We start from the raw sequence: 49433 nt of genomic DNA on the forward strand, positions 1-49433 counted from the left end.
TCAGACACCCTATCACACTCATCAACAGCTCCTTCCACTTAGTGCCCTAAACTATCCAGCCTAACTGGACCACCTCACTCGCCCACCGTATGCGTTTTACGCACCTGCCCACGCCGGCAGTCGCGCTCACGCGTTGGCAAGAGACGCTCGACACATTACAGGCGAATGCGTTTTATGATCCCAGTGAGTTAGTGGCGGCACTCGAGCAAGTCCGAGAACCGATTGCTACTTTCTTGGTAGCGGAGGACTTGCTCGCTTTACCGGAGCACGCCTTCTTTGTAGAGCAAATGGCGGCGCTCGATGCCGCGTTTAGAGACTTCACGGTAGACTATCCTGCGCAATCAGGCCCACGCCGTGACTTTCGCTGGTGGTGCGATCGAGTCCCGAAGCGGTGGGTGAATGAGCACGGAGAATATAGCTGACCGATGAGGTGGTCGGGTAAATCAGGCCAGAATAGGGTCTACTCTAAGGTGGTCCCGTCGGGCTGGACAGTTTAGGCAAGTTTGTTGGGAAACGTAAGCAGGATTTGGGCGCTCGACGGGTGCGGTAGGAGCCTGCTCCGCTTTTTGAGCAGTTAAAGAAACAAGTTATGATAAATCTTACTTATCGGTACTAAGTTTGTGACACAACAACTACTGGAGGGTGCTGGTCTAAGTTAGGGTGAAGTCGTACAAGCTGGTATGAAAACGACTCATCATGTCTGCGGTCGGTACGCCAGCCAGTAGATTCGCAAAAGCGGCAGTGGTGGGGGCCGGGCCAAGTAGCAGTGCACTGTTTGCGGCAATCAAGGCTATGTTCAGCCGGCGCGGGCCGCGCGCTACGCCCAAGTCGAGAAGCTGCTGGTGGAACGCGTCTCCCAACGGGCCATTGTGTGCCTGACGGGTGTCTCGCGCATGACCGTGGCCAAGCTGGCAAAAAAAGCGTAGACTATCCCGCATCTACTGCCCTAGCCCAGCCGACCCTGGATGCTGCGTTGGCGCGGTGGTTTGCGCGCGTTAACGCCTCGCTCACCCACCTGGCGGCGCACCAGCCAGCCCAGGCCAGTCGGGTGCGTTTCTGGCAGCAGTGGCTGCAGACCACGGCCCGCTACCAGCAGCAGGAGAAATCTGCCGCCCGCGGCCGGAAAGAAGTGGTGCAGAATTCGCGCGACGCGCTGCTGGCCGACAACCTGCTGTTCCTGACCCGGCAGCCGGAGCACCCGAAAATCATCGTGTGGGCCACCTCCTACCACGTGGCCAATCGCCTCGCGCAACTCGAATTGGAGGATACCCTAACGGCCGCGTACGTGCGCCGCCTGCAGGTCTAGCAGCACCTACCAGAAGACGAGGACGAGCCCCTGTCGGCGCGCCCGCTACTGGGTGGGGCCGTGCCGATGGGACAGCTGGTGAAGCAGCAGCTGGGGGACCAGGTGTACGCCGTGGGCTTCGTGGCCTACGAGGGCACTTACGGCCGAACCGGCGACACGACCTCGCTGCACACGGTGCTGACGCCGCCGCTCGGCAGTGTGGAGGCTGCCTTCCAGCAGCAGGGCTGCGCTGTGGGTTTCGTGAACCTGCGCAACACCCCCGCTGGCCACGCCCCCTTTTACGCCTCCCCACTGAGCTACTTGCCCCTCCGCGCGCGCTGGGAGCAGGTGTTCGACGGGCTGTTCTTCACCCGCACGATGCGCCCGACCACCCGCCTGGCGGCCGGGGCCGGGGGACTTGCACCCGTGACGGGACACCAAGTGCGGGGCCGGGTGCGCGACGCCACAACCGGGGCCGCCGTGTCTTTCGCCAGTGTGGGCATCCGGGGCACAGCCCTGGAGACGGTGACGAATTTGGCGGGCGAATTTGCCTTATTCGTGCCCGTCGCGCACGCCCGCGACACGGTGCAGATCTCCTGCCTCGGCTACGGCGCGGCGCGGCGGGCGTTGGCCGCGCAGCCGGTGGGCCAGCGCCTGGAAGTTGAACTGGCGCCGCAAGACCAGCTACTGGGCGAGGTCCTCGTGCGGGCGCCGCTAAGTGCCGAGGCCATCCTGCGCAATGCCTGCGAGCGCATCCCGGCCAACTATGCGCAGCAGGCGCACAGCATGCAGCTCTACTCGCGGGCCCAGTACCGGCGCAGCGACTCGGTGCGGGTGTAGCAGGAAGCGGCCCTGGACTTCTACGGCCAGAAAGGCTACCGCCGCGGCAGCTGGGAGCACGCCGGCAAGCAGCGCTTCTTGCAGATGCGGCAGCAGCGTAAGGCCGGCGACCCGACGATGGCCGAGTATCAAGAGCACCCCGATTTCTGGCTGCTGTGGAGCGCCGACCCCATCTTGACCACGCGTAACTCCCTGGAGACCGGGGCGATGCCCCAGTACACGCTCACGCTGAAGGGGCAGACGCAGTACAAGAACCACGCAGTGTACGAAGTCGGCTTCGTGTGCAACCGGCCTAATGCCTTCTCCGGCCGCTGACACGTACGAGGGCACGGTCTACGTGGACACGGAAAACTTTGCGGTCGTCCAATACGAGGCGTTCACCACGCGCCGCCCCCAGGAGCTGACCAAGCCCCGGGATCTCAGGCGCCTGGGCTTCGCGCAGCCCCTCACGCGCTACCGGCAGCACCACGACCTGTATCAGTACGAACCAGTACAGGGCACCTGCTTCCTTAAATACGCCCGGCGGGAGTCTGCCACAGACTTCGTGCGGCGCGATACGCAGCAGCGGCAACGGTGGCAGGACCTACACGAACTGCTGACCACCGACGTGGAACTTGCCACCCCGCACGTGCTGCACACGACGTTGTTTGAGGTCGACGCCCAGGTGCCCTACCGCGCCGATTTTTGGAACACGTACCAGGTGTTGCTCCCCACCGAGGCCAAACACTAAAGCCCCGCGTAGCGGGCTTTCTGAAGGGTTGCTTTTTTAGTTAGTAGCGAGCCCCTAATTAACCGCGCAACGATCCCTTCCCGCGCAGCGTCGAGAGCAGCCCATGGGCTTCCGACCCTTACTTGTTTCCTGCTGTCGAGTTTGTATCATTACTTGAACGCACCTCTTGAAACGCTACAAGCTAAAGAAAAGGGCTAGTCCCGAGCGTCAGGCTTTCTGAAAGCCATAGGGGGAGGGGTATAGTAAGCTTGCCTTGGTCGGAAAAGAGGTTGAATTTGGTAACTTGGCCGCATGCGAAAACCTGAGAGCCTCCCCGAATTCTACCAGCACCACTTCAAGGAGTTGCCCGTTTCCAGGCCCGTAGAAAGAGGGCAGGTGAATGTGTTCCGGCTGGAGGACGTGCTGGCCCCCAGCGCCGAGCCGGTGCCCTACAGCCGGCGAGATTTTTATAAGATCACGCTCATCCGGGGCCGCAACTTGTACCACTACGCCGACAAGAGCCTGGCCATAACGGGGCCGACACTGTTGTTTTTCAACCCCCAGGTGCCCTACACCTGGCAACCCCTATCGGACGAGACGACCGGCTTTTTCTGCATTTTCCGCGAAGAATTCTTCCAGGGCTGGGGCAACCCGACGCTCACCGAGCTGCCGCTGTTTCAGCCCGGCAGCACCCCCGCGTACCCGCTCACGCCCGCGCAGGACGAAGAGGTGAGTGCGCTCTACGGCAAGATGCTGACGGAACTCCACTCTGATTACCCCCTCAAATACGCGCTGCTACGCAATTACGCGTCGGAGCTGATTCACTATGCGCTGAAGCTACGGCCTACTGACGCCCGGTACCAGCATCCCGATGCCAAGTCCCGCCTGGCAGCCGTGTTTCTGGAACTGCTCGAGCGCCAGTTTCCCATTGAGTCGCCTCGTCATCGCTTTGCCCTGCGCTCAGCCAGCGACTTTGCCCGCCACCTGGCCGTGCACGTCAACCACCTGAACCGCTGCGTACGCGACACCACCGGTAAAACCACCACCGCGCACATCGCCGAGCGCCTGGCCGGCGAAGCCCAAGCCCTGCTGCGCCACACCGACTGGAACATTGCCGAAATCGGCTACAGCCTGGGCTTCGACGAACCGGCCAACTTCACCTACTTCTTCAAGAAGCAAACAGGCGTGGCTCCTTCTGCTGTGCGCTGGGTTTGAATTGCATAAGTATCGGCTTGATTTCCATAAGTGCTAGTCTAGGGGGGATCCGACCTTTGTGGTCGTTACACACGCAACCCCCATACCCCTTCACACGCATGGAACATCACGTAAAAGCTCAACAAGTATGGTTTATTACCGGCGCCTCCAAAGGCTTTGGCTTAGAGCTGGTGAAGCAACTGCTCCAGCATGGCCATCAGGTGGCCGCTACTTCCCGTGACGTAGCCCAACTACGGGCCGTGGTAGGCACAGACGCGGCTAGCTTCCTGCCGCTGGCCGTCGACCTGACCACGGAAGCCAGCGTGCGCCACGCCATTGCGGCGGCAGTGCAACAGTTCGGTCGCCTGGATGTGGTAGTCAACAATGCTGGCTATGGCCAACTGGGCAGCCTGGAGGAAGTATCCGACGCCGAGGCGCGCGAAAACTTCGACGTCAATGTGTTCGGCACGCTCAACGTCATCCGCCAGGCCATGCCCTATTTGCGGCAGCAGCAACGCGGCCACCTCATCAACTTCTCCTCCATTGCCGGTATTCAGGGCGGCTTCCCCGGCTGGGGCGTATACTGCGCCACGAAGTTCGCCGTCGAGGGCTTGTCCGAAGCACTGGCCGCGGAGGTCGCTCCGTTCGGGGTGAAGGTGACGGTGGTAGCGCCGGGCTACTTCCGCACCAACTTCCTGCAGGCTGGCTCTTTGAAACTGGCTGCCGACCAACTAGCAGATTACCAGCTCGTGCGCGATAATGAGGCCTACCACGACCAAGTGCGGCAAGCCAACTCCCAACTTGGGGACCCGGCCAAAGGGGCCGCCGCCCTGATTCAGCTGGCGGCCGCGCCTAACCCGCCGCTGCACCTGCTGCTCGGCGCAGACGCGTATGACATGGCCGAGGCCAAAATCCAGCACCTGCAGGACGAGATGGCCCACTGGAAGGACCGGTCGCTGGCCACCGCCGCCGAGTCGGCCGACGCGTAACCCTTCCCAGCAACGCCCCCTGGACTGGCCCGGTACTGTGGGGCCAGTCCAGGGGGGCTTCTCGTCTGAGCGGGCCAGTGAGCAGTGGAGGAAATCGGGCGTGTATCATTACCTGAACGTCGGTTGGTAAAAGAGTACCCGTTTGGCCTTGGTTCAACGGCTGATCCGGCTCTTCGCTCAACCCGACGCGCGCGTTGCCGAACGACAATCAAGCGTGCTCAGTTGATGGGTTGCATCTTAGTCGGACGAACTCCCACCGGGCCGAGGTGCGTGTCGTGAAAGCCGGTGGCATACTTGAGGCCGTAGCCCAACAGCCGGTCGAAGGCGCTATGCAGGAGCAGCACGGTGCCCGCAAGCAGCAACAGGGAGGAGCCCAGCCACCAGCCGCTGACTCCCACTACCACCGCCAGGGCTTTGTGGTGGGCCAAGTTGTAGCACACGGCACCGATGCGCGGCCCAGCCAGGTAGCCCAACATGCTCACATCGGGGAGTAGAAAGGTAGCGGGCAGCACCCACCAGGCGTAGGGCAGGTGGGCAAAGACCAGTACAGCCAGCAGCAGTTCGGCCAGTTCTTCGAGCTTGAGTAATTTTTTCACGGGGCAGTGGAGCAGTAGAGGAGAAAAAGAATACTCAAAGGTCCGCCTTCCTACCCCCCGCCGACGATAACAAACGCTAAGAAAAACGGCCGCGCCCGTTAGTGCCCGCGCGCCACTCGCGCCCGAATCCGACTCATGGAAACCGCGGTGATGCCCAGGTAGTTGGCCACCAGGTGCTGGGGGATGCGCTCCAGGATCTTCGTCTTGCCACTGGCCAGCAGCGCTCGGTAGCGCTCCTCGGGGGAGAGCAGCAGGTGCTCGACCAGGCGCGCATCCGTACCCAGCAGATGATACTCGGCCAGCAGACGCCCGAAGCGCTCATAGACGGGGCGCTCGTCGTAGAGCTGGCGCAAGACGGCATAGTCGAAGACGACGAGTTCGGTGTCGACCAGGGCCTGAATGCTGAGCTGACTCGGTTGCCCGGTCAGGCAGCCGGCATAGTCGCCGAGCAGGTGGTTTTCGAAGAAGAAGTAGGTGGTGCGCTCCTCCCCGTTGGGGCGGGGGTAGTAGAGGCGGCAGGTGCCGCGGAGCAGCAAGGCTAGCATGGGCTGGTGCTCGCCGGCCTGCAGGAAATGCTCGCCGCGGGCGAGGTGGTGTACGCGCAGCGCCTGGTCCAGCGGCTGCCAATCGGCATCGGTCAACTCGGGCACGAAGCGGAGCAGGTAAGCGCGGAGCGGATGCATAGGAGCAAGGGGGGTAACAGGCCGTTTCGTTAGCCCGTGAAGATACGAACACCCCATTAGGTCTCTTCTTTCACAAAAGTTACATACTAAGGACGCTGCTGCTTAGCTCGTTACCGTGCAAGCGTTCTTTTTTATGTATAAGGGAGGCGTATAACGGCGATATGAAGGTCGAACCATACGCTGTTGCCTAATGGCCTACTGTCTATAGGCTGTGGGTGGAAGAGTACTACACGTAAGCAGTTTCACCGATACTTCTAGCATAAACGCGCATTGATAATTGAACGCTCCATCGTTAGGAAAGGGCGAATACAGCACTAGGACGACTGGCGCGAACAAAGCCACCACTATAGAAAACACGATGGTTAGCTCACCAAATCCACCCCACCTAGTTTAGCACTAGTTGACTAACCGTGCCATATGATGTTGGGCAAACCCACATGCAGTTGTCATGCCTTTGCCGCCAATGCCAGTCGCGATATGAATGCGCGGATCGGGGGAAGCCTGAAAAATTTCGGCCGACTTGCTCTGGGCGTAGTAGCCGTTCCAGACGCGCTGAATGCGCCAATCGGGTAGGGTGATGATACGTTGGGCTTCGCTGAGCATCAGTTGATTGAGCGAATCAGTATTATTAAAATCCAGCCTACTACCATCCGCCACAGGTGCATACTCGTGCGTGTCGCCGATGATGATGGAGCCGTCCACGGCTTGTTTAAATAAGATATGAATGCCCCATTGGTGTAAGTCAGCGTCTATCTCCTCCGTTTGAAGCGCTGCGAACGATGGGCAGGAATGGAAAGCATGGTAGCGTCGAATGGATAACCCTGTGAGCACGGAGCCCGGCAGTTTCACCTGCGGCAGCGGGTAGGTAGCTAGCATTTGCAGCTTGCACAATTGCAGGTCGCTTTGGGCAAATAGCTCCGGAAACAGCCACTGAAAATCCCGACCGTTACAGACCAGCACCTGGGTTGCCTGGTAGCGCTGCCCACGCGCATCTACTACCTCCGCGGCGGCACTGCCCGCCGTTACGTCCTGCACGGGCGTGCCGGGGCGGTAGTCGAGTTGCCACCGGGCTACTAGGTAGGCCAACAGGCGGTGAATCATCTGGTCGGGCTCGGCAGTGACTTCCTGCTCGAACAGCAAGCCGCCTACACAGTAACTAGCCTGCACAGCAGGTAGGCGCTGTTGGCATTGCGCTGGCGTGAGCAACTGCGAAGGGTAGCCTATTTCTCGGTAGCGGGCGTGCTTTTCTTCCAGCACCTGCATTTCCAACGGGGTAGAGGCCAGGTAAAGCGCGCCCGAGGGTCGGATGGAAATGTCATACTCTGCCTGAATGGCTTTGTACGTGTCCTGGCTCACGCGGGCGTAGTCGAACCACTCCCCCTCGGCCATACCCGAAGGGATAATCTGGCCGAAGTTGCGCACCGTTGCGGCCATAGGACGGTTATCCTTTTCCAATAGCAATACCTTCAGACCGCGTTGCAGGGCAAAATAGGCGTGAAATGCGCCTAGTACCCCTGCGCCTACCACAATCAGATCATACGACTTTTCCATAGTGCTTGCGCTCATAAGAGAGTAGGCACAAACGTAAGATTAGTTAACTAATATGAAACATATAAACCGTTATGAGTTTGTTATATTTCATAACAGCAAATGGGGCACTAGATCAATCCGTGTGGCGCAGCAGGTACACTTTGAATAGCCGGGCCGGCTGGTCAGTGGTATTGCGAACGGAATGAGCCAGTAGGCCGTCGAAGTACAACGTGTCGCCGGGCGACACGGCTACTTCACCTTCTTTAAACCCGTACTGTACGGTGCCCTCCAGTACATATATAAGCTCTAGCGCATTAGTAGATAGCGGCTTGCGATACGTATTTGGATTGATGATGACTTCATTAACGCGCAAGCTATAGTTGGTTAAATCCTGAGAAAGCAGGTAGCGGTAGAGCAATCCTTTGGAATCGTCGCGGGTTTCGGGTCGTCCTTCCCCAGCCCGCACGAGCAGGTAGGGCGCAGCGGTTTCGCCGTTAATGTTTTTCACTAGGACCGATACATCAACTTCCAGCGAGTTAGCAATTTCGATGAGCACGGAAAGAGAAGGTACCGTCCGGAAGTTTTCGATTTTGGACAGCAGGCCGGCCGACAGATTGCTACGCTTGGCCAATTCGCGCAGACTCATCTTTTTCGCTTTGCGCAGTTCCAGAATCCGAACTCCAATCAAACTCAGTTTATCATGCTTCATGCGGACAAGTTCGGAATTCAAAATATAATATACGCTTGATATTACCAGAACCTCCTACCCCTATAGATCGGTATATTTGTTTCATATTTGTAAACAATACTGTTGTTCTATGAAAACTGTACAACTTGTCGTGCTGGATATGGCTGGTACCACCGTCCGCGACCAACACGAGGTAGAAGCCTGCTTTGCCCAAGCCGCCACGGCTACCGGATTGCAGGCCTCCGCCGAGCGTATCTTGGCCGTGCAGGGTCAGGCCAAGCGGTTTGTGTTCGAGCTACTGTGGTGGGAGCAACTAGGCGCACATGCCGATGCTGCCTTACACACGCAACGAGTAGACCACTCCTACCAGGTATTTCGGGAGCTGCTGGAGGCGCACTACCGCACCGCCGAGGTAGTGCCAACCGAAGGCTGTTTAGAATTGCTGGCGTTTCTGCGTCAACAAGGTATCCGCATTGCCCTCACCACTGGCTTCTATCGCGAGGTGACGAACCTCATCCTGCGCCGCCTGCGCTGGGACAGTGGTCTTGATGCCCATTACCAGGGCAACGGCCAATCTATCATCGACTTATCAATTGCCAGCGACGAGGTAGCCGAAGGCCGTCCCGCCCCACTGATGATTCAACAAGCAATGCACACGTTCGGCATCACGGACCCGCAGCACGTGTACAACGTTGGCGACACCCCTTCGGACTTGGAATCGGGCCGGCGCGCTGGGTGCGCCGGGAGCTTCGGCCTCACGAATGGGACGCATACCCACGCCCAGTTAGCCGCTTGCCCGAATGACGGGTTGTTTGCGTCACTGGTGGCGTTTCAGCAGTATTTGGAGCAAGAGGTATTACCTAAACAAATTACAACTGTCCGGCGGGAGGATATTTCCTGATCAGATAGCGTGAATCGTTGCTCTCTACGCCATATACAGTTCCTAAAACGTGTACTCCCGCTGCTTACCCGCTGTTACCTGTACCGCTTCGTTAAAATTGTTGCCAGCGGGGCCACGTTGGAAAATGTACGTTCCGGGATTAAGATCATCGAATGTTAACTTATTAGTACCGGTCCCGCTTGTACCTTCATACAGTGCCGGGCCGGTTCTTAATAAGGTTTCCGTGTAAAGCGCGTAGCGGCCTGCGCCTGAAAAGGAAATGACAAGTCCGCCGGTGGTAGGTGCCGGATCATCATCCTTGCAGCCGCCGGCCAACAGAAGCACAAGGGCCGCAGGAAGAAGTTTCATTCGCCAATTAGTCTGATAACGTGGCATAATGGAGCTGATAGTGTAGTGAATGAAGTAACCAAAGTCTCATCCGTATAACTTGCTGTAAAGGTGGACCTAGATGGCCAAATATAGACTTCAATAGGTGAAAACAGCAGAAGGGGTAGGGATTAATTACTTGCCCTGTGCCTTTGACCCCGGTTTCTCGTTAGTCAGCCAGCGGTTTACGGTGTTGTGCTCACCTTCCAATACGATCTTATAGAACTCCGCTGGATACTGCTTGCGGCTGACACTCAACGACTGCCGAGCCAGTGGCACAGTGCCGAGCAAGGTGTAACGGTCTTGGCCGCCCGTTTGGAAGTCGTTAGTGGCAGTCAACCACACCTTCACCTTTTCCGTTTTCGGCCCCAATGCCTTCCACGTAATGCGCAGACTATCGCCCGCTATTTGCACTTGCGGCTGGGCCAGCGAAACGGGGCCGAGAAGCGGCACGCCGTCCAGCTCCCGTTGCGTGATTTGGGGTAGGGACAACTGCATAAACCGGCTGATGGTAGGCAGAATATCTACGATGGCGACGGGCTCCGGCTGCTGGGCATATGCGTTGACGTTCTTCGTGTTGAGTACCACCCAAGTGGCCCGCTCCCGCGCCGACTGCCCGCCGTGGTTGCGGCCGGTTTGGGGGTCGCGGCCGTGGTCGGTAGTGAGCACCAGTAGCCAGTCTTCCTTGTACTTTTTCTGGCGGGTCTGCACGGCGTCCCACAGGCGCCCTACCTGCGCATCGAGGTAGGCAATGGCTTGTTGCTGTTGCTCACTATCGCCGTGGCGGTGGCCCATATCATCCGTGTATTCTAAGTACACCCACGACAAATCGGGACCCTTGGCAGTCAAGGTTTTAATAGCTTCCCCCACTACCCGCTCGTCGATGGCGTGAATGTACTGGCTCTGCTTGTCGTGGGGGTAGGCGATGGTGTCCAGCTCGTAGCCGTCGGCGCGGTAGTCAACACGCAGGTTGCCGGTGGCTGGTAGGCCTTCGCCTACCAGCTTGGTGCGGTTGTCGAGCCAGGTAGAGAAGATGGCGGTTTTCTTGGTGGGCTGCTGGTCTTTCAGCAGACGAAAAATGGTTTTATACTGATAATTAGGCGCTTTAATGCTGTTGCCCCACACATTGTGCTTGTAGCCCCAGGTGCCCGTGAGCAGGTTGTTGTAGCCGGGCGCTGAAATGGTAGGCGTCTCGGTGTAGGTGCCTTGGTCGCCGCCCACGTGGGCGCGTAGGTAGGTGCCGGCGGCTATAACTTTGCGAATGTTCGGCACCGAGGCCTTTTCGATAACGTCGGCCGGAATGCCATCGGCAATGATGAACACTACTTTGGGGCTGCGCTGCTGGGCAGTTGCAACGTGTGTGAGCAGCACAGCACACACAAATAGAAGACTCGTTTTCATGGTATTAGCAAGCGGTGCTTACAACGTTACTTCCGAGAACCACTGCCCGTAACGCTTCCCACTGGTTTACCTGTGGCGGGGGTAGGGGCGTAGTTCAGGCCCAGTAGCTGGGCCAAGGTAGCCGCTACCTGGTTTTGGTAAAGCTGCCCGGTGCGGGCTTCGCCCGAGGCTGGTGTGTCGGGGCCGAGGGCAGCCATCCAGATCTGGTCGGCGCCGGGGATGTCGGCGCCGTGGCTGCGCCACTTTTCGGCGGCTGCGGCGCCGCGGCCGTGGTCGGTGGTGATAAGCAGGGTGGTTTTGCCTTTATACTGCGGGTCGCTTTGCAGGTAGTCCCACAATTGGCGCAGGAACTCATCGGTGTAATGGGCCGCGTGCAGGTAGGCACCGTACTCGCCGGCATGGGCAAACTCGTCGGTGTCGCCAAAACCAATGTAGAGCACCCGCGGCTTCTTACGCTTCAGGTAGGCCTGGGCGTACTGATCGGTAAAGGAGTCGAGCCGCTCGGTACCGGAAGGACTGGGCGTGGTGAGCAGCATCTCGTTCAGCAGCTGCTCCTGGGGCGAGAGGCCGGGGCCGGGCACAGGGTCCATGCCGGCATTCACGGGTAGGCCGCTGCGCTTGGCATTGAGGATGGCCGGGTACACGTCCCAGGACCCAAAGGCCGCTACCTGACCGCGAAAAGCCGCTTGCTGGTTCAGCCACTCCAGCACCGACACATTGGGGTTCGGCAGCGGGTCGTTGCTGTGGATGCGGGCGTTGTCGGCGGCGCCGGTCAGGATTTCGTTGTAGCCGGGGTAGGAAAACCACTGGTTGTTGGTCACATTCACCAGGCTGCCAGCGTCGCGGTTGCCGTGGAGCTGGCCCTGCTTGGCAACGGTTCCCCACAGAAAAGGCATCAGCGCTTGGCGGCGTTGCACGGCTGTACCTTGCCCAAACTCCTTGCGCAGAGCCGCCTGGTCGGCGTAATAGTGCTTGCTTTGGCGGAACAGGCTGGTATCAGCCCCACCGAAAACTTCCTGCCAGCGCATGCCGTCCAGGGTCACCAACACCACGTTTTCGGTGCGGTGCTTAGGTGTTTGGGCGTTGGCAGCGGTCAGGCTGAGGCTCAGTAGCAGCGGGAGAAAGAAGCGAGTGCGGTGCATGATAGGCAGGAGTGGGGTGTCGTGAAGAAAAAAAGCCCGCCATGCTGCACGAAGTCGATGCATGACGGGCTAGCTAGGTAGTAATTATTTCAGCAGATACATCGCGCCGTTGATGTCGTCGTTGCCACCGTACTGGCTGGTTAGTGCTGCCTGGTAGTTGTCGGTATTGGCCGTTTGCTCGGAGGTAGGGTAGCGAAAGCGTAGCGCAATGCGGCCGCTGTTGCCGGTGCCAGGGCCGGTAGAGAAGGCCGGTACGCCGGTACGGCGGTAGGTGTAGTAGCCTTCCAGACCCGAGTGGCGGAACAAGGCCAAGTACTTCTGCTGCAAAATCTTGGTGAGGCCGTCGGTCCCGGCTGTGTACTGCACGCTGGGCTGGGCGTAGTAGGTGGCGTAGCTCACGGGCACAACGTAGGTGTCGTAGTTGCTAAGCACTTTCACGTCAGTGGCGCCGGGGCGGTAGAAGTAGGCCGTGTAGGTGCCGCTGGTGGGTAGGTCGTAGGAGGCCATGGAAGCCTGAATACCCGCTGTGTAGTAGCTCTCGGCGTTGCCACTGGCCCAACCCCGATTGATACCTTCGGCGAGGTTGAAGCACAGCTCGGGGTAGCCCAGTTGGATACTAGGCTCGCCGGTGAGGGTGCGGAAGTAGCGGTAGCGGTTCAGAAACGAATAGCGCCCCTGGCCGGCGTTGTTGTACATCACACCCATATCAAGGCCAGGGTCAGCACCCACGAACGACGCAAAATCGGTTGGGCTCTGCTTGAGGTTATCGACGTAGTAGCGGGCAGGTTCGCAGGTGGCGTACACGCGCGGGTCGTGCAGCTGCGTGAGCAGGCCTACGTAGGTGGCGGCCATGTTCTTGCGCGAGCCGTCCTGGCCAAAGTTGCGGTTGTTGTTGGGGTAGAAGTTGTTGGTGGCCTCCACGTAGGTGTACTGCAAGTTGTCGGCGTTGCTGGCCATGAGCGGGTACTTGGTAGGGTTGCCCACAATGGCCGCAAACTGCCCGGCAATGTTAAGGTCAGCGTCGCCGTTTTTCTTGCTCAGCTCTACTAGCAAGCGCACCCGCAGGGTGTTCACGGTGCGCTGCCACTTGCGCAGGTCGCCGCCGTGGTAGATGTCGCCGCTCACTGTGGTGGTGCCACCCTCAATGAGTGCCCCGAGGTCGGTGTTAGCGGTTTCCAACCACTTGAAGGCCTGCACAAACACGGCTTTCTGCGGGTCGTAGGCGGGTGTCAGGTTTTCGCTGCCCAGCAGGGCCTGGCTCTGGGGCACGTCGCCCATTTGCAGGCTCATGCGGGTGAATAGGTAGGCCCGGAAGAAGTTACCCAGTGCGGCATAGGGGTTCACGGCCGGCGAACCCACCGCCAGGGCCTGCTGCTCCATCAGGTCCACGTTTTTGAGGGTAGTATAGTAGGCGGTGCCGCTACCAAAATCGTAGCGGTTGTTGCCGTAGTAGTCGTAGTTGTGCAGGTAGTACTGGCCCCACACCTCGTACTGGCTGTTGGGGGCTTCATACACGTTGTTGAGCACGCCCGTGAGCAGTAGCGCCGCGGGCACGGCGTTGGGCTTGTTCTCGTTGATAGTCAGCTCGTCGAGCGTCTTATCGCAGCTCGTAGCACCGAGAGTTAGCAGCCCCAGCAGCGCCGCAGTTTGGATGATCTTTTTCATGGTAGCAGAGCCGGGGATGTTAGAAGGTAGCGTTCAAGTTCAGGCCGTAGCTGCGCACGGTAGGCGACTGCAAGCCCGTGGAGCCAGTGGCGTAGTTGTACTGGTCGAGGTCGATGTCCTTGAAGCGCTTGTCGCCGTAGAAATACAGCAGATTGCGACCGATAAGCGACACCGAAACCCGCTGGATGAACGAATCACCGAGCAGCGTGCGCGGCAGGTCGTAGCTGACGGTGACTTCGCGCAGCTTGCCGAACGTCTTGCTCATCAGGCTCGCCTCATCCACGCCATAGTAGCGACTCACGTAGTCCTGCACGAAAACCTTGGTGGTGTTGGGAGCAAATTGCAGGGCTTCGCCGTTGAGGATGGCCCCCGTGCGCGAGTCGTAGTTGATGCGCGCTTCGTTGGCTATGACCACGCCTTCGCCCACGTAGCTGCCCGTGTAGCCTTGCACGCCATACTGCTGCCAGTCCTGGTAGCGGGCGTCGCCGAGGGCGCCTTCGGCGGTGAGAGCATTGCGGCCGCCGCGCATCGTTTGGCGGAACATATAGTCGGTGGTCACGCCGCCCACCGCGCCGTCAAACTGGAAGGCTAGGCTTAGCGACTTGTAATGCAGCTTGTTATAGAGGCTCCAGTTAAACTTGTTGTTCATGTTGCCCAGTTGCTGCGCCACGGGGTTGGCCAGGGGCTTGCCGCCCGCGTCGTTCACAATCTGCCCATCGGGCGAGCGCACAAACGCACTGGTGCGCAGGATGTCGGTACGGTCGCCTACCTGGTAAAAGGTGTTGTAGAAGTCCTGGCCGGCCGGCAGCTCCAGGTAGGTTTCCCGGAAGGTCGACCAGTTGGCCAGCACGTCCCACCCGAAGTTGGTAGTTTGCACGGGCGTCCCAGTCACACTCACTTCGTAGCCTGTTTTCTTGGTTTTCAGAGCGTTTACGTACTGCGTCGTAAAGCCCGTGGCCGTCGATACAGGGTTGGGTAGCACCCGCGGCCCGTCGATGTACTGAAACGCCGTGGCGCTCAAGCCTAGGCGGTTGCCCAAAAATTTGATGTCAAAGCCCTGCTCAAAGTTCACACGGGTTGTGGTCTTCAGGTTCTGGGCCAGCAGGTTGTCGGTGCCGTATCCCGCCGTTTGGTTATTGTAAGGCTTGCTAGTCGAGTAGGGCGAGGTCAGGGAGTAATCGGGGCCATTGTAGGGCGAAGTGTACACGTTGCCATAGCCCAGAGGATTGGTAAAAAGTGAGTTGCCAGCACTACCACCCAGGGCCGTAATTGAGTTGAACGGCGCCGGCCCAATGGTAGGTGACGTGGCATCGGCCCGCACGTTGGCAAAGGAGCCGCGCAGCTTCAGGAAGGAAATGGCATTCGGCAGCCCGCCGATGTAGTCAGAAAGCACCGTGGCCACCGACACGCTGGGGTAGTAGTAGGTGGTAGGCGTCTGGAAAGCCGACGATTTATCGACGCGGCCCGTGGTAGAAAGGGTAGCGTAGCGGCCCAGCGAGGCATCGAGCGAGTAGTAGGCACTCAGCACCCGCATCTGCGAGTTGAAGCTCGTGCCCTGCACCGGGTTTAGCGAGTTGCTGAACGCGTACACTTCCGGCACGTTGAGGTAGTCGGTCGACGTCCAGTTGGAGTTGTAAGTGAAATTGCGAACGTTGCCACCCAACAGACCGCTGATGTTGAAAAACTTCTGGTTTCCTAGGTCGTAGTTGAAGTTCAGGAAGCCCTCCGTATTGTTGTCGAACAGGTTACGGCGGTCTTCGCGGTAGTCGCCCTGGTTGCCCTCGCGGCCGTAGGGGTGCGCCGAAAACGGCATCTTTTCGGTGCGCAGCAAATTGTAGGTGCTGATTTGGGTGCGCAGCGTGGCGCTCAGGTGCTCGTCAATTTTGAAGTTGCCAGTGAGGTAGGCGTAGGTATCATTTTTATAGTGCCCACGCGTCCATTTCTTCACCATCAGCCAGGGATTGTGGTAACGTTGGTACTCGGCAAACACCGATTGCACGCCTACCTGCCCCGGCTGCCAAATGCCTCGGATGTCGGGCGCGTTCACGTCCCAGTCGGCTCCAGTCCAGATGCCCACGTTGTAGAGCAGGCTGTTGGGGCCGTAGTCTATGTCGGGAAAGTTGTCGGTAAACTGGCGGTTGAAGTTGACGTTGGCTTCCAGCTTGATGCGCGGGCTGGGGTTAAAACCACCGTACAAGTTGAAATTGACGATGTTGAGCCCGTTGTTGGGGATGTAGCTGTTCTGCGTTTGCTGCGACACCGAAAAGCGTGTGGTGTACGTGTCGCCGGTGGCGCTTAGGGCCACGCTGTTGTTGGTCTGGAAGCCCGTGCGCAGAAAGTTCTTGAGGTTGTCTTTGCCCCGCGCTACCCAAGGCGTACCCTGCCGCACCCCGTTCACAATGGGCGAGTCGTACTGCGGAATCAGCTGCCCCGCGAAGTAGGGGCCCCACACGTCATAGTCGCCATCCACGCCGCCAGGGGCGCCGCCCTTGCCATTCACAAACTCGTAGCGCGTGCCTCCACCCGGCCCGTAGGAATCTTGCAGGCGCGGAAACGCCAGAAAGCCCGACTGGATAACGTTGCTACTGTTCAGCTCCACCGTAAAGCCTTTCTTGTTTTTGTTGCCTTTTTTGGTGGTAATCAGAATAGCACCGTTCTGCGCGCGGTTGCCATACAGGGCCGCCGCCGCGGGGCCTTTCAGCACGGTATAGGTTTCAATATCGTCGGGGCTGATATTCCAGGTATCGGTGTTAATGGGGAAGCCATCGACCACGTACAGCGACACCGTATTGCCCCGAATGGTCACGTTGGGCGCCCGCAGCAGCTCAGCCGACGGGCCTACTGATAAGCCTGCTACCTTGCCCACTAAGCCCGAAATCGGGTTGGGGTCGCGGGCTCGTACGAGGTCCTCGCCGTTCACTTCCTGCACCGCATAGCCAATCTTGCGGGTTTCCTTCTTCACGCCCAGGGCCGTTACCACCACTTCGTCCAGTGCTTTGGTATCGGTAGGGAGCGTCACGGTGATGTTCTGCTGAGTGCCCACGGTTACGTCTTGCGGCACCGAGCCCACGAAGCGAAACTGGAGCACGTCGCCGGGGGCAGCGTCGAGGGTGAAACGGCCGTCGCTGCCGGTGGTGGTGCCGCGGGTAGTGCCTTTCAGTAGCACGCTCACGCCGGGTAGGGGCTCCTTGTGCTCATCGGTCACGGTGCCGCCAATGGTGCCCTGCGCCCGTAATAGGGTAGGCACCAACAGCAAGAGCAGAACCACGAGGATCTGCTGGTAAAGAGTTTTCATAAGAGGGTTTTGGAGGTGAGGAGTCGGGTACAAAGCAGCCTAGAGCGCTTAAGAAGACAGCATCTCGGACTGGTAGCGTAGGTGGCGCAAGGCCATGTCTTTCAAGCGATTCAGGTCGCCCACGGGCAGGTGCTCCTGCTTGGCCTGGTCGTCCCACTGCCGCATTCGGATGATGATATCCGCGTCGGCGTCCTGTTCGAAGACTGCCGCCTCGGCAGCCGTCATGGGGCCGCCCTGGAAGCCTAGCGTAGCCTGGCTGGCGGGGGAAAGCTGCCGCAGATATTCGGGGTAGCGGTAGGTGAGGTAGCGCTTGGCCAGCACGTGGCTTTCTACCAGCCGGGCCACACGCTCGGCAAAGCCACAGCCCCGCAGATAGTCGGCACCCAGCTTTTCGTGGTTCACGGCCCCGAAGCCATTCATGGACTCGGTATGCTGCTCCTGCTGAGCGCATAGGTGGCCTAGATCGTGGAAAAATGCGGCCAGCACTACCCCATCGTCGTAGCCTTCGGCTTCGGCCAGTAGGGCGGCCTGCCACATGTGCTCCAGCTGCGACACCGGCTCACCGATGTAGTCATCGTCACCAAATTGATAGTACAGGGCAAACAGGTGTTCTACCGTTGCCGCCGAGTTTTCAGGAGCCATCATAGCAGGTAGGGAGAAGATGGGCAGTAAGTAGGTCTGCCAAGTAGCCTAATGAAAGCAGGTAGGGAAATGCCGAGGCCACGCAAGCAAAGGCGCAGCAAGAGAAATACCCTCGTTACGAGCTGAAAATGAGGTAAATGAAAGGATGAAACTCGTGCTAACAGCTCAGCCTAGTCCTATTTCTTGAAGGCAAAGTTCAACCTCGGCAGTCGGAAAAAAGTCACCAATTAGTCACTAAATTGTTAACTAATTGTGTGCAATAGTTTCTTATAAGGCAACACTGTTTCACTGACTAACTATGCCGCGTGGCGCTCCTGTGTGCGGTAAAAAACTAGGGCTGCTCCAGCGGAAGCCGCTGCCACTACCGCCAGCGCCAAGAAGGCGTAGCTCCAGCCATAATACTCGGCCAGTGCACCCGTAAGCCACAAGGCTCCTGTGCCTCCTACGTACCCCACTGCATCTACCAAACCCGACGCCGTTGCCGCGCCTTGGCGTCCGCCTACATCCAGCGACATAGCGCCAGCCAAGAAAGAGTAAGGACCTAGTAGTAATAGTCCTGCTAGTGAAAGCAGGACTAAGGGTAGCAAGCTGTTAGTAGTAGGCTGGGCCATGGCCAGCAACACGGGTAGGAGCAACACGCAGGCCCCACCGATGAGAGGTCCCCGTTGGCCCCGTAGCCAGCGGTCAGAAGCGTAGCCGGCTCCTAAAATGGAGAGCATACCGCAAAGCGAATACAGCGCACTGTACTGCGAGGCGGTGCCCTCCGAAAAGTGCGCCGCTTCTACCAAGTACAGCGGCAACCAGAAGCTCAGGGATTCGCGCAGGGCCGTCAGGCCGAAGGATAGCACCAGCATGAGCAGGAAGGACTTGCTGCGAAAATAGGGCCGCAGCAAAGCAGCCAGGGAAGCCGGTTCAGTAGGGGTAGCACCAGAAGCCGTGAATACATTCACGGGGCTGGCTGGTGGCGCGGGTACGCCTACGCTTTCTGGGCTACTAGGCAGGCGATACCAATTGATGAGCGCCACCGCTGCCAAAATAGCAGCGGCCACCATGAATAGTCCACGCCAACTCAACCCGGCTGCCAGCAGCTGACCCAGCAGTAGCTTCGCTACGATGTCGCCCACTAAGTAGCTTAAGCTCAACAGAGCCATAATACGACCGTAGGAATGGTAAGAAAACCAATTGGCCGTGGTTTTCACCAATCCGGCCCATCCCATGGACTGTACCAACCGATTGACAGCCCACGCCCCAAAGAATACGGCTAGGCCCTGCCCTAGGCCAAATACTACCGTAGCTACCACGGCCCCAATCATGCCCAATAGAAAGACTTTCTTGCCACCCAGAAAATCACCCAGCACACCGTTTACTACCTTACCCCCCGCATAAAACAGGACGCCTACCGAAGCAATTTGGCCCAGTACTTCTTTGTTGAGCCCCTGCCCACCAAACTCCCGGATGAGCAGCGGGGCAATAATAGCCAGGTTGGAGCGGCACAGGTAGTACGCGCTGTAGCCCACAAACAGGTGAAGGGCCGTGCGACGTTGCCACTGCTGTAGGGAGGTATGAGGAAGGGTAGCAAGCATGGCCGAAGGAGAAGGTTAGGATGCGGCCATCACCGCCGCAGTTAACCCGGTGGCTCGTACACTTCCTTACCATTACAGTCGGTAAACTTGCCAGTTTCAGCACAAAAGGGCGTTGCCTGTAAATTGCTTATTTGTTAACAAATTATGTTAAAAAGTATATTATAAGTAAACAGTAGAGTGTTATTGACAGCTGATAAAACAACTTATACAACAATTCTGAGGCTATCCCTCTCAGTTTACAAGGTGCCTAAAACAAAATAAGCAGGACTTGCAGTAGACAACGAATCATATTTTACCACTACTAGAGCTAGATTCTATACAGCTATTTCTGTCATCCTAATAGGCTGCTTACTGGTCTTAATTAGCAAGCGCACGTCGTTTCAGACGAAACAAAGCCGTCAGAAATAAGAGTAACCCAAGCCAACGAGCAATCGCTCAAAAAACGATCTGTTGTCAGAAAACACACGCAACGCCATTCGAAGGGAGTCCCCGCCGCCGATTTGATAAGCGCAGCTCAACTGCTTTCTTGCGCACCGTAGATCGCATGAAAGCGGAAAGTGGTGCAGCGCAATCCAGATAAAGGGCAATTAGTGTATGATAGATAGTTTTTGAGGCTTCCTGTGTTGCGTGGTTTCCCAGGGCTGTTTTCCTGACGTAACAATTTCTTGATGTGGACAGTACGGCGCTCACCCGCCGCGCCCCGTTGGATACACAATTCCCCTCACCTCCGGTAGTTGCCCCCTATGCCGTCGTCTGTTCTATCCATTAGCCTACTGGCCGTCAGCGGGCTCGTCCTTTTCTTATATGCCGTGAGCCGCTTAGCGCTGGCCCTACGGCACGTGGCTGGTGAGCGGGTCAAGCACTACCTCGACCGCTTTACCAAGACGGTGCCCATGGCCATTCTAACCGGCACAGTGGTGACCACCCTGCTCGACTCCTCCTCCGTGGTCATCATCTTGGCCATTGCCCTGGTGAGCGCCGGGGCCCTTCCGTTCCGCAATTCGTTAGGCGTTGTGCTCGGGGCGAACATTGGCACAACCATTTCCAGCCAACTATTCGCCTTTGATTTGGGCCAGTATGCGGCGGTAGTCATGCTGCCCGGTTTACTGCTATTGTCGCTGAGCAAGAAACGTCAGGGCCGCACCATAGGCCGGGCCCTGTTCTGTTTCGGCTTGCTGTTTTTTAGCTTATTTCTGATTGGCGAAGCAGCCGCCCCGCTCAAGGAGTATGACGGGGTGCAGGCATGGCTGCTGAAATTGGAGCATCCTGTGCGCGGGGCGGGCGCAGGGGCGCTGGTAACACTCGTGATTCAGTCCTCATCGGCTACGTTGGGCATGGTCATTAAGCTAGCCGGCAAGGGCCTGCTTTCCTTGCCCGCGGGTATTGCCGTCATGCTTGGAGCCGAGCTAGGCACTTGCTCTGATACCCTGCTGGCTACCATTGGCCGGGGGCGGGCGGCGCTAAAAACCGGCCTGTTTCACCTGGGCTTCAATCTGCTCTCCATTGGTGCGGGGCTGTTGCTCATTGCGCCGTTTACAGCCCTGGTACTGCGGGTGGCGGGGCACGCCGATGTCGCCCGCCAGATTGCGCACGCGCACGTGTTGTTCAACGTAGCGGGCGTACTGGTATTTGCTCCGCTGGTGCCACTGTGCCAACGCTTGCTGGACGGGTGGCTGCCTGACGAAACAGCATCACTGCCCGCGGCGCTAGCTCCATCGGCGTAAGCTAGCGCTGTAAGTAGCATTGGGGCTGACATAGCCGCGCATCGCAACGCGCTAGACGGTGGGCTATCAGCGGCGCCGTTCACGCGCAACGCCGGGAGCGCCTCGGCCCTGCTGGGGGCCACTCGCATGACTGGCGCGTTGGCCTCCGTGGGCGTGAGCGTGCTCAGTAACCACACCGCCGTGCCCATGGTCGGGATTATGGCGGGCACCTCGGCGCTGGCCCTACTGCTGCTACTCGTTGGCCGCCGACAGATTACCGAGCAGGTAGCAGTGCCGGTCGGCCAGCTCGCCGAGCCAGTCCACTAGCCATTGCTGTTCGTCCCCGTTTAGGCAGTATGGGGGGACCATCCAGCTGTTAGTACTGCGGGCTGACCCGATTGGCTGCTTACTTATATACAACTTGCTGCGCATCAGACAAGGAGTTGATAAAATCAACTAGGGCTTGCCGCTCCGCTGGGCTGAGATTCAACCGGTCTTCGGCTAGGGTTTGGGTAGGCACGGATAGGCCCAGGCCCGCGCCGCCGCCTTGGTCGTAGAAGTCGATTACCTGCTCTAGGGTCTGATACACGCCGTTGTGCATGTAGGGCGCGGTGAGGGCCGCATTGCGGACGGTAGGCGTTTTGAACGCGTGCTTCTGGTGCGCAATGCCATAGAGCAGGAACTTGCCGGGGTCGGCATCCAGCATCGGAGACTGGACATCGGCAGTGGCTGGTACACCCAGTACTTCGCTTTCCGTTTTTTCGTAGAGGGGCGGCACGGCCCCGTTGAACAGCGGCATATAGTGGCAGGTGCCGCACTGCGCTTTGCCCATAAAGAGGTTGAAGCCGAGCACCTCCGAAGCGTTGAGCGCAGTGGTGTCGCCCCGCATGTACTGGTCGAAGCGGCTGTTCAGGCGGACCAGCGACCGGACGTAGGCCGCTACAGCACGCCGGATGTTGCGCTCCGACACGGGTTGTTTTTCAGTGGCAAACGCCTGCGCGAACAGCTTTGCATACGCGCCTTTCTTGCGTAGCAAGGTAGGGGCCTCGCTTAGGTGGCCACCCATCTCGGCCTTGTTGGATATAACAGCGTGCACTTGATCTTCTAGGAAATGCACCCGGCTGTCGTAGAACTGATCGGGCTGCAAGGCTGCGTTGAGCAGCGTGGGCGTGTTGCGCTCCAACCCCGCATCTGCCAGCAACGAGCGGTTCACTTTCAGGCCGTCGGTGTAGGCTCGTTCGGGTGCGTGGCAGCTGACGCACGAGCGGCCCGCACTACCCGAAAGCAGCGGTTCTTTGAACAGGGCTGCGCCTAATTTTAGGACGGCCGGTGTGGGCGTGGCCGCGTCTGCGGGGGCGAAAAAGGAAGCGTCGAATGCATCGGCCACGAAGTAGCCAGCCGCATCTGCCCGCACTGCGCGCTTCGCTGCCACAAATGGGATGTGCAGCTGCGCTTGTACTTGCCGAAGCGTTGCCAGCGCCGGGTTGAAATAGCGCACGAAGAACCGGGCGCGGTCGAAGCGGTTGAAATCCTGCGCAGGAGCGGCAACGGCGGCTTCACAATGGGCCAGTTGTGTGGTTAGCGCGGCCGGCACGTCGAACATGGCCAGTACGTCGCGGCTGGCTTTCAAAGTCGCGGCGGCTTCGGGTAGCGAGGCGTGCGCTACGGGAGAGTCGAAGCCGGATACGCCCTTGGCCGCCAGCCGGTAGAGGTTGAGCCGCACGGCATCAAACACCTCCGCATCGGTAAAGGCCAGGTAGGAAGCCTGCTGCTCTAAGTGGCGCACCTGGTAGAGCAGATTATCGATTTCCTGGTATACCAACTCGCGGTTGGCGCGGGTGTCGGGGGCTGCGTATATGTACTCTTCCAACACCTGAAACCCCGAGGGGGGAACGACCTCTCCCGGTTCGCCGGGTTCGGTTTCGGGTAGGGGCGCACCATTGATGCGCGAGGCGGCATGGGGGTAATAGTATTCGATGGCAAACTCCAGCTGTTTGTACTCCTGCCGGCAAGCGGCAAACTGGGCGCGCAACGTTACTGCATCTGCCTGTGGGGCCATTTGCTGAAAAGCGGTCAGGGCAGTATGTAGCTGACGCAGATGGGTGGTGTAGTGTTCCTTCACCTGCTCAGTCGGACTTTTGTGCAAGACGGCAAACGAGAACAACCCTGCCGCTACCAGCAGCAGCAGCGGACGGGCAACCGCCCGAAACCAAGAAAAACGAATACTCATTGAAAGTAGAGGGTAGCACCCGGAAGCGCGGCTACGGCCTGCCGGCGGGCTTCCGGGGTGAAGGCGTTGTTCTTGACAATGACCGTTTTCAGCTTTTTGAGCTTGCGCACCGAGCGGGGTAGGGCCGTCAGCTGGTTGTCATTGGCAATCAGGATTTCCAGGTTCTGGAGCCGGCCCAAGTGTTTATGAAGAGCGGTGAGCTGGTTACCGGAAACAATCAGCACTTTCAAGGCTTGGCAGCCTCCTAGGCTCGCTGGGAGCTGTTCCAGCTGGTTGTTCGACACGTTCAACTCCTCTAGCTTCCCCAGCGCCCCCAACTGGCTGGGCAGGCGCTGGAGCTTGTTGTCGTTCAGATACACGTAGCGAAGACTGCCCAGCTTGCGCATCGATTCCGGCAAGAAAAGCAGCTGGTTGTTGGACACGTCCACGTATTCCAACGCCGCCAGCTCGCCCAACTGGTCGGGTAGGGAGGTGAAGTTGTTGTAGCCACCCACGAGAAAACGCAGGCTGTCCAAGCCGCCAATGCTGGGTGGCAGCTCCGTGAGGTTGTTCTGGTCTATCTGCAGCTGTTGCAGCCGGTGCAGCTGACCAATGGTCATCGGCAGCGTCAGAAGACTGTTTTTATTCAAGAACAATACCCGCAGACTGTCGAGTTGGGTGAGGGCTTCGGGCAGCTGACGCAAGTGGTTTTCGTGCGCGTACAAGCGTTGCAAATGAGGAAGTTGGCCTACACTGGCCGGCAGGAGCTCCAGGCTCTGGCCACGCACATTCAGTTCCCGAACGCAGCCCGGACGGCTCAGCGCATCCGGAAGTGTAAAAGCGGTAGGGGTAACGCACTGCGCCAAACACGTGTTGCCCTGCAAGACTTGCAGGGCAACACCGAGTAAAAGCGAAACGAAAATATGGGCTACCCTCACTGCTTGATGAAGGGACGGGTAATGGTGGTAGTAGCCGTCTTGATAACTAGATAGTACTGTTCGCTGTCCAGCATACTAACCGGTAGCTTGAGGGTATTTACACCCTTCGTAAGCTCCACAGACTGCTCCAACACGGGCTTCCCTACCCGATTCATCACCTGGAGCGTGGCTGTCTCTTTCCGGGAGTTGGTTATTTGCACGTTTATTTCTGTGCCGCTAACCGGGTTCGGATACACATCCATCACTACCTCCTGCTCGAAAGCCTTCTGTTTCTTGGCTTTTCCAAGCACCTCTTTGCGCGCAATGACCAGGGCCGTGGACTTGTTGAATACTACCTCTTGACCAGCAGCGTCAACCATCACCTCCGTGTTGTTAGCGCTAGGGCGCTGCATAGAGATAAACATAAACTGCTCATCGGGTGACAAGGTCATGCCTGTGGGCTCGCAGCCGGCGGGCGTCACAGCAAACAGTTCAACGGCGGGAGTAGCCGGGGTGTGCGACGCCCGAATCAGCCACACGTGGTTGCGGCCACCATCCTGCAGCACATACAGGTTGCCCTTCGAGTCGAACGTCAGGTTGTCGTTGCCGGTACGCCACAATTCCGACACCTCGCCGGAACCGTAGTTGATGGTGTAGGCTTGGTTGGGATTTGTAGGCGTGTTGCCCGCGAAAATCTCGAAATCACTAACGGTAGTACCTTCTCTACCCGAGTCGGTGAAGCGGTAGATCGTACCGGGACCTTTCGCCGTGAAGTAAATTTGGTGAGTTACTGGGTTGATTTCGAGGTCTTCCACGCCGTTGAAGCTGGTGGCTCCCAATGCCCGCGCTAAGTCCGTAGTATTGCTGCACTCGGCAGGTGTGCTGTTCGGCACTTGCAACCACGTGCCGGTAGTAGCCGTCCCAATTTTACCACTGAGTTTCAGTACGTAAAGCGTACCATTAGCTAATTGGCCGGCTTGGTCGCTCACATACTTATACACGAAACTATTTGTCGAGCCGTGGTCGGCGCCTTCGTATACCGTGCGCTGGTCGGGGGCTACCACGATGTTTTCGTGCTTAATCCGGCCCATGCGCCAGAGCTTATCGGGCGTACCGTCGCCGTCGTGGTCCTTTACCGAGTGGGTAGCCGGGTCTATTTCCACGTTCCAGCCAAAGTCGAGGTAGCCGTCGCCGTTGCTATCGGTGGGGGCAGTCGGCGTATTTTCTTCGCACGTAACCACGGTGCGCCACGGGGTAACACCCCCCGAACAGTTGTTGTAGGTGCCCACCACTGGGCCAAAGTCAACGGCATTTTTCGCCGTTACATCCCAAAGTTGCTTCCCTTGATTGAAGTCCAGGTTCAGCATGCTCACGCCCGAGGTAGCCGTCGAGGAACCTTCGTGATTGATGGACAAGTAGCCTTGGGCGTTATGATCCTGGCCAAAAGCGCTGTTTCCTTTGTTGTCGGATTTACCGCTGTAGATAGGCACGTACCCCGTGAAGTCAAAGGCTTCCTTGATCACGCCATCGGCGGCTTGCGAGTAGGGAGAGCCCGCTTGCACCAGCATTTGGAAGGTATGCGTGGCCGGGATGCGCAATATCTGCTGCTGCGTTGAGGGCTCAACGGATGTAAACTGACTGATATCGGTGCTGCCTTTTTTGGCAGCGTTGCCCTGGGCTACGGCTTGTCCGCTGCCAAGTAAGGCGGCCAAAAGAAAAGTAGATGTGTGTTTCATAGGTGCGTTCTAGGTCGTTGAATTGAGGCCGCAAATACAAAACGTACTGTTTCTTCTGGTTTATAGCTAGATTACCGTTGTGTGAATTAATGGAGTTGCCCGAGCTTGAGGTGGTTGGGTAAATCTGGACAGAATAGGGCCTTATCTTTCGAATGTCATGAAAGACAGCCCTCAACCAGACAAACGCCGCTGCTACGATGCGGCCTTGAACCTTCACAACCTATAAATTGTCGTATGACGTCCTATGTTTGAGCGGAAACTTAAACATAGGATAGGACGAACGCACGATTGTGTTGTGATACTACCAGTGTTCGTGGTAGGGCGTCCCACGCAAGGAGCTGGTGAAAAATACACGAACGATGGTGGCATGATGGCCACCATCGTTCGATTGCCTTAGCAGGCGGGCGGAAGAAAAGCACGTGGGCTTTCTGCGAGGAACCAACTACTGATCAACTGATGTGTCCAGCGGGTGCTGCGGCGTTCCGCTAGGGGGGAGCAGTGTGGTACTACGGGCCTATTATCGGGCTCTACCCGTACATAAACGTTGAGGCAAGTACTACTAAAAACTTATACATGATGTATGTATGCGTTATGTACGTGCGGTAGCACTCTCGCTCCTAATCCGTTTCTGTGCGAAGGGGAGGGTGCTACCGCTCTAGCTCTCTCGCGCTACTTTTCTCATGCCGCTTCTCTGTTTAATGTTACTTCGTGCCCCCTAGGGGAGTAGGCGTTCTGCTCTGGCTCCGGAACGCGGCCAGCAGAAAAGCTTGGGTTCGGGCAACCCCTCTTCCCTTGGCTGCATCTGTTCTGTTGCCTGTACCCATCTGCTAACCTATTCGCTAACACTTCCCTACTATGTCCTTTCGTATCAAGCCCTCGTTAAGACTCGTGCTTTTCCCGCTCTTGTTGGCGGCCAGCAGCCTGTTTGCCCAAACCAGCAAGCCCGACGCGAAGCCCTCCAAGGAGGTGGTGCAGTATTTGACCGAAGTGCAACAGATCATTAAGAAGAACGCACTATATGCGGATTCCATCGACTGGGCGCAGCTGCGAAAGCAGGTCAAGGAAAAATCACAAGGGGTGGTAACCGTCGCAGAATGTCAGCCCGTCATCGACCATATCATGCACACACTTCGTGACGCGGGCGATAAGCATTCTCATTTCTACCCGAAAGCAGAAGCAGCGACCTTAACTTCTCCGAGCTATACGGGCCAGCCAGCCGAAAGCCGGTACTTGGGCGATGGCGTCGGGTACATAAAAATACCGGAATTCACGTCCATGGAGGCCTCGGTCGGACAGACCTTCGCTCAGAGCATCCAACGCCAGTTGGCGGCGCTGCAAACTCAATACCCACTCACGGGGTGGGTGGTCGATCTGCGCCAGAATACAGGTGGTAATATGAACCCCATGATCGCGGGGCTCCAAACCCTGCTGGGCGAGGGAATCTACGCGTACGATGTTACCCCACGGCGTACGTTGATGAAGGGACTACCCCGCTACCATTGGAGCGAAAAAGAACCGCAACCCAGCGCCGGGGCGGCGGCAACAACGCCGCAGCGGATAGCGATTCTAATTGATTCGCTGACGGCGAGTAGCGGCGAGATGGTCGCCATTTCCTTGATGGGGCGTGACAACGCCCGGGTCTTTGGCCAGCCATCGGCGGGCTATACGACCGCGAACCAGGACTTCAAGCTGTCGGATGGGGCGTACTTGTTACTGGCAGCCGGCTACCGAATGGATAGAACCCGCAAGCCCTATTTGCATAACATCACGCCGGATGTCGTGGTGGAGTATTCGCCGAAGGATACCCCAGATAAGACGATCGAAGCCGCCCAAAGATGGTTGCAGGGGGCCAAGTAGGGGTGCTTTTTAAAGGAAGTCCGTTAGCAAGAGCGAAGATTCGCTTTGTATCATTACATGAACGTCGGATCGTGTTATGCTATAAGCATGCTCGTCGGTTGCGCCTAGCACATCAGCTACCCCACGCTCGGAAAACGTGCCTGTGCGGCGCGTACCGGCTCAGCTACAATGAGACATCCTGCGCAAGAAGAACGCCGTTGCGCACCGGTCAATAGCTTCTTTCGCTCACTCCTTCACCTGGTCCCGCACAAGCAAACTATCTCAAAGAGGGATGGCAAAGAAGTTGCGTTGGGCGCCTCTGTTCCTGCTTGCTGGCCTACGGCGTGTTTATCCAACGTATTTGTCCCCTTTTTACTGCATGCTTTTTTCTTCTACGCTGGTTGTGCCCCGCTTGCGAAGAGGCGCGGCGATGGCCTGCCTGTGCAGCGCGGTAGTCGCCTGTACGAAAAACGAAAACACCCCATCCACCCCCCAATCGGTCACCGTCTTTACTAAAAAGATGGCGGATATTCGGCTCTCCGATGCCGTCACGACGCGTGATGGCAACTTGTTGGTAACGGGTTTTCAGTCGTCGTTCAGCTCCTTTCCTTTGGGCACGCGCCTGTTGCTGCTCAAGCTGACGCCGGCTGGGGATACGCTCTGGACGAAAACGTATACCTGCGCTTGGACGAACCAGGGCGCCACGTATCAAAGCCGCGGTAGTTGGGGAAATAGTGTGGTAGCCGCCGCCGATGGCACGATCTTGGTCGCGTGGGTGGTAGCAGTTCCTCCTATTTAACAATACCAACGCGCAAAAGGCCATTCTGTGGAAGTTTTCGGCTACCGGCGACTTGCTCTGAGCCAAGCCAGTAGGCGCCCCCACGAAGGACTATACGGTGGGGGCTCGCTTGTGGCGACCGCGGATGGGGGCTATCTCGTGCTGCTCAATCCAACGGAGGGAATCCAACTGGAATTCGAAGTGATCAAAGTTGATCAGGCGGGAAACGTGGTGCGCACGCACCACTACCCAGGCAAGTACGGGGGCGATATACAACCGACCGCGGATGGGAACTTTGTGTTGACCGGTACGCGGGGCGACAAAGTTTTTCTCACGAAAATTACCCCATCGGGGGCTGTCTTGTGGACCTCTCAGCTAGGCGAGGGCATCTTCAACCATGCCCATGCCGTGGTCCAAACACCCGATGGCGGGTATGCCCTGACGGGCCATACCACCATCGCCGGGTTGGGGCGTCAGATACTGCTGCTCAAGACAAACGCCCTAGGCCAGCCGCAAGCCGCGTATCACTTTGGGGCAGCGGATGACGACGTCGGCTTAACGATCCAGGTGAACGGGCAAGGGGAATATATAGTGGGCGGTTATAGCAACAGTCAAGGGAATCTAGCTGGGGCTTTGTGTGCCCTTCGCATCGCCCCCACCGGTGCGGAACTGAGCCGCAAAGTGGTAGCGGGCAGTGAGGGAAGGCTGTTAGCGGTGCGGAAGACAGCAGACGGCGGACTCCTTTTTTGTGGACACGACGACGGTAGCGGCTATCTACTGAAAACAACGGCGGCGTTGCAGCCCTAGGCAGGCCTAGTTAGTAGCAGGCCAACGCCTTTCTAGGAGCGGCTTGGTTGTGCGTAAGGAAACGTGTTGCAGGCAAGCTTATTCGTACGATAAGCCAGCAGTTTGTAGAGATCAGCTCAACTAGAAGTGCTGTAACGCAAAAGTTACATACTAAGGACGGTCGACCCTAGCTTGTTACAAGCCGAGCTTTTGGGCGGCATTGTGCTGGCGCACGTTATCCAGGCGGGTATAGCGGCGTATCATCTCACTCGTTTTGTGCTTAGTTTGGTTCATCACCTCCGAGTCATCGGCGCCGGCCAACTTGGCCACCGTGACAAAGGAGGCGCGCAACGAGTGCGCCGAGAACTTCACGCCTAGGTACCGCTGCACGATCAGGTTCAAATGATGGTCCGTCAGGCGGCGCTCGGTGAGCCTTCCGCCTTTGCGGAAGGACACAAACACGGGTCCCTCCGTGCGATCCAGCCGCTGCAACCACGCCTGCAACGTGCGGATGGGGCAGAGCTTGAACTCGGGGGAATAGAAAATAGCCTTCTCTTCGGCAGCACCCAATTGGTTGGTCTTGCTCTTGGCTAGGTTGACAATGAGTCCTTCCTCCGAGAAGGAAAGGTCTTCGATATTCAGCGCCGCGAGTTCTGAGCGGCGAAAGGCACCAGTAAAGCCCAGCAGCAGAATCACCCGGTCACGCAGCCCAAACACGCTCGTCGTATCGATACTTTTCACCGTGCGTTTGAAGATGGCCAGCGTAAAAGCCGGTGCTTGTTTCTGGCGCACGCCCTTCAGGCGACTGATGCCTTCGAGCAGCACCTTGAACTTCTTGTCATCCGTGGGCGAGTCCAGTCCCTTCAAGGCATGGGCCTTGCTGATGGCGGCGCAGTGGCGCTGGATGGTGGCCACCTTCTTGCCCGATTCGGCCAGGTGCGTGACGAAGCCGGCGAGCGTATCGACCGAGGCGGGAAGCGGTTCCAACCCGTGCTCCTGGCACCACAGGCTGAAACGCTTCAAATCGCCGGCGTAGGCCTTGGCTGTATTGGGTGCGCCCGACAAGCCAGCGGCCACGTACTTAGCCGTGTGCTCCGTGAGGTCGACCAGCGACAGGCCTGACGTCATCTTCAGAGCGGGTAGTGCGGAGAGCTTTTTCACGTGACCTATATATATAGGAGTAAGGCGTCGATTTTCGGGATAAAAGTACGAAAAACGATAAGGTCCGATAAGTAAAAGTTATCGAACCTTATTGTTTTTACTACTTTGCAGTCAAAATCGTTCGGCTACTCCTAATTATATATAGGCACTATCAAGCGCGCTAGTCTTTCTACCATGAGTGAGTTGATTCCGGTCCCAGCAATGTTGCCCGCACGCTTGTCTTCTGTCTGCAATACGGTGGCCCGCTACGTGGCCGTCGGCCTAGCCGGCGCGGCCAATACGCGCCGGGCGTACGCGGCCGACCTACGCACCTTCGAGCAGTACTGCTGAGATCAAGAACTTGAGGACTTGCCCGCCGCTGTGACCACCGTGGCCCAGTACGTAACGCACCTAACCGCAAGCTGGCCACCATCCGCCGCTACCTCTCGGCCATTGCCAAAGCCCACACGCTGGCCGGCTACCAAACCCCGACGGACTCCAAGCAGCTGGCCGTCGTGCTCGAAGGTATCACTCGCGTACTAGGCAAGCGCTAGCGGCAAGCCCAGGCCTTTTCGGACGACGAACTCAAGCGCGCCATCAACCAGCTGGACTTGGCCACACCAGCTGGGCTGCGCGACCGGGCGCTGCTACTGCTGGGCTTTGCCGGCGCCTTCCACCGCTCTGAACTGGTGGCCCTGAACGTGGAACACCTCGAGCTCACCCCACAAGCGCTGCTGATCCATCTGGACAAGAACAAGACCAACCAGTACGGCGAGGTGGAGGACAAAGCTGTCTTCTATGCCCCCGACGACCGCTACTGCCCCGTGCGCTCGATGCAGGCTTGGGTCGCGGTGCTCGGCCGCGACACGGGGCCGCTGCTCGTGTCCCTGAAACGGGTGCCCAAGCAAGTAGCCCAACCCTCCACCTTTCGCCTCTCCGACATCAGCGCCAACAAACTCGTGCAGCAGCACTTGGGCGGGCAGTACACGGCCCACTCGCTCCGCGCGTCCTTTGTCACCATTGCCGTGGAGGCGGGGCAGTCGAACAAGGCCATTAAGAACTAGACCAAGCAGAAGACCAATGCCATGATCGAGTGCTACGCCCACTTAGAGGATGTCAAGCGCTTCAACGCCGCCAAATTCCTCGGCTTGTGAGCGTATCCCCAGTAGGAATTGCTTCGGAGTGTTTTTCGACAGGTTTGTATTTCCTGTACGTAGCAGTCTAACGAAGGCCTATGCATGTGGGGCTGCTCTGTTAGATGAGTAACCCCACCAAACCAAGAGACGAGCTTGTACTCAAATTACTAAGCTGTTACCCAGCGCTTTCCCAGTCCCATAACGCCCCTTTTCGAACATGTTTGGTTGTACAAGAAAAGGAGCGACTCATCGCTGTTCCAAGGTTGGAACCTTACTAGCTGGTTTTGCCACCAGCGGCGTGTTGCTGAGTTGCTGCCACGTGCTACCCTGCGCCGAGCGTAATTCTATAGAAGTCAAGGGCTTGCTAGTGAAGAAGATACTGGTCATCACCGTCAGACCCTGGTCGGCGAACAGCTCTATGGAGGCCGCATCGAGGTAGAGCATCAGCTCGGTACCAGCAGCTGTGGTCAGGCGCGGCGCTACGGCACGCCCCGTAAACTTGGGGCTGAAGCTGTTTTTACCCACCTTGCTGCGGTCAATGAAATACTGTTTGCCAGCTTTATCGTACCCTACCACCAGCTCCTCCCCAGCCGCATTACCCAGCACTAGCTCAAAATCATTCAACTGCTTGGTGCTGAGTGTCAGGCGGTGCTTGTCGGTGGTGCTGTTGAGGCGGGCGGTAAGGTCGGTGGGCGCTTTTACCGTTATATTCTGGAGGGTGGTGGCCTTGCCGGCCAGGGTGCGCAGCTCGGAGACAGGCTGCGAGGTGAGGTAGATTTCACTACCCACTTGGCGCAAACCCAGCTCGCGCGGGATGGTTGTGGCGCTACGCCAAGGCGAAGTAGGCACCTCATTGGCGTACTCCCAGTTGCTCATCCACCCCAGAAACAGGCGGCGGTTGCCGGTGTTATTCCACGTTACGCCGGCGTACTCGTCGGGGCCGTAGTCGGCCCACTTGGTTTTGGCGTTGAGAGGCATGAAGGTTTTGCCATCAAACTGACCCACAAAATATTGCGTGGCCGAGCCACCGTTGGGACCACCCGGGTTTAGGTTCACGATGAGCACCCAATACGTTTTGCCGTTGAGCATGAGCGGAAACAGATCGGGGCACTCCCATACGCCGCCATGGGCGCCCAGCTTCTCGCCAAACTCGCTCAGCTTGGTCCACTCTTTCAGGTTAGGCGAGGAGTAGAACGTGATGCGGTCCTTGGTCGCCAAGGTCATCACCCACTGCTTAGCGGGCTCATTCCAGCTTACTTTCGGGTCACGGAAGTCCACAATGCCAGGATTGGGCAGAACGGGGTTGCCGGCATATTTAGTCCACGTCTTGCCCGCGTCGAGGCTGTAGGCCAGGCTTTGGTATTGGTGCTTGTTCTGCCCTTTTTTCTCCTCTTCCGGGCTGTGGTGGGTGAAGATGGCTACCAACGCATTCTTGCCAAAACCGGCCGTATTGTTCTCGTCTACAACGGCACTACCGGAGAAAATCATACCCAGCTTATCAGGATACAGGGCAATGGGCTGCTCCTGCCAGCGCACCATATCGGGGCTGGTGGCGTGCCCCCAGTGCATAGGTCCCCAGACCATACCCTGGGGGTAGTACTGGAAGAACAAGTGGTAGGTGCCCTGATAATAGACCATGCCATTGGGGTCGTTCATCCAGTGCGCAGTCGGCGTGAAGTGGTAGGCTGGGCGATACTGCGGGGTAGCCGGTGGTACAGCGGCTTGCTGGGCGAAGGAGGTAGTCGTCAGGAGCGCGCCGGTAAGCAGGGCCAGTAACTTTTTCATGATCGAACGAAGGGCGAAAGGAATAGGAAATAGCTTACGCCGTTTGCGGCGCGAGCAGTTTGGCCACGTCGGCGGCGGTGATGGCGGGCGTGGCGCCTTGGTGGGTAGCCACTAGTGCCCCAGCAGCACAGGCAAAGCGTAGCATAGTCTCTGGCTTGTCGCCGGCCAGCCATCCTTTCAGCAACGCGGCCAAAAAGGCGTCGCCACTGCCAATGGTGTCACGCACCTGTACGGGTAGGCCGGGAGCCCGGTAGAGCTGCCCGCCGGTGTAGAGTAGCGCGCCGTCGGCGCCGCAAGTGACGCACACCCCTTGCAATTGGTAGCGCTGGGCCAGCCATTGCATGGCGGCTTCCTTGTCCTGAACCGGCCCCTGGCCCAACCACTCCATCACTTCAGTCAACTCGTGATGATTCATCTTGACCAGATTGGCTTTGCTGAGCAGGTACTTCGTTACTTCCCTGGTGTAGTGCGGGGGACGCAGGTTCACGTCGAACACCCGGAAACGGGCGCTTTCGAGCAAGCGGTAGAGAGTTTCGCGGCTATTGGTCTGGCGAGCAACTAGACTGCCGTAGACCAGCATATCGGCCTCCGCTACTACATCGGCCAGTGTCGCCTCATACTGGATGTAGTCCCAGGCCACAGGCTGCACAATTTTGTAGACTACTTCATTCGCGTCGTCCACGTTGGCTTTCACTACCCCCGTGAGGTGGGTATGGCCTTGTTGAACATAGGTGGTATTTAAATGCTTCGACTCGATGAAAGCCAGCAGTTCCCGGCCCAGCTCATCGTCGCCCACGCGACTGATCAACTCAACGGGCTGGCCTAGCTGGCTTAGGTGCACGGCTACGTTAAACGGAGCCCCGCCCGGCTGCTGGCCGGTAGGCAGGATGTCCCAAAGTACTTCGCCGAAACAAACAACGGAGGTAGGCATATGCAGCGTAAAAAGGTCTTGGTTAAGTAAGTAGATTAGCGGGCACGCTGTGCGTCAGAAACAGCGCGCCCAATAGCAACGGCTGCTGCTCAGTGCAGCACCAGCACTTTGTCGGCATCTTCCAGCGTTTTACCCTTGGTTTCGGGCATCAGCTTCCACACGTAGAGCAGCTGAAGCACCATCATGGCGCAGAAAAACGCGAAGGTGTTGCCGCCACCCAGCTTCTCGGTGAGGGCCGGAAAAGCAAAGGTGATGATGGCCGCCAGCACCCAGTGGGTGGAACTGCCCAGCGCCTGCCCCTTGGCACGCACGGCGCTCGGAAAAATCTCGGAAATAAACACCCAGATAACGGCCCCTTGCGAGAAGGCAAAAAAGGCAATGTAGCCAAATAGCAGCAGGGGCACGAGCAGGCCACTGCGCTGACTGTAAAAGGCTTCCGCCACGAGGCCCAGCGTCACAATCAGTCCTACGGAACCGATGAGCATCAGCTTGCGCCGGCCAAATTTGTCGATGATGTTGACGGCTAGCAGGGTAAAACAGAAGTTCACCAGCCCAATACCGGCCGACGACAGCAGCGCAGCGCTTTGGCCCAGGCCCGTCAGCTCGAAAATACGGGGGGCATAGTAGATGATGGCATTAATGCCCGCCAGTTGGTTGAACATAGCGAACAGCACCGCCAGCAGCACCGGCCGCCGGTACTGCGGAGCCCACAACGACTCGCCGGCACCTTCCTCGGCCGCGTTGGCCACCAAGATGGTCGATACGTTGTTCTCGGCCGTAGCCGGGTCAATGCGCTCAAACACGGCCCGCGCCTCGGCCGTACGGTTTTGGCGTAGCAGCCAGCGGGGGCTTTCGGGAATTCGGAACAACAGCAGGAAGAACGCCAGCGACGGCACGGCCTGCACGCCCAGCATCCAGCGCCAATCCTGCTCCCCCCCCAGCCCGGCCAGCAGGTAGTTGGAGAGGTAGGCCAGCAGAATGCCAAACACCACATTAAACTGGAACATGCCCACCATGCGTCCCCGTGAGGCAGGCGGCGACACTTCGGAAATATACAGCGGCGCCGTAACCGACGAAGCTCCTACCCCGAGCCCGCCCAGGAAGCGGAACACCATGAACGGCACCCACGTGGGGGCCAGCGCCGCCCCTACCGCCGACACCAAGTAGAGCATCGCAATCCAGCTCAGGGTGGTGCGCCGCCCCAGCCGGTCGCTGGGCACGCTGCCAAAGATGGCCCCGATAACGGTGCCAATCAGGGCAATGGACATGGTCAGGCCGTGCTGGTAGGAGTTGAGCTGCCACAGCTGCTGCACCGATTTCTCGGCTCCGGAAATCACCGCCGTATCAAATCCGAAAAGTAAGCCGCCCAGCGCGACCACCACTGACCAGAAGAAAACGTTCTTTTTCATTCGTATAGAAGTAGCTGACGGGTACGTCGTGGCTATTTGCGTTAGGTAATGCACCAAATCCGGCGGGGCGGCGGCAGGTCACCTACCACCCTACATTCTGCTTGTATAGTCCTTTGCTGAAGTTGATCTGGTTGATTGGAATCGGCATGTATTCGTCGCGGGCGGGCGTGAAACGGGCGGTAGACAGATACTGACGCAGGTTCTTTTCCTTAGCGAAGTAGGTGTTCAGGTAGGGCGCCGCGATGCCCCAGCGCACCAAATCGAAAAAGCGGTATCCTTCCATGGCAAACTCCAGGCGGCGCTCGAAACGCAGGGCTTCACGGGCGTAGGCTTGCGTGAAACCGGCGGTTGGGTAGAGGCCAATGTTGTACTTGGAGGTAGCCGCGCCGTTGGTTTGCTTCAGGCGCGCGGTGCTGTTCTGCGCCCGCTGCCGTATCTGGTTGATAAGGGGTAGGGCCTCCGACGGCCGGTTCAGCTCAATGAGCGCTTCGGCCTTCCACAGCAGCACGTCGGCGTAGCGAATAATTGTCCAGTTCTTCGATGAGGTCATAAAGGGCGGCGTCTTCTGAAAGCTGGGGTCAGTGGGCAGCACGCTTTCCTTCATCGACAGGTTGTAGCCGTATACCTGCGGCACGCGCACCCACGACTCCTGAAACACAAAGTTGGGGTCGTACTTGAACGGGTGCCCGACAATGGCTACCGTGTGGTCGAGGCGTGGGTCGACGGTAGTGCTGAGGAAGTCGGCTGGGGTTGTCAGGTCGCCGGAGGTATTGAAATCGGCGAAGCGGGGCAGCCCGCCGGCATCGGTCTTAAACGAGTTGATCAGGTTTTGGCTGGGCTGATGAAACGAGCAGCAGCCGTACTCCGGGTTCATGGGGTAGTTTAGCTCGTTGCCACGGTCGGTGCGGCCCTTGGGCGTGCCGTCGTTGCGCGAAAACTGAATGGCAAACACCGACTCTACCCCGTTGTCGCCCGCCGTGAGGAAGTTGGTGGCAAAGTCGGGATGTAAGGAGTACTGGCCGGAGCTGATCACGGCGTCGCACAGGGTGTTTACCTCCGTGAGCTTGGCCGCGTCGATGCCCGTCACGGCGTTGCTCTCGTTTTGCGTATAGGCCTGATACAGCAACGTTTTGGCCAGGTAGGCCTGCGCCGCCGACTTGGTAGCCCGCCCTACTTCGGGCTGGGTGGCGGGTAGGTTTTCCACTGCAAAGCGGAAGTCCTCGGCCACTTTGCTCCACAGCGCGTCGTTACTCAGGGCCACGTTCGACACGGTAGGGTATTGATCCACCGGCAATTCCTCGTCGATATAGGGCACGTACTTAAACATCTCCTTGAGCAGGAAGTAGAAGTGCCCACGCAGAAAGCGCATCTCGCCCTGGCGCACAGCCTTGTTGGGCATCGTTGCGGCGTCCACGGCGTTGAGGCGGCGCAGCGCGTCGTTGCAGCGCGAAATGCTCAGGTACATGCGGTACCAAAACTCGTCGGTGTTGCTTAGGTCGACGCGGTTGAAGGTGAAGGTTTCGTAAAAGTGAAACGCGTCCACGTCGGCCGTGCCGCCGCCGCCCTTGTAGGCGTCCCCGCCGCGCACGTTGCCGTAGGGCCACATGGAGGTATAAGGCACATAGTAAATGTCGTTGCCTAGCTGTGCATAGGCCGCAATTACCTGTTTGTCAATATTTTCAACAGTATTCAGTTGACCGTCGCTGAGCGCCCCGGTGGGGTCCACGTCGAGGAAGCTTTTATCGTTGCAGCTCACCGAAAAGGCCAGCAGCGAGCAGGCCAGCAAGCTGGTTTTGAGGAGTTTCATGGGAAGGGTTGGCTAGCGTAGCGGTTAAAAAGAAACGTTCAGGCCGGTGGTGAACACGCGCGGTATGGGGTACTGGTAGTTGGTCACCTCGGGATCGGGGCCGGTGAATTGCTTGCTCTTGGCGATGAGAAAGTTTTGCCCTTGCACGTACACGCGCACGTTTTGTAGGCGCAGCCGGCTGACCAGCGCAGTGGGTAGGTTGTAGCCCACCTGCACGTTGCGCAGCTTCAGATACGACGCGTTTTCGACGAAGTAAGTAGAGGAGCGGCCCTCGTTGTTGGAGTTTACCAGGGTAGGTGCCGGAATCGAGGAGCCCGTGTTGGTCGGCGACCAGGCATCGAGCAGGCGCTGGCCCCAGTTCTCGCCCGAAGCCAAGGAAGAGAAATCAGTGCGGAATTTTGAGTTGTTGTAGGCGTAGAGGCCTTGCACGCCCTGGAAAAACACCTGCACATCGAAGCCCTTCCACGCAGAGCCCAGGTTCAGGCCGTACGCAAAGTCCGGAATGGCCTCCGTAATCCACGTCTGGTCGAAGTTGTTGATTGTACCATCCCCGTTCAGGTCTTTGTAGCGAATGCGGCCGGGGGCAGCACCTACCTGGGTAGGGCCTTCGCCTACTTCCGTCGCATTCTGGTACAGGCCATCAGCCACGTAGCCGTACACGGCGTTGATGGAGTGACCCAGGCGCGTCACGTCCTGACCGTTGCCTCCGTAGGCGTTAATCACCTCGTCGGGCAGGTAGGTGAGTCGGTTGCGGTACGTGGAGAGGTTGCCCGACACGTTGAACGTCAGCCCGTTGTCAAGCGCGTTCTGGTAGGTGAGTAGAAATTCCCAGCCCGAGTTTTTGATGGAGGCGCCGTTCACAAACTTGTCGCCGCCCTCGCCTACTACCCCCAGGAAGGGTAGGTTTACCAGGATGTCGGTGCTCTTCTTCACGAAGTAGTCGGCCGAGCCAGTGAGCTTGTTCTGGAAGAAGCCCACGTCGAGGCCCACGTTGGTCTGGGTAGTGGTTTCCCACTTCAGGTTGGGGTTGGCCTGCTGCACGCGCCGGTAGCCGGCCGGCAGGTTGGTGTCGTTGCCGTAGATGTCGTAGGCCGTACCAATGTCATAGGCGAAGTTGGGGTCCAGCGTACCCAGGCTCGACTGGTAAATAGCCCGTGAGGCAAAATTGGCAATGTCCTGGTTGCCAGTCTGGCCCCAGCCAGCGCGCAGTTTCAGGTCCGACACGGCATTCACGTTGTCTTTCACGAAGCTCTCCTCGCTCAGGCGCCACCCGCCCGACACGGCCGGAAACACCCCGAACTGGTTATCGGCCCCGAAGCGCGAGGAACCGTCGCGGCGGATAGTGCCCGAGAGCAGGTACCGGTCCATGAACGAGTAGTTGACCTTAGCGAAATAAGAAGCCAGGCGGTAGGCCGTGGCCGAGCCGCCGTTGTCCTTGTTGGCCGAGCCCGCGTCGAGCACAATGTAGTTAGGGTCTTCGCTGGCAAAGTTGGTGCGCGAGGCGTAGAAACTCTCGCTGGCGTAGCTGATACGCTCATTGCCCAGCAGAAAGCTCAGCGCGTGCTTGCCGGCGCCCAGCGCCAGGTCGTAGTTCAACGTGTTCTGCCACACCCAGTTACCAAACGTGCTTTCGTTGTTGGTCACACGGTTATTGTCGTTGGACAGGTAGCCAGCCCTAAAGGTTTTGTACAGCTCTTTGTACTTATACAGCGAGTAGTCGATGCCGAAACTGGTGCGCAGGTGCAGGCCCTTGATGATTTCGGCGTCGGCGAAAGCATTGCCGAACACGCGGTAGAGATTCGAGCGGTTCTGCTGGTTGTCGGTGAGCAGGCGCACGGGGTTGTCCCGGTCGCCAATGCCGTTTACGGGGCCGCCCCACCCTACCCCGTCCACCGTGCGCACCGGCACGATGTTGAGCAGCTGACTGCTTCGGTCTCGAATCAGATTGAGGTCGAACTGATTTTCCTCCAACTTGCTGACAGTCAGATTTTCTCCTATTTTCAGACGGTCACCCAGCAGCGAATAGTCCGAGTTGAGACGCGTAGTCCAGCGGTCGGCACCCGTATATTTCAGCGTACCGGAGTTCTTGTAGTAGTTCAGCGAAAACAGCACGCCGCCGTGCTCCCCGCCGTTGCTCACGTTCACGTTGTACTGCTGCACCAACGCTGTCTGCTGGGTTTCCCTGAACCAATCGGTGTCGGCGGTACGCTGGGTTTGGGCCGCGTCCAGAAACTCCGGTACCGTCACGTTGTCCAGCACCGGCCGGCCATCGGGGCCCAAGCGCGACTGAAAGTTGTAGAACGGAATAGTAGGCGTGGTGCCGTCGTTGACGGAGGCCTGCCAGTAGATGCGCCCGTAATCCTGGGTGTTCAGCATCCTGATGTGCGGCCCCGGCTTCTGGGCGGAGAAGAACGTGGAGAAATCCACCCGCGTCACGCCTTTTTTCGCCTTTTTGGTGGTGATGATGATGACGCCGTTGCCAGCCCGCGAACCGTAGATACTGGCCGCCGACGCATCTTTCAGCACCTGAATCGACTCAATATCATTCTGGTTGAGCTGGTTGATGCCTTCCTTGGTTGGGATGCCGTCAATCACGTAGAGCGGGTCGTTGTTGCCCAGCGTGCCGAAGCCGCGGATGCGCACGGCCGTGCGGCTGCCACTTGGCGAACCATCCGTAGTAATTTGTACCCCCGGCACCCTGCCCTGCAAGTTATTGACCACGTTGTTGGAGGTCATGCTCTTGATTTCCTCCGGATTCACCACCGCTACGGCGCCCGTCAGGTCGGCCCGCCGCTGGGTTTGGTAACCCGTTACGACCACCTCGTTCAGGTTCTGGGTGGAGGGCACCAGTTGAATGGAGAAGCTGGTTTTGCCGGCCACGGCTATTTCCTGTGGGGTATAGCCCAAGGAAGAAATAACGAGCGTAGCGGTAGCGGGCACTGTGAGGGCAAAGCGGCCCTCCCCGTCAGTGGAGGCGCCGTTGGTAGTACCCTTCACTACTACAGTAACGCCGGGCAGGCCCACGCCTTTCTCATCGTTTACCTGACCCGTAATTGGAATATCCGCTAGCGCCTGAATAGCAGAACTGGGTAGGGCGGCCACGGCTACTCCCGGCAGCACGGCGGCCGTGAGGGGGGCCGTTGCCAGCAGCGTGAGCACACGCAGACGCCGCGTTAGAGGTACACTTTTGTGCATAATGTAGCAAGAGAAAGAGGGTGAGAACAGAAAGAGCATTGAAGCGTCTCTTTGTCCCTGCCACGTTATATCCAACCGGGCCTACCTCGCTGCAAACGTTTTAGAAGCAGCTTTTAACTAGGCTCGGAAGACGAACTGGCCCGGAGGCTGCGACGGCTTCAGGGCTCAAAATTCTCGGATCTTTCTCTTGCAACAGTACACGATTGATTCAAAAGCTTTCACATTTGAATCAATTACATTTCAATAATTAATCTATTTATTATCAGGTATTTGTAAGTCGAAAACGTTTGCAATTAAGCAGAGCACTTTCACTTTTTGCACCTGATTTTCGCTGGTGTATCACGTGCTGGGCGTGGTATGCAGCGCCCGAAACTCGGAGGGCGACATTTGATAGCGGCCCTTAAAGCTGGTGGAGAAATAAGCTGGAGAGGAAAAGCCAAGCTGGTAGGCTACCTCTGCAATTGTGAGCCCTTCTTCCAGCAGCAATTGTCGGCTTTTGGTGAGGCGTAGGCTTTGAATGAATTCGCTTACGCCGGTACCCAGCACAGCCTTCATCTTGCGGTATAGTTGCACCCGCGAGAGGCCCATGCTGTGGGCTACGTCCTCCACGCTTAACTCGGGGCGAGCCAGATTAGCTTCGATAATGGCCGTGAGGTCGGCCAGGAATTTCTGGTCTACGCGCTGTTGGGGAGCTACTGTAGCGGTAGCGGTACTCAGCTCGCGGCGGAAGTGCTCACGCTGCCGCTGCCGGTTGGTCAGCAAGGTGCGCAGGTTTTCGAGCAGAAAGGTAGGATTGAAGGGCTTGGTGAGGTAGAGGTCGGCGCCGGCCTGTACGCCCTCTACCTGCTGCTCAGGAGCCGATTGGGCCGTGAGCAACACCACCGGAATATGGGACGTGCGCCAGTCGCCCTTCAGCTGCTGCACTACGTCCAGGCCGCTTTGGTCGGGGAGCATTACATCGCACACCACCAGGTCGGGAATGGTGTCGGCAGCCAGACGCAGACCGTGGGCAGCGTCCAACGCCGTTTGCACTTGGAAGTGGGGCCGCAGCTTCCGGGCCAGAAAAGTATTGACCTCGGGGTTGTCCTCAATGACCAGTACCAGGGCAGCGCTGTTGTCTCCGGTGGCGAAGGCGGCTTCGGGTAAGGTTTCGGCTAGCTCCTCGTCTAGCATGAAGGAAGCGGCCACGGGCATCGATACGGGCGCGGCAGAGCGCATCGCGTCGGGTAGGGAGAGCGGCAGGGTTACAACAAAAGTACTTCCTTGGCCTGCCTGGCTCCGAAACGTAAGCTGGCCCTGGTGCAGGCGCGTTAGGCCCAACGCCAAGGCTAGGCCCATGCCCGAGCCCTTGCCGCCGGGCGCCTGCCCTTGATAAAACCATTCGAAAATGTGTGCCTGGTCCTGGGCGCTGATACCGGGGCCCGTATCTTCCACGCTCACCCGCACGTGGCCTTCCGCTGGCAGGGGTTCTATACTGACTGTGACCTGGCCTTTCTCAGGGGTGAATTTTAGTGCATTAGCCAGCAGGTTGAAAAATACTTTGTCCAGAATATTCACGTCGAACCACAGCCATACTGCTGGCTCAGCCGGCAAGAAACGTAGGCTGACTCGCTGCTGCCGGGCCGTCTTCTCGAACATATTTATGATTTCGCGCACGAACGCTACGAGATTACCTTCGGTGGCCCGCACTGGCATCTTGCCCACATCAATTTTGCGGAAGTCCATCAGCTGATTGACCAGTTGCAACAGGCGCTGGGCGTTGCGACGCACCAGGCCCAACTCCTGCCGATGCGAAGGCGCCAGGAGTGGGCCATCCGTCAATACTTCCTCCAAGGGCCCCAGCATAAGCGTGAGCGGAGTACGCAGCTCGTGCGAGAAGTTCGTGAAGAAACGCAGCTTTGCCTCTGTTTCCACCCGGGCCTGCTCGGCTAGCCCCTGAATCTGATTACGCTGCGAGCGGATTTCCTCATTTTGTTGGGCCAGCATCCGAGTGATGCGTCGGTTAGCCCGCAGTGCCCGCCATACGAGCAGCCCCAAACAGGCCGCGCCCAGCAACGCCGCGCCTAGTATGTATAGGCCCCGCTGCTGGCTTACAAAGGTGTGTCGCTGGTTTTCCAACAACTCCTGCTGCCGCTGAATATCACCCTGCTGGCTGGCTAGCTTCTCGGTCTGCATCTTCATAGTCAGCACGTTCGTCGAGTCGATGACCATGGTGCTGAGCATGTTTTCCTTGTCGTACGGCTCGTTGTGCAGGATTTTCATGGCCGTACGAATGGCTTCTTCCCCACCCGGCGAGTACAGCAAGGTGGCAGTGAGAATACTATCCTGCACCAGCTGCAAACCTCCCTGGGGACCCGCCAGTCCATCTACTCCCACTACGTGCACCTTCTTGGCCAGCCCCAGTTGCTTGCATACTTGGTAGGCTCCCAAGGCCATGCGGTCGTTATGGGCGAAGATGAGCTGCACATCCGGGTGCAGCCGCAATACGGCGGGCAACGCTGCCAGCACCGATGGGCGCTGCCAATTGCCCTGTACCTCCCCTACCACCTGTACCTGCGGGAAGCTGTGTAGTGCCTGCAGCAGACCTTTGTGCCGGTCGCGAGCCGGGGAGGCCCCGGCTGCACCCAATACTTCCAGGATCTTGCCTTTGCCTTTCAACAGGCTACCGATATAGCGGCCCGCAGCCCTACCCACTTCCTGATTGTTGCCGCCCACGTAGGCAGTATAGAGCTGGGAGGTGGTGCGCCGGTCGAGGATAACGACGGGTATTCCCCGATTAAAAGCTTCCTCCACCAGGGGAGTAATCGGTTCGGCTTCGTTGGCCGACACAATCAACAGATCCACTTTCTCCTTCAGAAATTCGCGTATCTGCCGCTGTTGCAGGGCCGTATTGTCGTGGGCATCCTTCAGCCGAAACGTTACGTTGGGATAAAAGCTTAACTCTTTTTTCATGCCCACTAGCATGGCTTGTCGCCAAGCATCGTTCATCGTGCACTGCGAAAAGCCAATAACATAACGCGGTGCCGCTGAAGCGCTTACTACATGCACGTTCAAGCAGCCCAACAACAGAAATAACCCAAGTAGCCAGCTTATTAAGTGAGGCAGTTGCTTCATCCTGCTAAGATACAGTAAGTGCTAAAGATGCTCTCAGTGCTGGGTTGAGGTTACGGTAGGGTGATGCCGATGTCGTGCAGCCCGAAAACAGCCATTGATGTTTATCGGGTGTTAATCAGACGCCATGGGCACCTTAAGATAGCCTGCAGCACAACCCAATTCAGCTTACCGATGGGGGGCTTGCCGCCGGGGCGAAGCTGGTTTTCTTCCATTAGGCTGGTAAGTCTATCTGCCCGAAACCGTATAAGTCAACAGGTAGCTCGCGGCTACCTGTTCACAGGGTGTGTACTAGACTGGGGTGGTTCAGTAAGAACGGGCAGTGCGATAAGGTAGGCTTGTACGCTTCCCTAAATATGTGCGCTTCCCCATTTAGTAAGCCAGTGGCAGGCAGAGGTTAAGCTGCTTGTTTAAATTCGAGTGGGGCAATAAAATTCAAGGCCTGGTGGGGCCGTTGGGTATTGTGAAGTGGTCCCGTCGAGCTGGACAGTTTTCTTATTGAACCAGAAAGAGGCTTGTATTTAGATTGCTGTACCGCATTATTGGACCGTTCTCTGTCCCTTTTTTCCTCCCCTACCGTCCCTTTTCGGGCGCGGTGCGTTGTATAGGAAAAGGAGGGGGACGCGTCTGTTATGGTCGTCAATGCCACGTTTAATGTGGGCCTCCTGCATGGCCAGTGAGCAGCTGAACGAGCAGGACCTGCGCACTAGTACGCCGGTCGCCCCGGGGGTACTGCGCGCCGTTACAGCGTGGCCGGAGTCGCGGCCAACGGCTGCAGCTCACCGAACACGGTCGGAATCAACTCAGCCACGGTGGGATGGATGAACACGGTGCGGCGCATGAAAGCGGCCGTCTGCCGGGCGTACATAGCCGTGATAATGGTGTGAATGGCTTCGTCGCCGCCCGTGCCCACCAAGCAGGCGCCCAGAATCTGGTCGGTGGCAGAGTGCACCAGCACCTTCAGGAAGCCCTGGGTTTCGCCTTTCTCCACGGCCCGGCCCACTTTGGTCATGGGCCGCAAGCCCACCAGGGCTGGGATGCCGGCGGCGCACACCTCGGCCTCCGACAGGCCCACCCGGGCCACGGGCGGGTCGAGGTAGATGGCCGATACGGGCAGCCGCTCGCTCACGCGGCGCGAATCGTGGTCGAGCACGTTGGCGGCCACGATTTCGTAGTCGTTGTAGGCCGTGTGGGTGAAGGTACCCCGGCCGTTGCAGTCGCCCAGCGCCCAAATGCCCGGCACGGCCGTTTGCAACTGCTCATCCACCGGAATTTAGCCGTACTTATCTGTTTGCAAGCCGGCCTGGTCCAGGGCCAGATCGTCGGTGTTGGGCTGGCGGCCCAGGGCCAGCAGCAGGTGCGAGCCGCGGCTAGGAGAATCGTCGGTGGCGCAGCGCACGCGCACTTCAGGCTGGCCGTCCACCCGCCCCAGGCCGATGCATTCGGCCCCGAGGCGCAAGGTAACGCCCTCGCCGCGCAGCACGTCCGCCACGGCGGCCGACACGTCCGCATCTTCGCGCGGGAGCAGGCGGGGGCTGCGCTCAATCAGCGTCACTTCTGAGCCGAGTCGCCGAAACAGCTGGGCGAATTCGAGCCCTACCACCCCGCCGCCTACGATGAGCAGGTGCTCCGGCAACTCGGTCAGGGCCAGCAAGGAACTGCTGGTGAGGGTGGGCACCTGTTCGATGCCCGGCAACGCCGGCCGGTGGGCGCGGGCGCCCACGTTCAGGAAGATGCGCGGGGCTTCCAGCACGTCGTCGCCGACCTGCATAGCCGTGGGCGATACGAAGCGGGCCGTGCCGTGGAAGAGGGTGCAGCCCGCCATGCCGTGCAGCCAGGTTTCCAGGCTGTGGCGCGAGCCCTGCACGATGGCGTCGGCGCGGGCCTTGACGGCAGCCAGGTTGACGCGGAAGTCGCCGACGGCGGGCAGGCCGTAGTCGGTGGCGTGACGCAGGGTGTGCGCAGCTTTGGCGCTGGCCACCAGGGCTTTGGTGGGGGTGCAACCTACGTTGACGCAGGTGCCGCCCAGGTGCTGGCGCTCCACTAAAGCTACGGTCCAGCCCGCGGCCGTGAGGCGGCCCGCCAGGGAAGGTCCGGCTTGGCCGGCCCCTACGATGATGGCATCAAAGGAGTGATTCATAGGGTGAAATTAGCTATAGGTTGAGGTAGGCGGCGGGGCTTCTGAGATGGTTCAACGCCCCGCTGCCCTCAAATTACACGGTGGGCTGTTGCGCCGGTTTGCGCAGACGCAGGGCCGCCAGCAGAAAGTAAACGGCCCCCACGGCCGAGTAGCCCGCCACGTCGGCCAGGCCCTTGGCGGGGTCGTGGGCCTGCACCACAAACAGCACCCCGGCCAGCATCGACTGGGCGCCGCTGAGCATCATGGGCCACTGGCCGTTGAGGTGGCGGCGGCGCAGGCCTAGCAGCAGTTGGATAAGGCCCGTGAGCACGGCCCACACGCCGAAGACGACCAGCACCTGCGGGACGCCCCGGCGCAGGGCCAGGGCCACGGCCAGGGTGGTTAGGGTGCCTACCCCGATGTTGACGTACTGCGGGGCCAGCGAGGTACCGGTGCCGCGGTTGGCCCGGATGTCGCCAATGGTGGCCAGCACGTCCCAGGCTGGGTAGAGCAGCAGCAGCGCCCCGGTGACGAGGGGCGAGGTTTTCACGAACGTGAGCACCAGCGCGACCCACACCGCCGAGAAGGCGGTGCGGACGAAATACAGGGTGCGCAAGGCGCGGGCCGTGTGTACGGCCGGGGCAGGCGCGGTAAGAGCAGGGGAAGTTGCCATGAGCAAGGAGCAATGAATGAAATGGACGTAATGAGACAGACTTAGGCAGCCAGCGTGGCGTCGAGGTGAATGGGCACTGCGCTCAGCGCCCGGGAAAGAGGGCAAGTGACCTTAGCCCCGGCCGCCAGGTCCAGAAACTGGGTCTCCGTGATGCCGGGCACCCGGCCGCTGAGCTGCAGGGTGACGCCCGTGATACCGGCGCCCTCGGCGCCTACTTGCAGGGCCACAGCTGCTTCCACGCGCAGCTCCTCGGCCACGAAGTCGGCCTGCTGCAGGGCGAAGCCCAGAGCCATGGAGAAGCAAGTGGCGTGGGCAGCGGCCAGCAGCTCTTCGGGATTGGTGCCCGGCGTGCCGGCCGCGTCGGTGAAGCGGCTCTTGAAGCTGTAGGGCGCGTCATGAAAAAACTGGGTGGGCGTGTTCAGGCGGCCGGTGCCGTCCTGGCCCGTGCCCTGCCAAAGGGCAGTAGCTGTGCGAAGCGTGTTCATGGGATACAGAAGAAAAGGGGAGAAAGAAAAAGCCGGGCAAACGCCCCGGCCAGCGGCGCCTACTGGGCTATTTCCGTGAGAATGTTCGTTAGCTCCTCGGACGCCGTCAGGTGCGGGGTATGGCCGGTGTTGAGGCGGTACTCCTTTTGCACGGGGGTAGCGCGCAGCATCAACTCCTGCAGCAGGGGCGAGAGGGCGTGGTCCTGGAGCGTGCGCACGTAATACTTGGGCACGCGGCCGTAGTTGGCGGCCGTCAAGGTCACCTGCTCGGCCGGGGCGCCGGCGGGCTCGTCGCGGTAGTTGTCGAGCACCTGCTGCTGCACGGCGGGCGAGCCATCCTGGCAGAAGATGTTGATCAGCTTGGCGCGGTCCACGCTGGCCAGCGTGCCGTCCGGGCTCGTGGAAAGCGCCGCCCCCAGCAGCGACTGGGAGTCTTGCCCGGCCAGGCCGAACACCGACTGCTGATCGGCGGGCAGGAAGCCGGCCACGTAGATGAGCTTGGCAATTTTTGTGGGCGCGGCCTCGGCCACCGTGGAGATGACGGCCCCACCCAGGCTGTGCCCGACCAGCACCACCTGGTCGGCGGCTTGGGCGTTGATGGCCGCGAGCACCTTATCGCGGTACGTGTTCATGGTAATGCTGGCGGCTGGGGTCTTGTCGGCGCCGTGGCCGGGCAGCTCCACGTTCACGACGGGGTAGCCGCGCTGCTGCAGCCGGTCCACGACGGGCTGCCAGGTGTAGGGCCCTTACCAGGCGCCGTGCACCAGCACCACGGTGGCTTTTTGCTGGGCGGGTTCGTGCTCGTCGTCTTTTTGACAGGCCAGCGTGGTGATGGCCGCGAGGGCTAGCAGGGCATACAGGGTTTTTCTCATCAGTGGAAACGCGTGAGGCGTTGGTTGGGGTGAATGATGAGACAAAGGTCTGGCCGCGCCCAGAGCGGAATTTTCACCTAGGTTAAAAAGCGATGCGCCGCCGCCCGGTAGGGGGCTGCGCGGGTGGCGTACCGAGCCAGCCACCGTCTGGGCCTGTTTCTGAGGACCATGCGTGCCCCGGCTCCCGCAATTCCTGCGTATTTTGCTTACCTATGCAGTCCGCCTCCCCTACCTCCCCGCACCAGCTGCTTACCCAGCAGCTGCGGACCTTCGCCCAGCTCTCCGACGACGACCTGCGCCTGGCCGATGCGTGCTGGTCGCTGCGCACTATTCCGCGCCACGAGTTTTTCAACTTCCGCAATGCCGTGTGCCAGTACGTGGGCTTCATCGTGCGGGGCCTGTTCCGGGTGTACTACCCCGACCCGGTCACCGACGAGGAGCACAACGTGGCCTTCGTGCCCGAGGGCACGTTTCTAACTTCGCTCAAGAGCCTGATCACCCAGCAGGCTTGCCCCTACTACATCGCCGCCCTGGAAGACTCGGAGCTGCTAGTCATCAGCGTGGGGCAGCTGCACGAGCTGTTTGCGCAGTCGCACGGGTGGGAGCGGTTTGGCCGCCTGCTGGCCGAGCAGTACCTGGTGCTGCAGCAGGGCAAGGCCGAGGCCATGCTGTTCCAGTCGGCCGAGCAGCGCTACCTGAACCTGCTCCGGCAGTTTCCGGGCATCACCAACCGGGTTTCGCTGGGCCATATTGCCTCCTACCTGGGTATCAAAGGCCCTTCGCTCAGCCGCATCCGGGCGCAGTTGGGACGACAGTAGCTGAAATAGTCTACAGGAGGCAACTTGAGCTGCGTAGCGAACAGCAGTTAATAGATAGATGCACACGCTGAATGGCGATTCCTCAGTCAACGACACCAACCGTGCGGCCCACGCGTCTAACAGCGCCACTCGTTCCGCTTGTGAAAGCCGAACCGGCCCGTACACCACCTGCGGGGCCAGATCCTCTTGCAACCCGCCCGGCTGGTAGTCCGCTGCGCCGCCCCCGGTGGTGAGCGAAAGCAACGCCCGCTTGCCTTGAAACGGTCATATTCCTGAACCTACAGCCGAGCTAAACACGACCTTATTGAGCGGTAGTTACACTTTTTGACCATTAGTTTAAGTTGTATTAAATACTTGTAAATAAAACGATTACGTGCTATAGCTATAACTTCTGCCACGTAAAGCCCTATAACATCTGACAATTCACCGTGGCTGTTGCAGAACTACCTACTTGATAGGCTAATCGTAGAAAGGATAT

Annotated in this window: 40 protein-coding genes and 2 pseudogenes; 15 read left to right on the forward strand and 27 right to left on the reverse strand. The window is 58.7% G+C overall.

Annotated features, from left to right (window positions below; all coding sequences use genetic code 11):
- Window positions 1-871 precede the first annotated feature (871 nt).
- The 7 genes and pseudogenes from KYK14_RS08775 (at window position 872) to KYK14_RS08800 (ending at window position 5017) form a co-directional block, all read left to right on the forward strand.
- The gene (locus KYK14_RS08775) at window positions 872-1306 is read left to right on the forward strand and encodes a TraB/GumN family protein (protein WP_219158524.1); all 435 of its coding nucleotides are present in this window, start codon (window positions 872-874) and stop codon (window positions 1304-1306) included.
- Window positions 1307-1372: 66 nt separating this feature from the next.
- Window positions 1373-1558: pseudogene (locus KYK14_RS22570) on the forward strand (erythromycin esterase family protein); the annotation flags it as partial.
- A gap of 153 nt (window positions 1559-1711) precedes the next feature.
- Window positions 1712-2125: a carboxypeptidase-like regulatory domain-containing protein gene (locus tag KYK14_RS22130; RefSeq protein ID WP_343217077.1), complete on the forward strand. Its 414-nt coding sequence runs from the start codon at window positions 1712-1714 to the stop codon at window positions 2123-2125.
- Between the two features lie 84 nt (window positions 2126-2209).
- Window positions 2210-2440 (forward strand): hypothetical protein, encoded by a 231-nt coding sequence (locus KYK14_RS08785; RefSeq protein ID WP_219158526.1) that lies wholly within the window; start codon window positions 2210-2212, stop codon window positions 2438-2440.
- Window positions 2421-2855 (forward strand): hypothetical protein, encoded by a 435-nt coding sequence (locus KYK14_RS08790; protein WP_219158527.1) that lies wholly within the window; start codon window positions 2421-2423, stop codon window positions 2853-2855. Before KYK14_RS08785 ends, KYK14_RS08790 begins: the two co-directional genes overlap by 20 nt.
- A 291-nt stretch (window positions 2856-3146) precedes the next feature.
- Window positions 3147-4049 carry a helix-turn-helix domain-containing protein gene (locus tag KYK14_RS08795; protein WP_219158528.1) on the forward strand — a complete coding sequence of 301 codons (903 nt, stop codon included), beginning with the start codon at window positions 3147-3149 and terminating at the stop codon, window positions 4047-4049.
- A gap of 98 nt (window positions 4050-4147) precedes the next feature.
- A complete protein-coding gene (locus KYK14_RS08800) occupies window positions 4148-5017 on the forward strand; it encodes an oxidoreductase (protein WP_219158529.1) in 870 nt (289 codons plus the stop codon).
- Window positions 5018-5235: 218 nt separating this feature from the next.
- On the opposite strand, the gene KYK14_RS08805 is transcribed toward KYK14_RS08800, so the two are convergent.
- From KYK14_RS08805 to KYK14_RS08820, 4 genes are all read right to left on the reverse strand, one after another.
- Window positions 5236-5613 carry a DUF4260 domain-containing protein gene (locus tag KYK14_RS08805; protein WP_219158530.1) on the reverse strand — a complete coding sequence of 126 codons (378 nt, stop codon included), beginning with the start codon at window positions 5611-5613 and terminating at the stop codon, window positions 5236-5238.
- Between the two features lie 98 nt (window positions 5614-5711).
- A complete protein-coding gene (locus KYK14_RS08810) occupies window positions 5712-6296 on the reverse strand; it encodes a Crp/Fnr family transcriptional regulator (protein WP_246601752.1) in 585 nt (194 codons plus the stop codon).
- A gap of 396 nt (window positions 6297-6692) precedes the next feature.
- Window positions 6693-7862, reverse strand: coding sequence for a TIGR03364 family FAD-dependent oxidoreductase (locus tag KYK14_RS08815; protein ID WP_246601753.1), 1170 nt, complete (start codon window positions 7860-7862; stop codon window positions 6693-6695).
- Window positions 7863-7959: 97 nt separating this feature from the next.
- Complete coding sequence (locus tag KYK14_RS08820; RefSeq protein ID WP_219158532.1) at window positions 7960-8535, reverse strand: helix-turn-helix domain-containing protein; 576 nt, start codon at window positions 8533-8535, stop codon at window positions 7960-7962.
- Window positions 8536-8644: 109 nt separating this feature from the next.
- Between KYK14_RS08820 and KYK14_RS08825 the strand changes: the two genes are divergently transcribed.
- Complete coding sequence (locus tag KYK14_RS08825) at window positions 8645-9415, forward strand: HAD family hydrolase (protein WP_219158533.1); 771 nt, start codon at window positions 8645-8647, stop codon at window positions 9413-9415.
- A 42-nt stretch (window positions 9416-9457) separates the two neighbouring features.
- Here the strand turns inward: KYK14_RS08825 and KYK14_RS08830 are convergent, their stop codons facing one another.
- The 7 genes from KYK14_RS08830 to KYK14_RS08860 all read right to left on the reverse strand — a co-directional run bounded on the left by KYK14_RS08830 (window position 9458) and on the right by KYK14_RS08860 (window position 19509).
- Window positions 9458-9763 carry a hypothetical protein gene (locus KYK14_RS08830; RefSeq protein WP_208308575.1) on the reverse strand — a complete coding sequence of 102 codons (306 nt, stop codon included), beginning with the start codon at window positions 9761-9763 and terminating at the stop codon, window positions 9458-9460.
- Between the two features lie 153 nt (window positions 9764-9916).
- Complete coding sequence (locus KYK14_RS08835; protein WP_219158534.1) at window positions 9917-11182, reverse strand: alkaline phosphatase family protein; 1266 nt, start codon at window positions 11180-11182, stop codon at window positions 9917-9919.
- Window positions 11183-11208: 26 nt separating this feature from the next.
- On the reverse strand, window positions 11209-12324 hold the full coding sequence (locus KYK14_RS08840; protein ID WP_219158535.1) for a sulfatase-like hydrolase/transferase: 1116 nt from the start codon (window positions 12322-12324) through the stop codon (window positions 11209-11211).
- An 84-nt stretch (window positions 12325-12408) separates the two neighbouring features.
- Entirely contained in the window at window positions 12409-13989 is a 1581-nt protein-coding gene (locus KYK14_RS08845) for a SusD/RagB family nutrient-binding outer membrane lipoprotein (RefSeq protein WP_219158536.1), read from the reverse strand.
- A 19-nt stretch (window positions 13990-14008) separates the two neighbouring features.
- The gene (locus KYK14_RS08850; RefSeq protein WP_219158537.1) at window positions 14009-17284 is read right to left on the reverse strand and encodes a SusC/RagA family TonB-linked outer membrane protein; all 3276 of its coding nucleotides are present in this window, start codon (window positions 17282-17284) and stop codon (window positions 14009-14011) included.
- 48 nt (window positions 17285-17332) lie between these two features.
- A complete protein-coding gene (locus KYK14_RS08855) occupies window positions 17333-17929 on the reverse strand; it encodes an HD domain-containing protein (protein ID WP_246601754.1) in 597 nt (198 codons plus the stop codon).
- Window positions 17930-18222: 293 nt separating this feature from the next.
- Window positions 18223-19509: an MFS transporter gene (locus tag KYK14_RS08860; RefSeq protein ID WP_219158538.1), complete on the reverse strand. Its 1287-nt coding sequence runs from the start codon at window positions 19507-19509 to the stop codon at window positions 18223-18225.
- Between the two features lie 743 nt (window positions 19510-20252).
- Between KYK14_RS08860 and KYK14_RS08865 the strand changes: the two genes are divergently transcribed.
- Both KYK14_RS08865 and KYK14_RS08870 read left to right on the forward strand, forming a co-directional pair.
- Window positions 20253-21233: a Na/Pi cotransporter family protein gene (locus KYK14_RS08865; RefSeq protein WP_219158539.1), complete on the forward strand. Its 981-nt coding sequence runs from the start codon at window positions 20253-20255 to the stop codon at window positions 21231-21233.
- Window positions 21234-21359: 126 nt separating this feature from the next.
- The gene (locus KYK14_RS08870; protein ID WP_185284809.1) at window positions 21360-21539 is read left to right on the forward strand and encodes a hypothetical protein; all 180 of its coding nucleotides are present in this window, start codon (window positions 21360-21362) and stop codon (window positions 21537-21539) included.
- A 79-nt stretch (window positions 21540-21618) separates the two neighbouring features.
- Here KYK14_RS08870 and KYK14_RS08875 read toward each other — a convergent pair whose 3' ends face one another.
- The 3 genes from KYK14_RS08875 to KYK14_RS08885 form a co-directional block, all read right to left on the reverse strand.
- The gene (locus KYK14_RS08875) at window positions 21619-23442 is read right to left on the reverse strand and encodes a cytochrome-c peroxidase (RefSeq protein WP_219158540.1); all 1824 of its coding nucleotides are present in this window, start codon (window positions 23440-23442) and stop codon (window positions 21619-21621) included.
- Window positions 23439-24155, reverse strand: coding sequence for a leucine-rich repeat domain-containing protein (locus KYK14_RS08880; protein WP_219158541.1), 717 nt, complete (start codon window positions 24153-24155; stop codon window positions 23439-23441). The genes KYK14_RS08875 and KYK14_RS08880 overlap by 4 nt, the downstream gene beginning before the upstream one ends.
- Before the next feature lie 200 nt (window positions 24156-24355).
- Window positions 24356-26050, reverse strand: a complete 1695-nt coding sequence (locus KYK14_RS08885) for an alkaline phosphatase PhoX (RefSeq protein ID WP_219158542.1) — start codon at window positions 26048-26050, stop codon at window positions 24356-24358.
- An 879-nt stretch (window positions 26051-26929) separates the two neighbouring features.
- Between KYK14_RS08885 and KYK14_RS08890 the strand changes: the two genes are divergently transcribed.
- The 3 genes from KYK14_RS08890 to KYK14_RS08900 all read left to right on the forward strand — a co-directional run bounded on the left by KYK14_RS08890 (window position 26930) and on the right by KYK14_RS08900 (window position 29495).
- Window positions 26930-27931 (forward strand): S41 family peptidase, encoded by a 1002-nt coding sequence (locus tag KYK14_RS08890; RefSeq protein WP_219158543.1) that lies wholly within the window; start codon window positions 26930-26932, stop codon window positions 27929-27931.
- Between the two features lie 499 nt (window positions 27932-28430).
- Window positions 28431-28709: a hypothetical protein gene (locus KYK14_RS08895; protein WP_219158544.1), complete on the forward strand. Its 279-nt coding sequence runs from the start codon at window positions 28431-28433 to the stop codon at window positions 28707-28709.
- A gap of 138 nt (window positions 28710-28847) precedes the next feature.
- Entirely contained in the window at window positions 28848-29495 is a 648-nt protein-coding gene (locus KYK14_RS08900; RefSeq protein WP_219158545.1) for a hypothetical protein, read from the forward strand.
- 174 nt (window positions 29496-29669) lie between these two features.
- Here the strand turns inward: KYK14_RS08900 and KYK14_RS08905 are convergent, their stop codons facing one another.
- Entirely contained in the window at window positions 29670-30635 is a 966-nt protein-coding gene (locus KYK14_RS08905; protein WP_343217078.1) for a site-specific integrase, read from the reverse strand.
- Between the two features lie 590 nt (window positions 30636-31225).
- Between KYK14_RS08905 and KYK14_RS22135 the strand changes: the two genes are divergently transcribed.
- Window positions 31226-31678 (forward strand): site-specific integrase, encoded by a 453-nt coding sequence (locus KYK14_RS22135; RefSeq protein ID WP_246601755.1) that lies wholly within the window; start codon window positions 31226-31228, stop codon window positions 31676-31678.
- Between the two features lie 318 nt (window positions 31679-31996).
- On the opposite strand, the gene KYK14_RS08915 is transcribed toward KYK14_RS22135, so the two are convergent.
- The 12 genes and pseudogenes from KYK14_RS08915 to KYK14_RS22320 form a co-directional block, all read right to left on the reverse strand.
- Complete coding sequence (locus KYK14_RS08915; RefSeq protein WP_219158546.1) at window positions 31997-33535, reverse strand: glycoside hydrolase family 32 protein; 1539 nt, start codon at window positions 33533-33535, stop codon at window positions 31997-31999.
- A gap of 34 nt (window positions 33536-33569) precedes the next feature.
- Window positions 33570-34466, reverse strand: a complete 897-nt coding sequence (locus KYK14_RS08920; RefSeq protein ID WP_219158547.1) for a carbohydrate kinase family protein — start codon at window positions 34464-34466, stop codon at window positions 33570-33572.
- Between the two features lie 89 nt (window positions 34467-34555).
- Window positions 34556-35881, reverse strand: coding sequence for a sugar porter family MFS transporter (locus tag KYK14_RS08925; protein WP_219158559.1), 1326 nt, complete (start codon window positions 35879-35881; stop codon window positions 34556-34558).
- A 76-nt stretch (window positions 35882-35957) separates the two neighbouring features.
- The gene (locus KYK14_RS08930; RefSeq protein WP_219158548.1) at window positions 35958-37682 is read right to left on the reverse strand and encodes a RagB/SusD family nutrient uptake outer membrane protein; all 1725 of its coding nucleotides are present in this window, start codon (window positions 37680-37682) and stop codon (window positions 35958-35960) included.
- Window positions 37683-37706: 24 nt separating this feature from the next.
- On the reverse strand, window positions 37707-40877 hold the full coding sequence (locus tag KYK14_RS08935) for a SusC/RagA family TonB-linked outer membrane protein (protein ID WP_219158549.1): 3171 nt from the start codon (window positions 40875-40877) through the stop codon (window positions 37707-37709).
- A gap of 339 nt (window positions 40878-41216) precedes the next feature.
- The gene (locus KYK14_RS08940; RefSeq protein ID WP_219158550.1) at window positions 41217-43991 is read right to left on the reverse strand and encodes a hybrid sensor histidine kinase/response regulator transcription factor; all 2775 of its coding nucleotides are present in this window, start codon (window positions 43989-43991) and stop codon (window positions 41217-41219) included.
- 739 nt (window positions 43992-44730) lie between these two features.
- Window positions 44731-45255 (reverse strand): hypothetical protein, encoded by a 525-nt coding sequence (locus KYK14_RS08945; RefSeq protein WP_219158551.1) that lies wholly within the window; start codon window positions 45253-45255, stop codon window positions 44731-44733.
- Window positions 45256-45261: 6 nt separating this feature from the next.
- Complete coding sequence (locus KYK14_RS08950; RefSeq protein ID WP_219158552.1) at window positions 45262-46128, reverse strand: FAD-dependent oxidoreductase; 867 nt, start codon at window positions 46126-46128, stop codon at window positions 45262-45264.
- A gap of 73 nt (window positions 46129-46201) precedes the next feature.
- Window positions 46202-46780, reverse strand: a complete 579-nt coding sequence (locus KYK14_RS08955) for a DUF308 domain-containing protein (RefSeq protein ID WP_246601758.1) — start codon at window positions 46778-46780, stop codon at window positions 46202-46204.
- A gap of 41 nt (window positions 46781-46821) precedes the next feature.
- Complete coding sequence (locus tag KYK14_RS08960; protein WP_219158553.1) at window positions 46822-47265, reverse strand: OsmC family peroxiredoxin; 444 nt, start codon at window positions 47263-47265, stop codon at window positions 46822-46824.
- Between the two features lie 59 nt (window positions 47266-47324).
- Window positions 47325-47993 (reverse strand): annotated as a pseudogene (locus tag KYK14_RS08965) (alpha/beta fold hydrolase); the annotation flags it as partial.
- Between the two features lie 18 nt (window positions 47994-48011).
- A complete protein-coding gene (locus KYK14_RS22320; protein WP_281421321.1) occupies window positions 48012-48137 on the reverse strand; it encodes a hypothetical protein in 126 nt (41 codons plus the stop codon).
- Window positions 48138-48349: 212 nt separating this feature from the next.
- Here KYK14_RS22320 and KYK14_RS08970 point away from each other — a divergent pair, with 212 nt between their 5' ends.
- Window positions 48350-48955, forward strand: coding sequence for a Crp/Fnr family transcriptional regulator (locus tag KYK14_RS08970; RefSeq protein WP_219158555.1), 606 nt, complete (start codon window positions 48350-48352; stop codon window positions 48953-48955).
- Window positions 48956-49433 lie beyond the last annotated feature (478 nt).

Origin of the sequence: Hymenobacter profundi (genome assembly GCF_019334315.1) — a bacterium.
Lineage (GTDB): Bacteria > Bacteroidota > Bacteroidia > Cytophagales > Hymenobacteraceae > Hymenobacter > Hymenobacter profundi.

Excerpts from the sequence above, each read along its gene's own strand:
- KYK14_RS08875 (WP_219158540.1), bottom strand. The coding sequence starts at position 23,442 with ATGAGTATTCGTTTTTCTTGGTTTCGGGCGGTTGCCCGTCCGCTGCTG.
- KYK14_RS08830 (WP_208308575.1), bottom strand. The coding sequence starts at position 9,763 with ATGAAACTTCTTCCTGCGGCCCTTGTGCTTCTGTTGGCCGGCGGCTGC.
- KYK14_RS08895 (WP_219158544.1), top strand. The coding sequence starts at position 28,431 with ATGGCGGATATTCGGCTCTCCGATGCCGTCACGACGCGTGATGGCAAC.
- KYK14_RS08865 (WP_219158539.1), top strand. The coding sequence starts at position 20,253 with ATGCCGTCGTCTGTTCTATCCATTAGCCTACTGGCCGTCAGCGGGCTC.
- KYK14_RS22320 (WP_281421321.1), bottom strand. The coding sequence starts at position 48,137 with ATGAGAAAAACCCTGTATGCCCTGCTAGCCCTCGCGGCCATCACCACG.
- KYK14_RS08860 (WP_219158538.1), bottom strand. The coding sequence starts at position 19,509 with ATGCTTGCTACCCTTCCTCATACCTCCCTACAGCAGTGGCAACGTCGC.
- KYK14_RS08810 (WP_246601752.1), bottom strand. The coding sequence starts at position 6,296 with ATGCATCCGCTCCGCGCTTACCTGCTCCGCTTCGTGCCCGAGTTGACC.
- KYK14_RS08870 (WP_185284809.1), top strand. The coding sequence starts at position 21,360 with ATGACTGGCGCGTTGGCCTCCGTGGGCGTGAGCGTGCTCAGTAACCAC.
- KYK14_RS08815 (WP_246601753.1), bottom strand. The coding sequence starts at position 7,862 with ATGAGCGCAAGCACTATGGAAAAGTCGTATGATCTGATTGTGGTAGGC.
- KYK14_RS08935 (WP_219158549.1), bottom strand. The coding sequence starts at position 40,877 with ATGCACAAAAGTGTACCTCTAACGCGGCGTCTGCGTGTGCTCACGCTG.
- KYK14_RS08785 (WP_219158526.1), top strand. The coding sequence starts at position 2,210 with ATGCGGCAGCAGCGTAAGGCCGGCGACCCGACGATGGCCGAGTATCAA.
- KYK14_RS08820 (WP_219158532.1), bottom strand. The coding sequence starts at position 8,535 with ATGAAGCATGATAAACTGAGTTTGATTGGAGTTCGGATTCTGGAACTG.
- KYK14_RS08855 (WP_246601754.1), bottom strand. The coding sequence starts at position 17,929 with ATGATGGCTCCTGAAAACTCGGCGGCAACGGTAGAACACCTGTTTGCC.
- KYK14_RS08835 (WP_219158534.1), bottom strand. The coding sequence starts at position 11,182 with ATGAAAACGAGTCTTCTATTTGTGTGTGCTGTGCTGCTCACACACGTT.
- KYK14_RS08850 (WP_219158537.1), bottom strand. The coding sequence starts at position 17,284 with ATGAAAACTCTTTACCAGCAGATCCTCGTGGTTCTGCTCTTGCTGTTG.
- KYK14_RS08790 (WP_219158527.1), top strand. The coding sequence starts at position 2,421 with ATGCCTTCTCCGGCCGCTGACACGTACGAGGGCACGGTCTACGTGGAC.
- KYK14_RS08845 (WP_219158536.1), bottom strand. The coding sequence starts at position 13,989 with ATGAAAAAGATCATCCAAACTGCGGCGCTGCTGGGGCTGCTAACTCTC.
- KYK14_RS08795 (WP_219158528.1), top strand. The coding sequence starts at position 3,147 with ATGCGAAAACCTGAGAGCCTCCCCGAATTCTACCAGCACCACTTCAAG.
- KYK14_RS08970 (WP_219158555.1), top strand. The coding sequence starts at position 48,350 with ATGCAGTCCGCCTCCCCTACCTCCCCGCACCAGCTGCTTACCCAGCAG.
- KYK14_RS08960 (WP_219158553.1), bottom strand. The coding sequence starts at position 47,265 with ATGAACACGCTTCGCACAGCTACTGCCCTTTGGCAGGGCACGGGCCAG.
- KYK14_RS08840 (WP_219158535.1), bottom strand. The coding sequence starts at position 12,324 with ATGCACCGCACTCGCTTCTTTCTCCCGCTGCTACTGAGCCTCAGCCTG.
- KYK14_RS08950 (WP_219158552.1), bottom strand. The coding sequence starts at position 46,128 with ATGAATCACTCCTTTGATGCCATCATCGTAGGGGCCGGCCAAGCCGGA.
- KYK14_RS08825 (WP_219158533.1), top strand. The coding sequence starts at position 8,645 with ATGAAAACTGTACAACTTGTCGTGCTGGATATGGCTGGTACCACCGTC.
- KYK14_RS08940 (WP_219158550.1), bottom strand. The coding sequence starts at position 43,991 with ATGAAGCAACTGCCTCACTTAATAAGCTGGCTACTTGGGTTATTTCTG.
- KYK14_RS08920 (WP_219158547.1), bottom strand. The coding sequence starts at position 34,466 with ATGCCTACCTCCGTTGTTTGTTTCGGCGAAGTACTTTGGGACATCCTG.
- KYK14_RS08800 (WP_219158529.1), top strand. The coding sequence starts at position 4,148 with ATGGAACATCACGTAAAAGCTCAACAAGTATGGTTTATTACCGGCGCC.
- KYK14_RS08915 (WP_219158546.1), bottom strand. The coding sequence starts at position 33,535 with ATGAAAAAGTTACTGGCCCTGCTTACCGGCGCGCTCCTGACGACTACC.
- KYK14_RS08930 (WP_219158548.1), bottom strand. The coding sequence starts at position 37,682 with ATGAAACTCCTCAAAACCAGCTTGCTGGCCTGCTCGCTGCTGGCCTTT.
- KYK14_RS08890 (WP_219158543.1), top strand. The coding sequence starts at position 26,930 with ATGTCCTTTCGTATCAAGCCCTCGTTAAGACTCGTGCTTTTCCCGCTC.
- KYK14_RS08955 (WP_246601758.1), bottom strand. The coding sequence starts at position 46,780 with ATGGCAACTTCCCCTGCTCTTACCGCGCCTGCCCCGGCCGTACACACG.